The sequence below is a fragment of the Halomonas smyrnensis AAD6 genome (assembly GCF_000265245.1).
In the GTDB taxonomy this organism is placed as follows: Bacteria; Pseudomonadota; Gammaproteobacteria; order Pseudomonadales; family Halomonadaceae; genus Halomonas; species Halomonas smyrnensis.
The window spans coordinates 1-48779 of sequence record NZ_AJKS02000021.1; the positions used below are offsets into that span (position 1 = coordinate 1).

General features: G+C 66.7%; 45 protein-coding genes. 19 read left to right on the plus strand and 26 right to left on the minus strand.

Annotated elements, in window-relative coordinates; translation table 11 throughout:
- Positions 1-519: 519 nt before the first annotated feature.
- Positions 520-990: a pilin gene (locus tag UYS_RS18925; RefSeq protein WP_272943092.1), complete on the minus strand. Its 471-nt coding sequence runs from the start codon at positions 988-990 to the stop codon at positions 520-522.
- Between the two features lie 319 nt (positions 991-1309).
- Between UYS_RS18925 and pilB the strand changes: the two genes are divergently transcribed.
- Together pilB and UYS_RS0215525 are read left to right on the plus strand one after the other, a co-directional pair.
- Positions 1310-3097, plus strand: coding sequence for a type IV-A pilus assembly ATPase PilB (pilB, locus tag UYS_RS0215520; RefSeq protein ID WP_016856436.1), 1788 nt, complete (start codon positions 1310-1312; stop codon positions 3095-3097).
- Between the two features lie 24 nt (positions 3098-3121).
- Complete coding sequence (locus UYS_RS0215525) at positions 3122-4354, plus strand: type II secretion system F family protein (RefSeq protein WP_016856437.1); 1233 nt, start codon at positions 3122-3124, stop codon at positions 4352-4354.
- A 256-nt stretch (positions 4355-4610) separates the two neighbouring features.
- On the opposite strand, the gene UYS_RS0215530 is transcribed toward UYS_RS0215525, so the two are convergent.
- Positions 4611-5255, minus strand: coding sequence for a TetR/AcrR family transcriptional regulator (locus tag UYS_RS0215530; protein ID WP_016856438.1), 645 nt, complete (start codon positions 5253-5255; stop codon positions 4611-4613).
- A gap of 243 nt (positions 5256-5498) precedes the next feature.
- On the opposite strand from UYS_RS0215530, the gene lexA reads away from it, so the two are divergent.
- Together lexA and dinB are read left to right on the plus strand one after the other, a co-directional pair.
- On the plus strand, positions 5499-6161 hold the full coding sequence (gene lexA, locus UYS_RS0215535; RefSeq protein WP_016856439.1) for a transcriptional repressor LexA: 663 nt from the start codon (positions 5499-5501) through the stop codon (positions 6159-6161).
- 44 nt (positions 6162-6205) lie between these two features.
- Positions 6206-7261 carry a DNA polymerase IV gene (dinB, locus tag UYS_RS0215540; protein ID WP_016856440.1) on the plus strand — a complete coding sequence of 352 codons (1056 nt, stop codon included), beginning with the start codon at positions 6206-6208 and terminating at the stop codon, positions 7259-7261.
- A 190-nt stretch (positions 7262-7451) separates the two neighbouring features.
- On the opposite strand, the gene purU is transcribed toward dinB, so the two are convergent.
- On the minus strand, positions 7452-8306 hold the full coding sequence (gene purU, locus UYS_RS0215545) for a formyltetrahydrofolate deformylase (RefSeq protein ID WP_016856441.1): 855 nt from the start codon (positions 8304-8306) through the stop codon (positions 7452-7454).
- Between the two features lie 236 nt (positions 8307-8542).
- On the opposite strand from purU, the gene UYS_RS0215550 reads away from it, so the two are divergent.
- Entirely contained in the window at positions 8543-10135 is a 1593-nt protein-coding gene (locus UYS_RS0215550; RefSeq protein WP_016856442.1) for a ribonuclease J, read from the plus strand.
- 115 nt (positions 10136-10250) lie between these two features.
- Here the strand turns inward: UYS_RS0215550 and UYS_RS0215555 are convergent, their stop codons facing one another.
- From UYS_RS0215555 to mobA, 7 genes are all read right to left on the minus strand, one after another.
- Entirely contained in the window at positions 10251-10544 is a 294-nt protein-coding gene (locus UYS_RS0215555; protein ID WP_016856443.1) for an H-NS family histone-like protein, read from the minus strand.
- A 253-nt stretch (positions 10545-10797) separates the two neighbouring features.
- Positions 10798-11790: a GTP 3',8-cyclase MoaA gene (gene moaA, locus UYS_RS0215560; RefSeq protein ID WP_016856444.1), complete on the minus strand. Its 993-nt coding sequence runs from the start codon at positions 11788-11790 to the stop codon at positions 10798-10800.
- Positions 11787-12248: a molybdopterin synthase catalytic subunit MoaE gene (moaE, locus tag UYS_RS0215565; protein WP_026068608.1), complete on the minus strand. Its 462-nt coding sequence runs from the start codon at positions 12246-12248 to the stop codon at positions 11787-11789. The genes moaA and moaE overlap by 4 nt, the downstream gene beginning before the upstream one ends.
- A gap of 2 nt (positions 12249-12250) precedes the next feature.
- Positions 12251-13060 (minus strand): cyclic pyranopterin monophosphate synthase MoaC, encoded by an 810-nt coding sequence (gene moaC, locus UYS_RS0215570; RefSeq protein ID WP_016856446.1) that lies wholly within the window; start codon positions 13058-13060, stop codon positions 12251-12253.
- A 10-nt stretch (positions 13061-13070) separates the two neighbouring features.
- Positions 13071-14333, minus strand: coding sequence for a molybdopterin molybdotransferase MoeA (gene moeA, locus UYS_RS0215575; protein WP_016856447.1), 1263 nt, complete (start codon positions 14331-14333; stop codon positions 13071-13073).
- Positions 14330-14917 carry a molybdopterin-guanine dinucleotide biosynthesis protein B gene (mobB, locus tag UYS_RS0215580; protein WP_016856448.1) on the minus strand — a complete coding sequence of 196 codons (588 nt, stop codon included), beginning with the start codon at positions 14915-14917 and terminating at the stop codon, positions 14330-14332. Before mobB ends, moeA begins: the two co-directional genes overlap by 4 nt.
- A complete protein-coding gene (gene mobA / locus UYS_RS0215585; RefSeq protein ID WP_040478727.1) occupies positions 14914-15516 on the minus strand; it encodes a molybdenum cofactor guanylyltransferase MobA in 603 nt (200 codons plus the stop codon). The genes mobB and mobA overlap by 4 nt, the downstream gene beginning before the upstream one ends.
- Positions 15517-15732: 216 nt before the next feature.
- Here mobA and UYS_RS0215590 point away from each other — a divergent pair, with 216 nt between their 5' ends.
- Positions 15733-16317: a cupin domain-containing protein gene (locus UYS_RS0215590; protein ID WP_016856450.1), complete on the plus strand. Its 585-nt coding sequence runs from the start codon at positions 15733-15735 to the stop codon at positions 16315-16317.
- Positions 16318-16323: 6 nt separating this feature from the next.
- Here UYS_RS0215590 and mmsB read toward each other — a convergent pair whose 3' ends face one another.
- The 3 genes from mmsB to UYS_RS0215605 form a co-directional block, all read right to left on the minus strand.
- Positions 16324-17220: a 3-hydroxyisobutyrate dehydrogenase gene (gene mmsB, locus UYS_RS0215595; RefSeq protein WP_016856451.1), complete on the minus strand. Its 897-nt coding sequence runs from the start codon at positions 17218-17220 to the stop codon at positions 16324-16326.
- 59 nt (positions 17221-17279) lie between these two features.
- Complete coding sequence (locus UYS_RS0215600) at positions 17280-18419, minus strand: enoyl-CoA hydratase/isomerase family protein (protein WP_016856452.1); 1140 nt, start codon at positions 18417-18419, stop codon at positions 17280-17282.
- Positions 18420-18496: 77 nt separating this feature from the next.
- A complete protein-coding gene (locus tag UYS_RS0215605; protein ID WP_016856453.1) occupies positions 18497-19663 on the minus strand; it encodes an acyl-CoA dehydrogenase family protein in 1167 nt (388 codons plus the stop codon).
- A gap of 221 nt (positions 19664-19884) precedes the next feature.
- Between UYS_RS0215605 and UYS_RS0215610 the strand changes: the two genes are divergently transcribed.
- From UYS_RS0215610 to UYS_RS0215620, 3 genes are all read left to right on the plus strand, one after another.
- Positions 19885-20328, plus strand: a complete 444-nt coding sequence (locus UYS_RS0215610; RefSeq protein WP_016856454.1) for a MerR family transcriptional regulator — start codon at positions 19885-19887, stop codon at positions 20326-20328.
- An 85-nt stretch (positions 20329-20413) separates the two neighbouring features.
- Positions 20414-22105, plus strand: coding sequence for an AMP-binding protein (locus tag UYS_RS0215615; RefSeq protein WP_016856455.1), 1692 nt, complete (start codon positions 20414-20416; stop codon positions 22103-22105).
- 637 nt (positions 22106-22742) lie between these two features.
- Positions 22743-23183 carry a DUF411 domain-containing protein gene (locus tag UYS_RS0215620; protein ID WP_016856456.1) on the plus strand — a complete coding sequence of 147 codons (441 nt, stop codon included), beginning with the start codon at positions 22743-22745 and terminating at the stop codon, positions 23181-23183.
- A gap of 87 nt (positions 23184-23270) precedes the next feature.
- On the opposite strand, the gene UYS_RS0215625 is transcribed toward UYS_RS0215620, so the two are convergent.
- Positions 23271-23849, minus strand: a complete 579-nt coding sequence (locus tag UYS_RS0215625) for a hypoxanthine-guanine phosphoribosyltransferase (RefSeq protein ID WP_016856457.1) — start codon at positions 23847-23849, stop codon at positions 23271-23273.
- Positions 23850-23898: 49 nt separating this feature from the next.
- Positions 23899-24912, minus strand: a complete 1014-nt coding sequence (gene nagZ / locus UYS_RS0215630; RefSeq protein WP_016856458.1) for a beta-N-acetylhexosaminidase — start codon at positions 24910-24912, stop codon at positions 23899-23901.
- Between the two features lie 174 nt (positions 24913-25086).
- Between nagZ and UYS_RS0215635 the strand changes: the two genes are divergently transcribed.
- Genes UYS_RS0215635 through UYS_RS0215650 form a run of 4 tightly spaced genes read left to right on the plus strand, consistent with a single transcriptional unit; the run spans position 25087 to position 27719 of the window.
- Positions 25087-25938 carry a prepilin peptidase gene (locus tag UYS_RS0215635; protein ID WP_026068609.1) on the plus strand — a complete coding sequence of 284 codons (852 nt, stop codon included), beginning with the start codon at positions 25087-25089 and terminating at the stop codon, positions 25936-25938.
- Position 25939: 1 nt separating this feature from the next.
- Complete coding sequence (coaE, locus tag UYS_RS0215640; protein WP_016856460.1) at positions 25940-26569, plus strand: dephospho-CoA kinase; 630 nt, start codon at positions 25940-25942, stop codon at positions 26567-26569.
- 43 nt (positions 26570-26612) lie between these two features.
- Positions 26613-26843 (plus strand): DNA gyrase inhibitor YacG, encoded by a 231-nt coding sequence (yacG, locus tag UYS_RS0215645; protein WP_016856461.1) that lies wholly within the window; start codon positions 26613-26615, stop codon positions 26841-26843.
- Between the two features lie 3 nt (positions 26844-26846).
- Positions 26847-27719: a hypothetical protein gene (locus UYS_RS0215650; protein WP_016856462.1), complete on the plus strand. Its 873-nt coding sequence runs from the start codon at positions 26847-26849 to the stop codon at positions 27717-27719.
- Positions 27720-27759: 40 nt separating this feature from the next.
- Here the strand turns inward: UYS_RS0215650 and UYS_RS0215655 are convergent, their stop codons facing one another.
- Positions 27760-28065, minus strand: coding sequence for a hypothetical protein (locus tag UYS_RS0215655; RefSeq protein ID WP_026068610.1), 306 nt, complete (start codon positions 28063-28065; stop codon positions 27760-27762).
- A 321-nt stretch (positions 28066-28386) separates the two neighbouring features.
- Here UYS_RS0215655 and UYS_RS18215 point away from each other — a divergent pair, with 321 nt between their 5' ends.
- The gene (locus UYS_RS18215; protein ID WP_026068611.1) at positions 28387-29181 is read left to right on the plus strand and encodes a helix-turn-helix domain-containing protein; all 795 of its coding nucleotides are present in this window, start codon (positions 28387-28389) and stop codon (positions 29179-29181) included.
- A gap of 96 nt (positions 29182-29277) precedes the next feature.
- Here the strand turns inward: UYS_RS18215 and UYS_RS0215665 are convergent, their stop codons facing one another.
- The 8 genes from UYS_RS0215665 to UYS_RS0215700 form a co-directional block, all read right to left on the minus strand.
- The gene (locus UYS_RS0215665; RefSeq protein ID WP_016856465.1) at positions 29278-29655 is read right to left on the minus strand and encodes a histone-like nucleoid-structuring protein, MvaT/MvaU family; all 378 of its coding nucleotides are present in this window, start codon (positions 29653-29655) and stop codon (positions 29278-29280) included.
- A 331-nt stretch (positions 29656-29986) separates the two neighbouring features.
- A complete protein-coding gene (gene rpsA / locus UYS_RS0215670) occupies positions 29987-31666 on the minus strand; it encodes a 30S ribosomal protein S1 (RefSeq protein ID WP_026068612.1) in 1680 nt (559 codons plus the stop codon).
- Positions 31667-31844: 178 nt separating this feature from the next.
- On the minus strand, positions 31845-32534 hold the full coding sequence (gene cmk, locus UYS_RS0215675) for a (d)CMP kinase (RefSeq protein WP_016856467.1): 690 nt from the start codon (positions 32532-32534) through the stop codon (positions 31845-31847).
- On the minus strand, positions 32531-34828 hold the full coding sequence (locus UYS_RS0215680) for a bifunctional prephenate dehydrogenase/3-phosphoshikimate 1-carboxyvinyltransferase (RefSeq protein ID WP_016856468.1): 2298 nt from the start codon (positions 34826-34828) through the stop codon (positions 32531-32533). Before UYS_RS0215680 ends, cmk begins: the two co-directional genes overlap by 4 nt.
- A 16-nt stretch (positions 34829-34844) precedes the next feature.
- Complete coding sequence (gene pheA / locus UYS_RS0215685; protein WP_016856469.1) at positions 34845-35936, minus strand: prephenate dehydratase; 1092 nt, start codon at positions 35934-35936, stop codon at positions 34845-34847.
- A gap of 90 nt (positions 35937-36026) precedes the next feature.
- The gene (serC, locus tag UYS_RS0215690) at positions 36027-37130 is read right to left on the minus strand and encodes a 3-phosphoserine/phosphohydroxythreonine transaminase (protein WP_016856470.1); all 1104 of its coding nucleotides are present in this window, start codon (positions 37128-37130) and stop codon (positions 36027-36029) included.
- 23 nt (positions 37131-37153) lie between these two features.
- Entirely contained in the window at positions 37154-39856 is a 2703-nt protein-coding gene (gyrA, locus tag UYS_RS0215695) for a DNA gyrase subunit A (protein ID WP_016856471.1), read from the minus strand.
- A gap of 108 nt (positions 39857-39964) precedes the next feature.
- The gene (locus UYS_RS0215700; RefSeq protein ID WP_016856472.1) at positions 39965-40384 is read right to left on the minus strand and encodes an acyl-CoA thioesterase; all 420 of its coding nucleotides are present in this window, start codon (positions 40382-40384) and stop codon (positions 39965-39967) included.
- Positions 40385-40543: 159 nt separating this feature from the next.
- Between UYS_RS0215700 and UYS_RS0215705 the strand changes: the two genes are divergently transcribed.
- The 5 genes from UYS_RS0215705 to UYS_RS0215725 all read left to right on the plus strand — a co-directional run bounded on the left by UYS_RS0215705 (position 40544) and on the right by UYS_RS0215725 (position 46598).
- A complete protein-coding gene (locus UYS_RS0215705) occupies positions 40544-41476 on the plus strand; it encodes a recombination-associated protein RdgC (RefSeq protein WP_016856473.1) in 933 nt (310 codons plus the stop codon).
- Positions 41477-41502: 26 nt separating this feature from the next.
- Positions 41503-42657, plus strand: a complete 1155-nt coding sequence (locus UYS_RS0215710; RefSeq protein WP_016856474.1) for a 1-acyl-sn-glycerol-3-phosphate acyltransferase — start codon at positions 41503-41505, stop codon at positions 42655-42657.
- Positions 42658-42720: 63 nt separating this feature from the next.
- Complete coding sequence (locus UYS_RS0215715) at positions 42721-43887, plus strand: cation diffusion facilitator family transporter (RefSeq protein ID WP_016856475.1); 1167 nt, start codon at positions 42721-42723, stop codon at positions 43885-43887.
- 74 nt (positions 43888-43961) lie between these two features.
- Positions 43962-44678, plus strand: coding sequence for a transglutaminase-like cysteine peptidase (locus UYS_RS0215720; protein ID WP_026068614.1), 717 nt, complete (start codon positions 43962-43964; stop codon positions 44676-44678).
- Positions 44679-44681: 3 nt separating this feature from the next.
- On the plus strand, positions 44682-46598 hold the full coding sequence (locus UYS_RS0215725; protein ID WP_016856477.1) for an EAL domain-containing protein: 1917 nt from the start codon (positions 44682-44684) through the stop codon (positions 46596-46598).
- A gap of 84 nt (positions 46599-46682) precedes the next feature.
- On the opposite strand, the gene UYS_RS0215730 is transcribed toward UYS_RS0215725, so the two are convergent.
- Both UYS_RS0215730 and UYS_RS18220 read right to left on the minus strand, forming a co-directional pair.
- Entirely contained in the window at positions 46683-47015 is a 333-nt protein-coding gene (locus UYS_RS0215730; protein WP_016856478.1) for a hypothetical protein, read from the minus strand.
- 95 nt (positions 47016-47110) lie between these two features.
- On the minus strand, positions 47111-48779 hold a 1669-nt coding region (locus UYS_RS18220; protein ID WP_156821644.1), incomplete at its 5' end, for a type I secretion C-terminal target domain-containing protein.

The following is a 48779-nucleotide window of genomic DNA, read 5'->3' on the forward strand; positions in this document are numbered from 1 at the left end:
GGTAGGATCATCAGAGTAATGCCCAAACGTCGGGGCCAGCCAATAGCGGCTGGCCCCGAGTTTTTTGTGAGCATGTTCTGATGCCTGCTTAAACAGCTCAAGGATTCGTGGACAGGTAATCATTTCAAACAGAGATATGCTCAGCGCTTCAACAACCTAAACCGGCGAATCGGAACTCTATGCGAGTACCGCTGGCCTAGCTATCGCATTATTCCCTGGAATATGACGAACCTCACCCGCCTCAAGCGGAAAGCGGAGCAGCGCTGCCGGCACTATCGGGAACTCTTCCACCGCACTCTCGACCCTGCTTTCCTCGATCAGATTCGACATACCACCCATAGCGGCCTGATGCTCGGCACCGAGCGATTCCAGCAACAAGTTTCCGGGCTACTCGGACGACGCACCACGCCAGGCAGACCTGGCCGTAAACCCAAAAACGACTGGAAGCCCAACAAAGAAAACGGCCGGCATATGCCGACCGTTTCCGTTCATTTCGTTAGTTGGGGTCTGCCCCGATTACTACTGCGTGGCGTTTGGATCAACGCCTTGACAGCTGCCAGGACGATATTCAGCGGAAATGCTACCACCACAAGTCCAGCCTGTTATCCTAAGATCTGTTCCAGAAGTACCAGATGTGTTAGGAGTGAGAGTCACTGTACCAGTCACGCCAGAGCTTAAATTCGTAGATGTAGCGACAATATTACTACCGTCCCATGTAGTCCCGCTCACAAATTGAGAATTTTGATTTGCAATAGAGAAAGTATCTGGAGGTAAAGAGCTATTAGATGACACATACTCAGAAACAGCAGTCCTACCAGCCGAAGCAGCCATCATTACCTCTGAAACTTGCGATCGAACAACGTATGCTTGATATCTCGGTATAGCCACCGCCGCCAAGATCCCGATAATCGCCACCACGATCATCAGCTCGATCAGGGTAAAACCACCCTGAGCGCGCTGCATGCCCTTCTTCATGCTCTGTGCCTTCATCTCGTTCACCCCTTGCTCGTTGTCCTTCCCGGCGGCCGACCCTCGGCCACGCTCACGGCGGCGACCCGCCACCCTGTCGATTACGTTAAGTTACGGCCAGCACTACTGCAAGGCCGTCATCCATATAAAATCTAATATATCATCCTTTGCTCAACCTAAAATCGCATGATCTCACTCAGGTCAAAGGTTGATAGGACGCTCATCGCCTATGGCCGCTACCTGCGCGAAGGGACTAGAATCGCCATTAAGCCCCCATCATGATGCCGGCCAGGCCTCGCACTCGCCACACGGGGCCACCGGCCGGCCACCCAGGAGCTCCATGAACGACTATCGCCCGCCCTCTGCCGAACACCAGCCTTCCTCACACCAGGCGGACACCTCATCCGCCGGCCGCCTGCGCGGCATGCGCGGCCTGGCCCGCCGGCTGGTGACGGACGGCCTGCTGACCGAGGCGGCGGCACAGCTCGCCGAGCAGGAGGCCCGGGAGGCCGAGACCTCGCTGCTCAAGCACGTCATCAGCACGGGGCTGGTGCAGGCGCGCCAGGCCACGCTCACGGCCGCCTGGGAATATGGCCTGCCGATCATCGATCTGGATGCCCTGCGGCTGGAGAGCCTGCCCGACGCCGGCGACTATCCCGACAAGCTGCTGCGCAGGCTCGGCGTGCTGCCGCTGCACCGCCGCGGCCACAAGCTCACTGTCGCCGTGCCCTACCCCAGCACCCTGGCCCAGCTCGACGAGCTGCAGTTCGCCACCGGCCTGTCGCTGGAAGGCGTGCTGGCCCCGACCGACCAGCTCGGCCCGGTGCTGGAGGCCTACCTGGCCCGCAGCGAGTCGTCGATGCTCGACGAGCTGTCCAACGTCGACGATGCCGTGGGCGAGCTGGAATTCGGCGAGGACGTCGTCGACGTCACCAACGAACAGCAGGCGATCGCCAACGCCGGCGACGACGCGCCGATCGTCAAGTTCGTCAACAAGATCCTGCTCGACGCCATCCGCCGCGGCGCCTCGGACATCCACTTCGAACCCTACGAGACCAGCTATCGGGTGCGCTTTCGCATCGACGGCATCCTGCACGATGCGGCCCATCCGCCCTTCGCCATGCGCAACCGCATCGCCGCCCGCCTCAAGGTCATGGCGCGGCTGGACATCTCCGAGCGCCGCCTGCCCCAGGACGGCGCCATCAAACTCAAGGTCTCCTCGACCCGCTCCATCGACTTCCGCGTCAACTCGCTGCCCACCGTCTACGGCGAGAAACTGGTGCTGCGTATCCTCGATCCCAGCTCGGCGCAGATGGGCATCGAGCAGCTGGGCTTCACGCCCGAGCAGCGCGCCATGTACGAGAACGTGCTGGAGCACCCCCAGGGCATGATCCTGGTCACCGGCCCCACCGGCAGCGGCAAGACAGTGACGCTCTACACCGGCATCAACATCCTCAACGAGATCGAGCGCAACATCTGCACCGCCGAGGACCCGGTGGAGATCAGGGTACCCGGCGTCAACCAGGTCAACGTGATGCCGCGCATCGGGCTCGACTTCGCCAGCGCCCTGCGCGCCTTCCTGCGCCAGGACCCGGACGTGGTGATGGTCGGCGAGATCCGCGACCTGGAAACCGCCGAGATCGCGGTCAAGGCCTCCCAGACCGGCCACCTGGTGCTCTCCACCGTGCACACCAACTCCGCGGCGGAGACCCTCACCCGCCTGGCCAACATGGGTGTGGCGCCGTTCAATATCGCCAGCTCCGTGAGCCTGATCATCGCCCAGCGCCTGGCCCGGCGGCTGTGCCCGAACTGCAAGCAGCCCGCCGACATTCCGCGCGAGGCGCTGCTGGCCCAGGGCTTCAGCGAGGAAGAGGTCGAGGGCGCCACCATCTACGAACCGGTGGGCTGCCAGCACTGCACCCAGGGCTTCAAGGGCCGGGTCGGCATCTACGAGGTGGTGCCGATCTCCCATGCCATGAGCCAGCTGATCATGACCCACGGTAACGCCATGGACTTCGATACCCAGGCGCGCGAGGAAGGCCACCCGGACCTGCGCCGAAGCGGCCTGCTGAAGGTCATGCAGGGCATGACCAGCCTGACCGAGGTCAACCGGGTCACCAAGGAATAACGCACGCAACGCGGGGAACGCATCATGGCAACGGCCACCTACCACAAGGCCCGGAAGCTCAGGCTGTATCGCTGGCACTGGTCCGGCAAGGGCCCGCAGGGCCGCAAGATCAGCGGCGAGATCATCGCCAGGAGCCGCGTCGAGGTCGAGAAGGAACTCTCCGGCCAGAACATCATCGTCAAGACCATCCGCCGCAAGAGCGGCATCGGCAACGGCATGGGCAAGGTCAAGCCGCGCGACATCATGCTGTTCGCCCGCCAGATGGCGACCATGATCCGCGCCGGCGTGCCGGCCCTGCAGGCCTTCCAGGTGGTGGCCGAGAGCATGAGGAAGCCGGCCATGCGCGGCCTGGTGCAGGAGCTGATGAACGAGGTCGCCGCCGGCGCCAGCTTCTCCGAGACGCTACGGCGTCACCCGGCCTACTTCGACCGGCTGTTCTGCAACCTGGTGGAGGCCGGCGAGCAGTCCGGCTCGCTGGACCGCATGCTCGAGCGCGTGGCCACCTACAAGGAGAAGGTGGAATCGCTCAAGGCCCGGGTGAAGAAGGCGCTGTGGTACCCCACCGCGGTGATCGCGGTGGGCATCGGCGTCACCGCGATCCTGCTGATCAAGGTGGTGCCGCAGTTCGAGAGCCTGTTCCAGGGCTTCGGCGCCGAGCTGCCGGCGATGACGCGCATGACCATCCAGCTCTCGGAGCTGGCCCAGCAATACTGGCTGTGGGCGCTGGGCGCGGTGGTGGCCGCCATCTTCTTCATCCGCGCCGGCATCAAGCGCTCCGAGCCTTTCGCCTATCGCATGCACGCCCTGGCGCTGCGCCTCCCGGTGATCGGCGACATCCTCGACAAGTCCTGCGTGGCCCGCTACTCGCGCACCCTGGCCACCACCTTCGGCGCCGGCGTGCCGCTGGTCGAGGCACTGGAGACCGCCGCCGGCGCCTCAGGCAACCGGGTCTACGAGCGCGCGGTCGAACAGGTCCGCGACGACGTCGCCACCGGCCAGCAGCTGCACTTCGCCATGCGCCTGACCGAGCAGTTCCCGGCGCTGGCGGTGCAGATGGTCGGCATCGGTGAGGAAGCCGGCGCCCTGGACGCCATGCTCAACCGGGTAGCGGACTACTATGAGGAAGACGTCGACAACAAGGTCGACGCCCTCACCTCGCTGCTCGAGCCCTTCATCATCGTGGTGCTGGGCGTGCTGGTCGGCGGGCTGGTGATCTCGATGTACCTGCCGATCTTCGAGCTGGGCAGCGTGATCTAAAGGGCAAGCTGCAAGCTGCAAGCTGCAAGCTGCAAGCTGCAAGCTGCAAGCTGCAAGCTGCAAGCTGCAAGTCGGCAGCCTGAAACCGCCCGAAGCAAAAGAAACCCGAAGGGCATGGCCTTCGGGTTTTCTTGTAGCTCGGCGCTTGTAGCTCGGCGCTTGTAGCTCGGCGCTTGTAGCTCGGCGCTTGTAGCTCGGCGCTTGTAGCTCGGCGCTTGTCGCTCGGCGCTTGTAGCTCGGCGCTTGTCGCTCGGCGCTATTCCGGCAGCGGCGCCTGAATGGCGGCGACCACTACCGGACGCAGTTTCTGCACCAGCTCCGACACCGAGACCCGCTCGCCGTAGTCGTGCTCGGCGATGTCGCGCAGCGCATCCAGCCCGGAGAGCGTGAAGATCACCGACCCCAGGATGAAGTGCAGGCGCCAGAAGCGCTCGGCGTCCGGCAGCTCCGGCGTGGCCTGCCGCACCAGCTCGATGAAGCGGTTGAAGGCCTCGCCGTACTGCGCCTGGATGTAGCCGCGCAGGTGCCCCTGGGCCTGGCTGTAGGCAAGGCCCAACAGGCGCATGAACACCTTCAGGCTGTCCCGCTCGGCGGGCACCTCCAGCACCGTGCGGGCCATGGTCTCCAGCAGTTCCTCGAGCGGAATCTGGCTGCCGTCGCGGGCATGGCGCGCCTCGAGCTCGTCCAGCGCCAGATGAAAGCGTTCGGTGAAAGGATCGAGATAGCGGGCGAACACCGCCTGGATCAGCGACTTCTTGGAGCCGAAGTGGTAGTTGACCGCCGCCAGGTTCACCTTGGCCTTGCTGGTGATGTTCCGCAGCGAGGTCTCGGCGAAGCCGCGCTCGGCGAACAGCACCTCGGCGGTATCGAGAATGCGAGTGACGGTATCGGGCTGGGCCATCGGTTCGATCCGGTGTTGTGTGGTCTCGGGCGTGAGAAAACGCCTGTTTCAAACTGTCCTTGAATCATGAGAGTGCAGCGTCAGGCGCGGCGAGGTCAACCATCATACGTTTGAAACGGATTGGCCGAACACCACGGTGAGGAGGCTCGGCAGGAAAACGGCGCCGCGATCACGCTTTTACTGGATGGAATCCCATGCTGTATACTTGATCAATACTCGCCCCCCATCCGCTCCGGAGGCCGCATGACTCGCCCCCTCACGTCACGCCAGCAGAACGTCTATGACTTCATCGTCAAGACCATGAACGAGCTGGGCTATCCGCCGACCCGAGCGGAAATTTCCCGTGCCCTGGGCTTCAAGTCGCCCAACGCCGCCGAGGAGCACCTGCGCGCCCTGGAGCGCAAGGGCGTGATCCGCGTGATTCGTGGCACCTCCCGCGGCATCCGCCTGCCGGCCCAGGAGGCCGAGGCCAGCGAGGGCGCGGCCAACGACGAGCCGAGCCAGAGCCAGGGCCTGCCGATCATCGGAGAGGTCGCCGCCGGCAGCCCGATCCTGGCCGCCGAGCATATCGACCGCTATTGCCCGCTGCCGGCGGAATACTTCACCCCCAGGGCCGACTACCTGCTACGGGTGCGCGGCCTGTCGATGAAGGACGTCGGCATCATGGAAGGCGACCTGCTCGCCGTTCACCGCACCGAGCGCATCCGCGACGGCCAGATCGTGGTCGCACGCCTGGAGGACGAAGTGACGGTCAAGCGCTTCCATCGCCAGGGCCACAAGGTTCGCCTCGACGCGGAGAATGCCGACTTCGATCCCATCGAGGTCGACCTGCGCCATGACGCCTTCGAGATCGAGGGTATCGGCGTGGGAGTCATCCGCGGCGGCAACGGCCAGGCCCTGGGCTAACGCCGGCAGCGCTCGCCAGGCGTCAAACCGTTTTCTCTGCTGACATGGGCACCCAGCGCAAGATCCTGCACGCCGACTGCGACTGCTTCTACGCCGCCGTCGAGATGCGCGACGATCCGAGCCTGCGCGATATCCCCATCGCCATCGGCCGCTCGCGCGAGCATCGCGGGGTCATCGCCACCTGCAACTACCCCGCCCGGGCCTTCGGCATCCATTCGGCGATGCCCACGGCCCAGGCCCTGCGCCTCTGCCCGCACCTCACCCTGCTGCCGGGCGACTTCGACAAGTACCGCGAGGTCTCCCGGCAGATCCAGGCCGTGTTCTATGAGCTGACCCCGCTGGTGGAGCCGCTGTCGCTGGACGAGGCCTATCTGGACGTCACCGACGTCGAGGGCTTCCAGGGCAGCGCCACCTGGATGGCGCAGTGGATCAAGCAGGAATGCTTCGCGCGCACCGGCATCACCGTCTCGGTGGGCGCCGCGCCGACCAAGTTCCTGGCCAAGGTGGCCAGCGACTGGGAGAAGCCCGACGGGCTCACGGTGATACCGCCGGATCGCGTGGCGGCGTTCGTGTCGCAGCTGCCGGTCGGCAAGCTGCACGGCGTGGGGCCGGCCACCAAAGCCCGACTCGAGGCGCTGGACGTGGCGACCTGCGCGGACCTGCGCCGCCTGCCACGCGAACGACTGCTCGAGGAGTTCGGCAAGTTCGGCCAGCGGCTGTTCGAGCTGGCCCGCGGCATCGACGAGCGCCCGGTGAAGGTGGAACGGGAGCGCAAGTCGGTCAGCGTCGAGAGCACCTTCGACCGCGACCTGCCCGACCTGCCCAGCGCCCAGGCGGCGCTGACGCCGCTCTGCGACAAGCTCGTCCAACGCCTGGCCCGGCACGGCGAGCCGGCGGTCGCCGGCCTGTTCGTCAAGGTGCGCTTCGACGACTTCAGCCTGACCACGCTGGAAAGCCGCGGCCAGGCCATCGACCGCGACAGCTACCAGCGCCTGCTGGAACAGGCCTGGGCCCGGTCCTCGCGCCCGGTGCGCCTGCTGGGCGTGGGCGTTCGGCTGCAGCCGGAGGCCGCCCGTCAGCAGCTGACGCTGCCCCTCTAGGTGCTGTACGACCACTGTCTGCGCTCGCCGTCTTTTCACACACAACCGACGTATTTCGCTCCGGCGGCTGCCGCCGCCTCCCGACCAGAAGGCAGAAAAAGAGCGCAGGAAAAGAGGCCGGATCAGGCCGTCACGACGGAGCCGGCCACGCAACGGGCCGGCTCGAAAACGGGCGCCTCAGCGGCGCCGGTCAGGCAAACACCACCGTCTTGTTGCCGTGCACCAGCACGCGGTCCTCGAGGTGCCAGCGCAGACCGCGGGCCAGCACGGTCTTCTCGACGTCGCGACCGAAGCGCACCAGATCGTTGGGCGTGTGGCAATGGCTGACCCGGTGGATGTCCTGCTCGATGATCGGGCCGGCATCCAGCTCCTGGGTGACGTAGTGGCAGGTGGCCCCGATCAGCTTCACGCCGCGCTGGTAGGCCTGATGGTAGGGCTTGGCCCCGGCGAAGGACGGCAGGAAGCTGTGATGGATATTGATCACGCGACCGGCGTAGCGCTCGCAGAGGCTCGGCGGCAGGATCTGCATGTAACGGGCCAGCACGATGGTGTCGGCCCGCGCTTCCTCGACCAGGCGCTGCACTTCAGCGAAGGCGATCGACTTGTCCGCGGGATCGACCGGCACGTGGTGGTAGGGAATGCCGTGCCATTCGACCAGCGACCGCATGTCCTCATGATTGGAGATGACCGCGGCGATGTCGCAGTCCAGCTCGTTGGCCGTCCAGCGATAGAGCAGGTCCACCAGGCAGTGGCTCTCGCGGGACACCATCAGCACCACACGCTGTCGCGTCTGGGTGTCGGTCAGCGACCAGTCCATCTCGAATTCGTCGGCGATCGGGGCGAAGGCGTCGCGCAGCGTCTCGGCGGACATGCCGATGGAATCCGCGAGTATCACGTAGCGCATGAAGAAGCGCCCGGACTCCAGGTCGGAGTGCTGGCTGGCCTCGGTGATGGAGCCGCCCTGCCCGGCGATGAAGCTCGAGACACGCGAGACGATCCCCAGGCGATCGGGGCAGGAAACCACGAGACGGTAGTAGTGTGACATCGAAAGACCGTAGATTGGATAAGCCGAATAATCCCCCATTGTAGCGAAATCCTGCCCGTCGAGTCAGACCCCGCGCGTCCGAGGCGGCGCGTTGTGACGCCGTGCCACCATCCCGTATAGTGATCGGCACATTTTCCGTCGACGTCCCTTCGATGCCACAACCTCGCGCCCAGATCCGCCCCCGCCGCCGACCTCCCCTGCGTTTCCTGCCGTTGGGTGGCTGCGGTGAGATCGGCATGAACCTCAACCTCTATGGGTATGCAGAAAAGGAGCACGAGGAACGCTGGATCGCCGTGGACTGCGGCATGATGATCCGCCAGGACCTGCCGGACAGCCCGCTGCAGGTGCCCGATCTGTCCACCCTGGACACCCTGGGCATCGCGCCCGAGGCGCTGATCATCACCCATGGGCACGAGGACCATATCGGGGCCGCCGCCTGGCTGTGGCCGCAGTGGGGCTGCCCGATCCACGCCACGCCGCTGGCGGCGGGGCTGCTGCGCGCCAAGTTCGCCGAGCGCGGCCTGTCGCAGTCGGCGATCCACGTCATCGAGCCCGGCGAGGCGCTAAGCGTCGGCCCTTACAGCCTGCGCTACCTGCCCCTCACCCACTCGATTCCCGAGAGCTGCGCGCTGCTGATCACCGCGGGCTCGCATCGCGTGCTGCATACCGGTGACTGGAAGCTGGACCCCGAGCCGCTGATCGGCCCCGCCGTGGATGCCGAGCTCTATCGCGCCCTGGCGCCGGTCGATCTGGTCGTGGGCGACTCCACCAACGCCCCCCTCCCCGGCCACTCGCGCAGCGAGGGCGAGGTCGCCCAGGCCCTCACCCGCGCCATCGAAGGCTGTCGGGGACGCGTGGTGGTGAGCTGCTTCGCCAGCAACCTGGCCCGGGTGCTGGCCATCGGCCGCGCCGCCGAGCGCTGCGGCCGGCGCGTCGCGCTGATGGGGCGCTCCATGGAGCGCATGGTCGGCGTGGCCCGCGGCCTCGGCTATCTGGACGACATGCCGCCGCTGGTCCCGATCTCCGACATGGGCTATCTGCCGCCCGAGGAAGTGCTGGTGATCGCCACCGGCAGCCAGGGCGAGCCGCGGGCGGCGCTGTCACGACTGGCGCGGGGCCGTCATCCCCACGTCGAGCTGGAAGCCGGCGACAGCGTGATCTTCTCCTCCAAGGCGATTCCCGGCAACGAGCGCCTGATCGAGCGGCTCAAGCGCGGCCTGAGTCATCTCGGCGTGTCGCTGCTCGACGAGAGCAATCATGAAGAGCTGCACGCCTCCGGACACCCCGCCCAGGACGAACTGACCACCTTCTACGGTTGGTCCCGCCCGCGCCATTTGCTGCCGGTACACGGCGAGCCTCGCCATCAGCAGGCCCATCAAAGCCTCGCGCAGTCGCTCGGCATCGAGGCGCCGATCATCCCGCGCAACGGCGACATGATTCGCCTCGACGCCGACGGCCTGCATCGGGAAGCCCGCCACGCCCAGACGCCGCGCATCATTCATCAGGACGAAGTCGCTCGCCTGCCAGGCCTGGGCGGCGGCGAGGCGCGCCACGGACAGCTGCATCTGGCCCTCACGGTCATGGCGACCGAGCAAGGGTGGACGCGCATCGGGCGCCTGCTGCTGGATGTCAGCGAGGCCAGCCCGCTGGACGAGGATGCCTTCGTCGACTGGCTGGACGACTGTCTGGACGACATTCAGGTGGAGTCGCTGGCGGATCTTCGTCTCGCCCTGCGGCCCCGCATGCTCGCCTGGTTCGGCGATCACCTGCGCCGGATGCCGGAGATCCATCTGCAGATCCTCGCCGCCGAGGCCGAGACGTCGGGATAACGCCTTAAGCTGCCAGCCTGAAACCGCCCGAAGCAAAAGAAAACCCCGAAGGTGGAAGCCTTCGGGGTTTTCTTGTAGCTCGGCGCTTTTAGCTCGGCGCTTTTGGCTCGCCGCATCACGCCTTGTCGGCGGCCTTCTTCGGCGGACGACCGCGCTTGCGCTGGGGCTGCTCGGGCACCAGATCCTCGACGGAAAGCCCCGCCTCGTTGATCTGTTCGCGAATCTCGGCGAGCTTGCGAGCCTTGTCAGCTTCCTCTTCCTGGCGCTGACGCTCCTCGTCATTCTTCTGCTCGATGACTTCGCCGATGACCTCGGCCAGCTTGTGCAGTTGCTCCATGCTGAGCTGACGAGCCGCCGCACGGGCCACGTTCTTGTTGCGAGCGATACGCTCCAGGGTTTGCTCGGACATTGCCCCCTCCAGGACGCTGATTGATGGTCGATTACAGTCAACCGATAACGATAAAAGTATATGCTCTACGGCACGGTTGGCAAGCAATGTTGGCAAGAAAAGCCCACCGGAAATATCGGGCATAGCGCGAAGAAAGAAAGAGGTATCGCGACAGCGAGGAGAGGATTGCTCTGGAAAAGTCGTACGAATGACTCGGGAAGGAAGTACGGCCGGGAGACCGATAATGCCTGACTCCCGGCTCGGGCGAGCGTCGTTAGCCGCCGGTCATGTTCATGAAGCGCACCACCTGCACATCGCCATCGGTGGTGAAGTGGTGCCGCTCGGGTTTGAGCGGCATGGCCTTGATGATCGCCGCCTTGAGTGCCTCGATATCGCCGGGGTGGCGGCGCATCACGGCGCGCAGGTCCACCGAGTGCTCGTTGCCCAGACACAGCAGCAGCCGGCCCTCCGCCGTGACGCGAACCCGATTGCAGCTGGAGCAGAAGTTGTGGCTGTGCGGCGAAATGAAACCGACCCGGGTATCGCTGTCCGGCATGCGGAAATAGCGCGACGGCCCGAGCGTCGACTCGGTGGTCGGCAGCAGGGTGTGACGCGTCTCGACCAGCGCCTGCACTTCGTCGCTGGAACAGAAGGTTTCCTCGCGCCCATGATCGGAGACCTCGCCCAGCGGCATCTCCTCGATGAAGCTGATGTCGAGTCCCTCGCGGCGGGCGAAGTCGACCAGATCGATGACCTCGTCGTCGTTGCGCCCCTTGAGGATTACGGCGTTGAGCTTGATGCGCTCGAAACCGGCCGCCTTGGCGGCGCGAATGCCATCGATCACCCGCTGCAGATCACCGGTGCGCGTCAGCCGCCGGAAGCGCTCCGGGTCCAACGAATCGATGCTGATATTGAGCCGCTGGAGACCGCCCTCGTGCAGGCGCTCGGCATACCGGGGCAGACTGGCACCGTTGGTGGTCATGGCGAAGTCCTTGAGCCCCGGCAAAGCGCCGATGTCATCCACCAGACGATCGATGTCGCGGCGCACCAGCGGCTCGCCGCCGGTCAGACGCACCTTCTCCACCCCGAGTTCGGTAAAGGCGCGGGCCACCAGCGCCAGCTCCTCCAGGGTCAGCACCTGGGCACGAGGCAGAAAGGTCATCTCCTCGCTCATGCAGTAGACGCAGCGAAAATCGCAGCGATCGGTCACCGAGATACGCACGTAGCGCACCCGCCTGCCGAAGTCGTCGATGAGCTCGTCGGTCATGATGACACCTCCCAGCGCTCGGCATCGCGATGATCGGTCTGGCGCTCGGCCACCCAATAATCACCGCTGGCCGTGTGCTCCTTCTTCCAGAAGGGAGCACGGGTCTTAAGATAATCCATGATGAAGTCGCAGGCCTCGAAGGCGGCTCGCCGATGGGCACTGGCGACCACCACCAGCACGATGGGGTCGCCCGGCGCAAGCCGGCCGATACGATGAATCACCCGCACCCCCTGCAGGGGCCAGCGGGACTCGGCCTCATCGACGATGGCCTCGAGAGCGGCCTCGGTCATGCCCGGGTAGTGTTCCAGGCTGAGCGCCTGCACCTCGGGACGTTCATTGAAGTCTCGCACCAGGCCGGTAAACCCGACCACGGCGCCGATATCGGTGCGCGCTTCGATCAACCGGCGCTGTTCCTCGCCGGCGTCGAAGGCCTGTTGTTGTACTCGCACACGTGACATGGTCAGCCTCCGGTGACCGGGGGGAAGAAGGCCACCTCGTCCTCGGCGGTCAGCGGCGTGGCATTTCCCGCCATCACCTGATTGACCGCGCACAGCACGCGCCCCTCGTCGAGGCCGGCGAAGCGCGGGTCCGAGGCCTTGAGGGCGGCCTTGAGCCCGCCCACGTCGGCCCGCTCGAGGGCATTGAAGGGCAACGACACCTCGCCGACCCCGAGGCGCTCGCGAAGCTCGGCGAGGCATTTCACCAGGATGCAGGGCTCGCCGGCGGCACACCGCGCCCCGAGCGAGACCTCGCCGGCCTCGCCCTCGCCGGTGACGATCGGCGCCTCGGCGACCTCGCCTTCCCGAGCGTAGTCCCCGGACTTGCCGCCGGTCTTGGTCTCGAGGCGGATCTCGCCGATCTCCATCGCCTTGTCCACCGCCTTGCACATGTCATAGAGCGTGAGGCAGGCCACGGACACGGCGGTCAGCGCTTCCATCTCGACGCCGGTGCGGCCGTTGAGCCGGCAGGTGGCGGAGACGCGCACGCTGGCACTGGCCTCGTCGAGCTCGAAGTCCACGCTGACCTTGGACAGCGCCAGCGAATGGCACAGCGGAATCAGCTCGTGAGTGCGCTTGGCGGCCTGGATGCCGGCGATGCGGGCCGTGGCCAGCACGTCGCCCTTGGGCAGCTCGCCATCGGCGAGCAGCGCCAGGGTCTCGGGGCGCATGCGAATGGCCCCGGAAGCACGCGCCTCACGGCGGCTCTCGGCCTTGTCGCCGACGTCGACCATGTGGGCTTCGCCGCGGGCATTGAGGTGGGTCAGGCTCATGGAAGGCGCCTCATGACAGTCGAAAAAGGGGTTGGATGGCCACCGCCTCACCGGGTTCGACAACGGCACGCGCCGCATCGATCTCGATCAGGCAGTCGGCAGCCACCATGGAAGACAGGATACCGGAGCCCTGGGCCCCGGTGGGCCGCACCCACAGCCGTCCCTCGTCGTCGCTGCGACAGGTGGCGCGCAGGAAATCGGTGCGCCCGACGCGGCCCTTGAGCGACGTCTCGGCCAGGGCCGTGTGGCGCCGCGGGGCGAGATCGTCACGCCCCTGGAGTCGCCGCAGCAGCGGGGCCACGAACTGCAGGAAGGTCACCATCGCCGCCACCGGATTGCCGGGCAGGCCGATGAAGGGCACCTCCCGCTCGCCGAGCGTGCCGCAGGCGAGCGGTCGCCCGGGGCGAATGGCCAGCCGCCAGAAGGCCAGCCGGCCGACGTCCTCCAGCGCCTGGCGGGTGAAGTCGGCCTGCCCCGCCGACACGCCGCCGCTGGTCAGGACCAGATCGGCACCGCGGGCGGCACCGCCGAGCGCCTCGACCAGCGCCTCATGGTCATCGCCGAGGATGCCGAGATCGATCACCTCGGCGCCGTGCTCGGCCAGCAGGCCGGCCAGCGAGAAACGGTTGGCATCATAGATGCCGGCCGACGGCAGCGCCTCGCCCGGGGCGGTGACCTCGTCGCCGGTGGAGAAGATCGCCACCCGGGGCCGACGATGCACGGCGGCCTCGGCGAGGCCCAGCGAGGCCAGCAGGCCCAGCTCGGCCGCCCCCAGCCGGGTCCCGGCGGCCAGCGCCGGCTGACCGCGGGCGATGTCCTCGCCGGCCTGGCGCACGTTCTGGCCGCGGCACACGGTCTCCGGCCGCTCCACCGCGACGTCGTCATCGGTGACGCTCAGCTGCTCGCCCATGATCACGGTATCGGCGCCCGGCGGCAACGGGGCCCCGGTGGTGATCGTCACGCACTCGCCGGCGGCCAGCGGCGCCTCGCGGCGATGCCCGGCCAGCACGGCACCGACCCGGCGCCAGCGAGCGGGACGCTCGCCATCCGCCTCGTCATCGCCCCATGCCAGCGCGATGCCGTCCATGGCGGCATTGGTGTTCTGCGGCACGTCGATGGGCGAGCGCAGCGCCTCGGCCAGCACCCGGCCCTGCAGCGCGGACAGCGCCACCCGCTCGGCGGGCAGCGGCCCCGCCACCAGCGCCATCAAGGCCTCACGGGCCTCGTCCGGCGACAGCGTGCGCTCGCCGAGATCGAAGCAGGACAGCGTCATGACGCCGCGTCCTCGCCCCGAGGGCGACGCCGGTCAGGCCAGCGTGACGGCCAGGCGGCGATCCAGTCGGCGAGGCGTTCGGGATCGTTCAGGTCGAGCCGCTCAACGTCGTCGGGCAGATCAGGCTCGCCGTCGCTGGCCACCGCCACGATCCAGGCGTCCTCGGCCGCGCGCAGCGGCTTGCCCACCGACTCGCGGTAGAGCTCGAGCTTGGGCAGCGGCCAGGCCTTGAAGCCCTCGACCAGCACCAGGTCCGGCCGCTGAGGGCGCACCATCTCGATCAGCTCGGCGAGATCGGCCTCCTCGCGATCGGGGGTCTCCATCATCAGCGCGACCCGGGCCCGGGACGCCACCAGGATCGGCTCGGCGCCGGCCTGACGCAGGCGATGGCTGTCCTTGCCCGGCTGATCGACGTCGAAGGCGTGATGGGCATGCTTGATCACCGCCACCCGCAGGCCGCGCTCGCGCAGCGCCGGCAGCAGGCGCTCCAGCAGCGTCGTCTTGCCGGTGCCGCTCCAGGCGGCGATGCCCAGCAGCGGCAGGTCATCCTCCAGCGGCACGGAGCCGACGGGTGTGTCGCTCATGGGCGCAGTGTCTCCCGGCGACGCCCTTCCAGGCGCCGCGTGTCATCCAGGGTATTGAGATTGACGAAGGCCTCGGCGCGATCCGACATGTCCACCGCGCACCAGGCATGGCGCGCGATCCAGCGGTCGACCTTGCGCTCGCCGGCGGCCAGCGCCTGACCCAGGTCGTCGGCCAGCGAGCGGCGCAGCAGCATCACCACCGGCTGCAGGCGCTCGCCGTCGTGGGCCACCGCGATATCGGCGTCGCCTCGGCCCGCGACGAGCCGCGCCACCAGGTCGTCCGGCAGCGCCGGGCAATCGCAGGGCACCACCACCACCCAGTCGCTGGCCGCCGCGCGCAGGCCGCTGTAGAGGCCCATCAGCGGGCCCATGTAGCCCGCCTCGGCGTCGGCGATGACCCGATCGGCCCACTCGGCGTAGGCCTCGGGATGCCGGTTGGCGCTGATCAACAGCTCCGCCACCCGCCCGACCAGCGGGGCGATGGCATGGCTCACCAGGGGACGGCCGTCGAAGGGCGCGAGCCCCTTGTCGCATCCGCCCATGCGGCGGCCCTGGCCGCCGGCCAGCACCAGTCCAGTGAGGGCATCACGCTCTATCACGACCCGGCTCCCGCGAGGCATTCGGTAGTGCGTCCCATGATGCCTCAGCGCCACGATGGGTGCCATGTCCACAGAGGCAGCGCCCTGTCCGAGACCGACCTTTGACGCCGCGCCTTATCGTCGCCGCCGGGAGACGGTATCATCCGTCCATAATTCTGCACGACAGATGCTTCGCCGACCGACAGAGGACCGCCACCCGCACGCGGACAAACGACGATGGAAGACGGTTTCAATGTAGGCGCACGGCTGCGCCAGCTACGCAAGGAAAAGGGGCTCTCCCAGCGCGAGCTCGCCAAGCGCGCCAAGGTGACCAACAGCAGCATCTCGCTGATCGAACAGAACAGCGTCAGCCCGTCGGTGAGCTCGCTGAAGAAGATCCTCGACGCCCTGCCGGTGTCGATCAGCACCTTCTTCGCCGGCGAGGAGGCCAGCCACCCCCGGCCCTTCTACAAGGCCAGTGAGCTCACCGAGATCGGCGATGGCCTGCTGTCCTGGCGACTGGTGGCGGCGCGCCGCCCGGATCGGCGCATGTCGATCCTGCACGAGCGCTACCCGCCCGGCGCCGACAGCGGCGAGGACATGCTGGAACACGACGGCGAGGAAGGCGGCGTGGTGATCTCGGGTCAGATCGAGATCACCGTCAACGGCGAGGTGGAGGTGCTGTCACAGGGCGATGGCTACTACTTCGACTCGCGCCTGCCCCACCGCTTTCGCAATGTCGGCGACGAGGAGTGCGTGATCGTCAGCGCCAACACCCCGCCGTCGTTCTCCGACGGCGGGGAAGAGCTGCATCACGGCTGATCGCGCTCACTCACCGGCGCGATAGAGCCACTGGATGCTGGAGAAATCGCGCTGGCCGCTGCCCTGGGCGCTGTGCAGCGCGAACAGGTTACGCGCCTGGGAGCCCATGGGCACGCTGGCCCGGGCCTTGAGCGCCAGCTCCCAGGCCAGGCCCAGGTCCTTGGCCATCAGGTCGGTCAGAAAGCCGCCCTGATAGTCGCGCGACGCCGCCGAGCCCTCCATCACCCCCGGCCAAGGGTTGTAGACGTTGAGCGCCCAGTTGCCGCCGCTGCTCTGCTTCATGATCTCGGACAGCACCGCCGGGTCGAGCCCGTTCTTCACCCCCAGCGCCAGCGCCTCGGCGGTGCCGCTCATCAGGATGCCGAGCAGCATGTTGTTGCAGATCTTGGCGACCTGCCCCGCCCCGACGTCCCCGGCGTGGAAGATGTTCTTGCCCATGGCCTCGAGCACCGGCCGGGCCTTCTCGAAGCCTGACTCGCTGCCGCCGACGATGAAGGTCAGCGTGCCGGCCTTGGCCCCGCCGATCCCCCCGGAGACCGGCGCGTCCAGATAGCTCAGCCCCCGCTCGGCCGCCGCTGCGCCGACCCGGCACGCATCGTCCGGCGAGATGGTCGAGGCATCGATCACCAGCGGCTTGTGCGTCAGCGCATCGAGCAACCCGGGCGCCCCATCGCGGCCCAGATAAAGGCCGAGCACGTGGGCCCCGGCCGGCAGCATGGAAATGACCACCTCGGCGTCGCGACAGGCCGCCTCGGCACTGTCGGCGCGCCGGGCGCCCTGCCCCTCGAGCTCCGCCATGGCGGCCTCGACCAGGTCGAAGACGCAGACGTCGTGGCCCGCACTCAGCAGGTTGGCGGCCATCGGCGAACCCATGTTGCCGAGTCCGATAAAGGCGATGTTCATGGCGTGGCTCCTTGTCTTGTTGTATTGGCAAACCCTGAAAAATCACGGCCCGGAGGCCGTCAGCCGACCCGCAGCCCGACGCCCAGATCCCTCAACGGATGCGCCTCGCTCGACCACGGCGAGGCGAGCATCGCCTGGAGGTCGGCCTCCGGCACGCTGGCCACGTCGGCATGCGACCAGCGCGGCGTCTTGTCCTTGTCGACCAGCAGCGCACGCACGCCTTCGGCCAGATCGCCGCGCTGGCAGCACTGCACCGACAGCCCGAGCTCGTCGCGGAAGGCGTCGGCCAGCCCGGTGTGGCGATGACGCTCGAGCATCCGCCACACCAGGTGCGCGGTCAGCGGACAGCCGGCGGCGAGGCGCTGGCGATTGGCCGCGAGCCACGCATCGTCGCGCTCGTCGGCGAGAATGCGCGCCACGGCATCCGCGGCGCTGGTCTCGCCGACCAGCGACTGCAGGTGATCACGCCGCGGCCAGACCTGCCCCTCCGGGGCCTGCTCGCGGGCCTCGAAGCGATCGAGCACCCCTTCCACCGCCAGCCGGCACGCCGCCGGGGCATGATCGCCGTGGTCGGCCTCGGCCAGGGCGGCGAGCAGATCATCGCGGCGCGCCCGGGGCACGAAGCGATCGGCCAGCCCCAGGTCCAGGGCATCGCGGGCATTGAGCTGGGCCCCGGTCAGCCCCAGGTAGGCGCCGATGCCGGGCGGCATGCGATTGAGGAACCAGCTCGCGCCGATGTCGGGGTAGAGCCCGATGGTGATCTCGGGCATGGCGATCAGGGTGGTCTCGGTGACCACACGCTGGAAGCCGCCGGCCAGCAGCCCCAGGCCGCCGCCCATGACGATGCCGTCGCCCCACACCAGCAGCGGCTTGGGATAGGTGTGGATGCGGTGATCCAGCCGGTACTCGGCGGTGAAGTAGCGCGTGGCGAAGGTCTCGTCACGGGCCGCGTCGTCGGCCAGCGAGCGATACAGCGCCACCACGTCGCCGCCGGCGCAGAAGGCCTTGCCGCCGGTGCCTTCCAGCCACACCGCCACCACCCGCTCGTCCAGCGCCCAGGCCTCGAGCCGGTCTTCCAGCAGCCGGATCATCTCCAGCGACAGTGCATTCAGCGACTTGGGCGCATTGAGGGTCGCCACGCCGATCCGGCCGCCGCCGCGCGTGGGGAGTTCGTCGAAGCTGACCACGGGGTCCGACATCACTGTCTCCTGATAGTCCGTGTGAGAGAGTCCGTACGAGGGTGACGGCCGTCCGCCGGCCGCTCCCGGGTGTCGGGTCACTGCAGGCCTTCGACGACGCCGTCGGCCAGCAGCCGGCGAGCGACGATCAGCCGCATGATCTCGTTGGTGCCCTCGAGGATCTGGTGCACGCGCGTGTCGCGCACCAGCCGCTCGAGGGGATATTCGCGGATATAACCATAGCCACCGTGCAGCTGCAGGGCCTCGTTGCAGACGTTGAAGCCCATGTCGGTGGCGAAGCGCTTGGCCATGGCGCAGTGGGCGGTGGCCTCCGGGTCGCCCTGGTCGAGCCGCCAGGCAGCGTGGCGCACCATCAGCCGTGCCGCGCTGAGCTCGCTGGCCATGTCGGCCAGCTTGAACTGCAGCGCCTGGAAGCTCGCCAGCTCGCGACCGAACTGCTTGCGCTCGCCCAGGTAGTCCCGCGACAGCGTCAGCGCCTGCTGGGCCGCGCCCAGCGAGCAGCTGGCGATATTGAGCCGCCCGCCGTCGAGCCCCTTCATGGCGAAGCGAAAGCCTTCGCCCTCCTCGCCCAGCCGGTTGCCCACCGGCACGCGCACGCCGTCGAAGCTGATCAGGCAGGTGGGCTGGCTCTTCCAACCCATCTTCTCTTCCTTCTTGCCGACCGCGATGCCGGCGGCATCGGCCGGCACCAGGATCGCCGAGATGCCGCCCGCGCCGCTGTCCGGCGCGCCGGTGCGCGCCATCACCACCAGCACCTGGGTCGCGCCGGCCCCGGAGATGAACATCTTGCTGCCGGAAATCACGTACTCGTCGCCGTCACGCACCGCCCGGGTGGTGAGGCTGGCGGCGTCCGAGCCGGCGCCCGGCTCGGTGAGGCAGTAGGAGCCCAGGGCGTCACCCGCTATCATGGCCGGCAGATAGCGCTCGCGCAGGGCATCGCTGCCCCAGCTGGCGACCATCCAGGTCACCATGTTGTGAATGGTGAGGTAGGCGGTGGTAGCGATGCAGCCCTGGGCGAGGCGCTCGAAGATCAGCGAGGCATCGAGTCGCGACAGCCCCAGCCCGCCGTGTTCCTCCGGGGTGTAGAGGCCGAGGAAGCCGGCCTCGCCGGCCCGACGGATGACGTCGACGGGAAAATGGCTGCGGGCGTCCCAGTCGGCGGCATGATCGGCCAGCTCGGCCCGGGCGAAGTCGGCGGCCGCATCGGCCAGCGCTCGCTGGTCTTCGGTCAGCGCAAAATCCATGGAAACACCTCCGTCGAGAGAATCGGGAACGGCCGAGTGCCGGGCCGGCGATGCACATCCGCGGGATCCTCCCGGCGGCTATCGCCAACCTAGCAACTGCTCGGGTTATCCCATATCCCGCCATGGTCTAACAAGCACTTTACGTTAACGTAAACCTCGTCTAGGGTTCTCGGACGAGGTGGGAAACCGCCGGTGGACCACCCGGCTACAGGATCGATCACATGACGCGAACGCCCTCCCAGGCACAGGACAGCGACAACGACGCCCTGCCCCGTCAGCAGCGCACCTACACCATCGGGGAGCTGGCCCAGATCTTCGAGGTCACCCCCCGCACCATTCGCTTCTACGAGCAGGAGGGCCTGCTGGCCCCCTCGCGCCAGGGCCAGAAGCGCATCTACCGCGAGAAGGATCGCGTGCGCCTCAAGCTGACCCTGCGCGGCAAGCGGCTGGGCTTCTCGCTGGCCGAGATTCGCGAGGTGGTGATGATGTACGACGCCATGCCGGACGGTAACGCGCGCCAGCTCAAGCGGCTGCTGGAGCTGCTGGCGGAGAAGCGGGCCAACCTGGAGCGCCAGCTCGAGGACATCCGCCTGATGCGCCTGGAGATCGATGACGTGGATCAGCGGGCGCGGGACGTGCTGCGCCAGCTGGAGGACACCCCGTAGCCGGAGCGACCAGTGCGGCAGGGTTTCCCGGTCTTCCCGAGACAACACAGCAATGTCCCGAGATAACACAACAAAGAGAGCCACCATGCCACGCCAGCCTCGACACGCCAGCTATCTGAGCGGCATCAGCGACACCCCTCTCAAGGGCCAGACCATCGGCGACTGCTTCGACGACACGGTCGCCCGCTTCCCCGATCGAGACGCCCTGATCAGCCGTCACCAGGGCCTGCGCTATCGCTGGCGAGAACTCCAGACCGAAGTGGACCGCGCGGCCCGCGCGCTGATGGCGCTGGGCGTGGCCAAGGGCGATCGGGTCGGCATCTGGTCGCCCAACACCGCCGAGTGGGCCATTACCCAGTTCGCCACCGCCAAGATCGGCGCCATCCTGGTCAACATCAATCCCAGCTACCGCACCCACGAGCTGGAATATGCGCTGCGCCAGTCCGGCACCTCGACACTGATCCTGCAGGGGCAGTTCAAGACCACCGACTACGTGGCGATGCTGGCCGAGCTGGTCCCGGAGCTCGATGACGTCACCCCCGCCGACCTCAAGAGCGGCGCCCTGCCCGACCTCAGGCGGGTGATCTGCCTGGATGGCGCCCGGGCGCTGTCCGGCATGCACAGCTGGGAGACCATGCTCACCCACGCCGACCGGGTCAGCGACGCGCAGCTGGCCGAGCGACAGGCCGGGCTCGAGTTCGACGAGCCGATCAACATCCAGTACACCTCCGGCACCACCGGCGCCCCCAAGGGCGCCACGCTCTCCCACCACAACATCCTCAACAACGGCTTCTTCGTCGCCCGCACCCTCGACCTCAGCGAAGCCGATCGCATGGTAATCCCGGTGCCGCTCTACCACTGCTTCGGCATGGTGATGGGCAACCTCGGCTGCATGACCCACGGCGCGGCGATGATCTATCCCGGTGACGGCTTCGACCCACAGGCCACCCTGGCGGCGGTGGCCGAGGAGCGCGCCACCGCGCTCTACGGCGTGCCGACCATGTTCATCGCCGAGCTGGAGCATCCCGAGTTCGAGCATTTCGATCTTTCCAGCCTGCGCACCGGCGTCATGGCCGGCTCGATCTGCCCCATCGAGGTGATGCGCAAGGTGATCGAGCGCATGCACATGCAAGGCGTGACCATCTGCTACGGCATGACCGAGACCAGCCCGGTGAGCCTGCAGACCCGCACCGATGCCCCGCTCGAGAAACGCGTGACCACCGTCGGCAGCATCCATCCGCACCTGGAGGTCAAGCTGGTCGATCCCGGCACCGGCGCCGTGGTGCCTCGCGGCGAGCCCGGGGAGCTGTGCACCCGGGGCTACAGCGTGATGCTCGGCTACTGGCACAACGAGGAGGCGACCGCCAAGGCCATCGACGACGCCGGCTGGATGCACACCGGCGATCTGGCGACCATGGACGACGACGGCTACGTGGCCATCGTCGGGCGCATCAAGGACATGATCATCCGCGGCGGCGAGAACATCTATCCGCGCGAGATCGAGGACTTCCTCTACACCCACCCCGCGATCTCGGACGTGCAGGTCATCGGCGTGCCCGACGACAAGTACGGCGAGGAGGTGATGGCCTGGGTCAAGCTCGCCGAGGATGAGACCCTCGACGAAGACGGGCTCAAGGCCTTCTGCCAGGGCAGGATCGCCCACTACAAGATCCCGCGCTACGTGAAGTTCGTCGACGACTTCCCGATGACCGTCACCGGCAAGATCCAGAAGTTCAAGATGCGCGAGGAGGCGACGCACGAGCTGGGACTCGGCTAGACCACGCCTGAGCCCTGCCGGCCCGCCGGGGATTGCATCGGCGGGCCGTGTCGCGCTTCAATGCGTCTGACCCTTTAGAGATTGCCCCCTTCGGGACTGACGCATGAGTTCATCGGCCTGGACATCGCGATCCCACCGCGAGTGGCGGCGCCTTCTGGCACTGCTGCTGGTGATGGCGTTTGCCCTCGCGTCCCTGCCCGGCCATGCGGCCGGCAATGCCTGCCAGGCCGACTGTGCCCGGATGTCGATGACATCCACGGGACTCGATGACCTGCCCGATCCCGGCGATGCCTGCGGCGGCGGCTGTGCCGCCCCAGCCGCCTCACTGTCCCCCGCGGTCATGGCCCCTCGCGCCCTGCCCGCCCCCGTGGTCACGCTCGTCAGTGACCACATCCCACAGCCCCCGCGCCGACCGCCAAGGGCCTGACGACGCCCCGGGCCATGCCCGCCCCCGATCCGTATCGGCCCGTCGACGACGGCACTGCGGGACATGGCCACGATTACCGACCGCTTCGCCGCCATGGGCCACATCGAAGCCCTTCGGCTGGCCGATGCCACTGACGGTTCTGCTGTTACCGGGACCCGGCATCATGACCCCGATCACCTATCTATTTACTTCTCACAAGGGACATCACACATGACATCCACCGCCTCTCGTCTGCTGCTGACCGCCGGCCTCGCGCTGGGCGCCACCACCGCACATGCGGCACTGCCGGACACCGCCACCCTCTACAAGAATCCCCAGTGCGGCTGCTGCGACGGCTATGCCCGCCATCTGGAGCGCCTGGGGATCGACGTCACCGTGGTCGATGACCAGCCGCTCGGCGAGATCAAGCAGGACGCCGGCGTCCCCTACGGTCAGGGCTCCTGCCACACCGTCGAGATGGGCGACTACGTGATCGAGGGCCACGTGCCGATGGCCGCCGTGGAGGCGCTGTTCGAGCAGCAGCCCGACACCGACGGCATCGGCCTGGCGGGCATGCCGAGCGGCACCCCGGGCATGCCGGGGCCGCAGAACGCGCCCTACGAGATCTATCAGTTCCGCGACCAGCAGGCCTCGCCGTTCATGACGCTGTAACGGCTCTCCTCAAGGCCGAAAAAAACCCCGCGAGCCTGGAGCTCGCGGGGTTTTATCGTCTCGGCGACCGCCGAACGAAGGGCGTGATCACATGCCCTTGGGCGCGAAGATCCCCGGCGCGTTGCGCCAGTAGCCCTTGTAGTCCATGCCGAAGCCGAACACGTAGCGATCCTCGACCTCGAGGCTGCAGTAATCGGCCTTGAGATCCGGCATCGCCTTGCGATCGTGACGCTTGTCGACCAGCACCGCGGTGGAGATGCTGGCGGCACCGGCCTCGCGGCAGTAATCGAGGATGGCGGCCAGCGTGGAGCCCTCATCGAGGATGTCATCGACGATCACCACGTGACGGCCGGCCATCGGCACTTCGGGGGACACGCGCCAGAACAGCTCGCCGCCGCGGGTGCCGCCGCGATAGCGAGTGGCATGCAGGTAATCGACCTCGAGCGGGAAACCGAGCCGGGTCAGCAGGTGGCCGGTGGTGATCAGGCCACCGTTCATCACGCAGTAGAACACCGGCAGCTTGTCGCCCAGGTCGGTCGCGATCTCTTCGGCCATGCGGTCCAGGGCACGCTCGACCTCTTCCTGGCTGATCAGGCAATCGGCGGAATCCATGACCTCACGCATGTCCGACAGGGACGGGAGGGCATTGGCATCGAGTTTAGGCATCGTCAGCTCGTCGTAGTTCGAAAGTCAGAGTTCGAAATTCAGGAAACCGTCAGTCGGCGGCCATGGCCTCGAGGTGCGCATGCACCCGACGCCAGCGCGACAGCGCCACGAGCGCGTCGAGATCGGGGCGCGCCCGGCCGTAGCGCAGCTTGGCGGCGCGCTTGGTGGTGCGGCCCTCGCAGGCCTCGACCACCTCGAGGGCGGCGGCGCGGTCGTTGCACACCAGCAGCATGTCGCAGCCGGCCTCCAGGGCCAGGCGGGCACGCTCGGCGGGCGCGCCGACGCTGGTCGCGCCGGCCATGCTCAGATCATCGGAGAAGATCGTGCCCTTGAAGCCCAGCGACTCGCGCAGCATCCCGAGCCAGGCCGGCGAGAATCCGGCCGGGCGGTGATCGAAGGCCGAATACACCACATGGGCCGGCATGATGCCGCCGAGGCGTGACGACAGGGACGCGAAAGGCACCAGGTCACGCTCGCGCAGCGCCTCGAAGGAGCGCGCGTCCACCGGCAGCTCGTGGTGCGAGTCCGCGGCCACGCCACCGTGACCGGGAAAATGCTTGCCCACCGAGGCCATGCCGGCCTCGTGCAGCCCTTCGACGAAGGCACCGGCCAGCTGGGTCACCACCTCGGGATCGGCACCGAAGCTGCGATCACCGATCACCGTGGACTGGCCATCGTCGACGTCGAGTACAGGCGCGAAGCTGAGATCCAGCCCGCAGGCCGCCATTTCCATGCCGAGCAGCCAGCCGGTGTCCTGGCACAGGCGTCGGGCGACTTCGGGCGCCGCCCGATGCTCACGGCCGAGCCGGCCCATGGCCGGCAGTCGGGTCACCCCCTCACGCAGGCGCTGCACGCGCCCGCCCTCCTGGTCGATGGCCAGCAACAGCTCCGGGCGCACCTGCCGGATCGACCGGCACAGTGCCCGCACCTGGGCCGCATCTTCGACGTTGCGGCCGAAGAGAATCACACCACCAACCGCGGGACGCATCAGCAGCTCGCGCTCCTCATCACGCAGCTGCGTCCCTTCCAGGTCCAGCATCACCGGTCCGAGCGTCTGGGTCATGTTCGCCTTCCTGACGGATGAAGGGAGGCGATTCTAGACCAAAGCCAGCGCCGACGACAGCCCGCGGCATCGCCTCGCTTGAGAAGATAGATGACCCCGGACAAGTCGTCGCGGGCTCCGTAGAATGGGCGCCATCACCTTCTCGCCCTACTACCCGCGGATAAGGAGCGTCCCTTGCCTGTCGATCTTCCCCCTGTGCTGCTGTGGCCGCTGGCTGCGGTGATCGGTCTGTGCCTCGGCAGTTTCCTCAACGTGGTGATCACCCGCCTGCCGGTCATGCTGATGCGCGAGTGGCGCGCCGAGGCCCGCGAGGCGCTGGAGCTCGAGGCCGAAGACACCCCGACCTTCCACCTGGCCGCGCCGCGCTCGATGTGTCCGCGCTGCGAGGCGCCGATCGCCTGGCATGACAACATCCCGCTGCTCGGCTGGCTGAAGCGCCGCGGGCGCTGCGCCCACTGCGATACGCGCATCAGCCCCCAGTACCCGCTGGTGGAGCTGGCCGGCGCCCTGCTGACGCTGGCGGTGACGGCGCTGTTCGGCCCTACCCTGGAGGGGCTGTTCATCCTCGGCGCCTGCCTGAGCCTGCTGGCGATGGCGGCGATCGATCTGCGCACCCAGCTGCTGCCGGACGCGCTGACCCTGCCGTTGCTGTGGGCCGGCCTGCTGTACCAGCTGCTGTTCCAGCCGCTGCAGCTGCCGGGCGCGGTGATCGGCGCCATGGCCGGCTATCTCTCACTGTGGGGCTTCTACTGGCTGTTCAAGCTGGTCACCGGCAAGGAAGGCATGGGCTACGGCGACTTCAAGCTGTTCGCCGCGCTGGGCGCCTGGCTCGGCTGGACCTTCCTGCCGATGATCCTGATCCTGGCCGCCGGTGCCGGCGCCATCGTCGGCGTGATCGTCCAGCTGGCCGTGCCGCGCCTGCGCGGCGCGCCGATGCCCTTCGGCCCCTGGCTCGCCGCGGCCGGCTGGATCGCGCTGCTGCTCGGCGAACCGCTGATGGCCACCTACCTGAACCTGGTGCTGTGAGATGTCCGAGACGACCCTGATCATCGGCGTGACCGGCGGCATCGCCTCCGGCAAGTCCACCGTGGCCCGCGCCTTCGCCGCGCACGACATTCCCTGGGTGGATGCCGACGACGTCGCCCGCGAGGTGGTCGAGCCCGGCGAGCCCGCCCTCGCCGCCATCGTCGAACACTTCGGCCCCCGGGTGCTGCAGACCGACGGCCGCCTGGATCGGCGCGCGTTGCGCGAGATCGTGTTCACCGACGAGGCCGAGCGCCGCTGGCTGGAGTCGGTCACCCATCCGCGCATCCGCGAGCGCCTGCTCGAGCGACTGGCCGCGTTTCGCGAGGGCCCGGCCCCCTATGCGCTGCTGGTCTCGCCGCTGCTGTTCGAGTCGGGCCAGCATGCGCTGGTCGACCGGGTGCTGGTCATCGACGTGCCGGAGGCGCTACAGATCGAACGCACCGCCGCCCGCGACGGCGTCGACGAGGCCCAGGCCCGCGCCATCGTGGCCGCCCAGATGCCTCGCGACACACGCCTGGGCCGCGCCGACGAGGTGCTCGACAATGCCACCGACGAGGCCGGCCTGGCGGCCCGGGTCGCCGAGCTGGACCGGCGCTATCGGGCGCTTTCCGGTTTGCCCCCGGCGCGCTGATTCGTCATCCTTTCCTCGATTTACTGACGCCGAGAGAATCCCCATGAACCAAGCCGAGTCCGAGCGCCCCCTCGAGGTCGCCTGCCCCCAGTGCCGCACCAAGGTGGCCTGGAGCGAGGACAACCCCTACCGCCCCTTCTGCAGCAAGCGCTGTCGCCTGCTCGATCTGGGCGCCTGGGCCGACGAATCGCACCGCATCGCCGGCGAGCCCGCCATGGACGAGACCGACATCGATGCCCTGCTGGCCCGCGCCGATCGCGACGGCGGCGTCTAGCCGATGACCAGCCATGCGCCCGAATACCAGCTGCTGGCTCGCCTGGAGGCCGCCTTCGACGGCCTGATCGAGACCAGCGAGGCACTGGTGAGCACCTGTCGAGACGAGGGCGGACAGACCTGGGCCTTCGGACGCGAACGTGCCGATGCCGACTGGCTGCACGAGGCGCTGCTGGACCTCTGGTATCAGGATGGGCAGGACGGACGCAGCACGCGCAGTCATGTGGGACTGGTGGCCGCCACGCCGGCGGTCATGGACGCGGCCCTGCGGGTCAACGGCGCCAAGCAGGCCTTCGCCGACCTGCTGGCCAGGATTCGGGAGGAAGAGCCCTCACTGCTGCCCGAGATCAAGGCGGTGCTGCCCTTTCGCCATCCCGAGCTGCATACCCATCTGCGCGGCAGTGGCCTGGCGAGACTGCATCTCAAGCAGTGCTGGCGAGGCATTCCGCTGGCCCCGGCACCGGTGGCCAGGGTGCGCTTCGCCTGGTACTCGAGCGGGCGCTCCATCAAACGGCTGAGCGTGCGCGAGGCCGAGCAGAAGCTGCTGGCCCTCGATACCGACGCCCCGCATGTGCGCATCCAGCTGCGCCAGCTGGCCGGCATTCCGGACGGCGAGCCGCTGGCCCAGGTGCAGACCCAGGCACCGCTGATGCGGGCCAACCTGTTCTTCACGGAACCGCTGGAAGACGGCCACCGGCGACGCGCCATGAACGTGGCGCTGCCGCTGTTCGTGCCGGCCGACGACGGCCGCCTGCCGGATCACAACCAGCCGCCGGACCATCCCCCCCAGACGCGCACACGGGCGCGTCGCCGCGACGAGCGACTGGAGCAGGAGCCGCTGCTCCCGAGCCTCAGGGTCTATCGCTACCGTCGCTGACGGCCGCGCCGGGCCTTAGGTGAAGCGCCTCAGGGGCATGTCAGGCAATGCGCCCGAGCCCCTGCAGCGTCCGCAGCAGATCGCTGACGCTGTTCTCATCCTGGGCATAATCCTGCATCAACTCCCGGAGACGGCGCTCGAAGAGCTGCTGGCGACTCTCCGGCGCTTCCATGGGCAGCTCAGGCGGCTCATCCGGAGAACGAACCGGAGACCCGGTGGAAATATCCAGGGCCGGACCGGAAGTGTCGAGCTCACGCAACGCCTCGGCGAAGGCATCATCGAGTTCACGGAACTTGCGTAACTTCTCACGCTCATCCATGGGCTTTTGAAATCTGTGCTGTTTCATTCGCAACCAGTCGGTTCAAGGCCTGGCCAGAGGAGGAAGACAACGAGGGCCATGGCCGGGCGAGATAACAACACGATTATACCCGCCTCCCCCTCGACAAGCACCCATCCTGTGGCTTTTGGCGCCTATTATGTGCCGAAACGTTCATTACCCGGAGGCAAACTTGCCTTCGCCCCCGTTAGACTGCATAAAGCAGTGACTGTAGCCTTATAACGACATCAACCGACACACAGACCACATTCCGGCAAGACGATCTGCCAGCCATCGATCACGACCGGCATCACGCAAGGCACTGGAAACAACGCAGCAAGGGAGTCGGGCATGTGCCAAGACATGATGCGCGCGGAAATATGGTTGCAGGACACGCTGGGCAACCAGAAGGGCATCGAGGAACTCGCCAGCAGGATTGGCTATTCCTCATCACAGGTCAGACGACGCTTCCGGGATTACTTCGGACTATCACCGGGCGCCTATCGAGACAGACTGCGACTCGAAAAGGCCGCACGCCTGTTAATTCACACGACTTGCCATATCAGCCGGATCGCCAGCATCTGCGGGTATCAGAATCATTCGGCGTTTTCGCGCGCCTTTCAGCGTCATTACGGCCAGCCGCCGCGTCGCTATCGGCAGGCACGGCGCGTGTCGCTCAAGCGCCGCCTTAACGAGACCGAGGGATTCTCCTACGCCATCAGGGAGCTGCCCGCACGCAAGGCGGTGCTGACGCGCCTGTATCGACCACAGCGGCTGCGTGACAACCTGCGCGACTGGCTCCGCCACACCGAGGGCGCCGAGGCCCTGCCCAGCCGCCTCGAGCAAGCCACCCCCTTGGCCATCTTCCATGATCGCCCACTGGAAGGCGCGCTGCCCCGGCTCGATCTCGGCATGCAGCTCAAGGCCCACAGCACCAGCCTGGCGCTGCCCCCGGCCTTCCGCATGCTCGACCTGCCCCCCCAGCGCCACGCCTGCCTGCCGCTGCAGCATGCCAGCCAGCTGGATGACGCCGTACTGTACATGGCGTGCCGGGGCGTCTCCGGGGCCGGCGAGCCACTCAGCGGCGACCCTCCCCTGCTGCTGCAGACCGAGGACAGCCTGGAACTGCATGTTCCCCTGCTGTGACTGACACCTGAACCCAAGACACAAAGACGCCGCCCAAGGGGCGGCGTCTCTTGATGCCAGCCGAGCTTCGCCGTATACCCGGCCTTACCGCCGATATCAGTCCTCGGTGCGCACCAGCCAGGACTCGACGGTCTCGGAACCGAACTCGTCTTTCCAGGCCTTCAGGGTCTTCTGATTACCGCCGCGAGTTTCGACGACTTCGCCGGTCTGCGGGTGCTTGTAGATCTTCAGCTTGCGCTTGCGACGGCTGCCGGCGCTGGGGGCCGCGGCCTTGGGCGCGGTACCGGGCTTGGGGTTCAGCAGTTCGATGACATCATTCGCGCTCTTGTCGAACTCTTTCATCAGGGCTTCGAGCTTGGTCTTGAATTCCAGCTCGGCCTTGAGGCGCTCGTCATTCTCCAGACGATCGAGTTCATCCTGGAGTTGCTTGAGCTGCTGTTCTTTCTGCATGTAATTGCTGAGCAGTGATGACATGTAATCGTTCCTTGTCTGGGGGAGTTTCGGGAATGCCTCGATATTATTGCGCCTAAAGGCATATCACGCAACTACAGAACAACTCGCCAAGAGTTGAAGGCCACAGTTAAATATAAAACTGCCGCCAATAGCGCCTTTATTCATTATTTTTAATATGATGGCCAATCTGCAAGTTGTCACCGATCCGCCGACATCCCGAAGACGACATCCCGAAAACGGCATCCACCAGGCCGGAAACCCGCCCTCGCAACCCACAAAAAAAGAGGCGCCGCCCTCGCGGGCGGCGCCTCCGGTCTAGCCAAGATTCGCTAAATGGGCAGGGCCCCGAATCTTAGTCCTGACCCATCTGCTGCTTGATCAGGTCACCGATGGTGGTCGGGCCATCCTGGTCGGTTTCCTGCTGCTCGCGCAGCTTGGACATGTTGCGACGAGTGTCGTCCTGATCCTTGGCCTTGATGGACAGGCTGATCTGACGGCTCTTGCGATCGACGCTGACGATGCGCGCTTCGACGCTGTCGCCTTCGTTCAGCACGTTGCGCGCGTCTTCGACGCGGTCAGCGCTGATCTCGGAGGCCTTGAGCACGGCCACGACATCGGTCGCCAGCTCGACGTGAGCTTCCTTGGCGTCAACCTCGACCACGCGGCCGGTGACGACGGAGCCCTTGTCATTGACGGCGAGGTACTCGGCGACCGGATCGCTGTCCAGCTGCTTGATGCCGAGAGAGATGCGCTCGCGCTCCGGATCGATGGACAGGATGACGGCTTCGGCTTCGTCGCCCTTCTTGAAGTTGCGAACCGCCTCTTCGCCGGTCTCGGTCCAGGAGATGTCGGACAGGTGAACCAGGCCGTCGATGCCGCCTTCCAGACCGATGAAGATACCGAAGTCGGTGATCGACTTGATGGTACCGGCAACGCGGTCGCCCTTGTTGTACTGGGCGTTGAAGGTTTCCCACGGGTTGGCAGTGCACTGCTTGATACCCAGGGAGATACGACGACGCTCTTCGTCGATATCCAGCACCATGACGTCCACATCGTCACCGACCTGAACGACCTTGGACGGATGGATGTTCTTGTTGGTCCAGTCCATTTCGGAGACGTGAACCAGACCCTCGACACCCTCTTCCAGCTCGGCGAAGCAGCCGTAGTCGGTGAGGTTGGTGACGGTGGCGTGCACCTTGGTGCCTTCCGGGTAGCGAGCCTTGATGTTGACCCACGGATCCTCGCCCAGCTGCTTGAGGCCCAGGGAGACACGGTTGCGCTCGCGATCGAACTTCAGCACCTTGACGCTGACTTCGTCGCCGACGGACACGATCTCGCTCGGATGCTTGATGCGCTTCCAGGCCATGTCGGTGATGTGCAGCAGGCCATCGACGCCGCCCAGGTCGACGAAGGCGCCGTAGTCGGTCAGGTTCTTGACGATACCGACGATCTGCTGGCCTTCCTGCAGGGTGGCGAGCAGAGCTTCACGCTCGGCGCTGTTCTCGGCTTCGAGAACGGCACGACGGGAAACGACAACGTTGTTGCGCTTCGGGTCGAGCTTGATGACCTTGAAGTCCAGTTCCTTGTTCTCAAGGTGCGTGGTGTCGCGCACCGGACGCACGTCGACCAGGGAACCCGGCAGGAAGGCGCGGATGGAATCCACGTCGACGGTGAAGCCGCCCTTGACCTTGCCGTTGATCACGCCCTTGACGATTTCTTCCTTCTCGAAGGCGGCTTCCAGGACCTTCCAGGCCTCGGCGCGCTTGGCCTTCTCGCGAGACAGACGGGTCTCGCCGAAGCCGTCTTCCACGGCTTCCAGAGCGACGTGGACTTCGTCGCCGACGGCGATGGTGAGTTCGCCGTTATCGTCGCGGAACTGGGCCGCGGGAATCTGACCTTCGGACTTCAGGCCGGCATTGACGGTGACCCAGTCACCCTCGATGTCGACGACGGCAGCCGCGACGATGGCGCCCGGCTCCATGTTGATGTCCTGGAGAGACTGTTCAAACAGTTCAGCAAAGCTTTCGCTCATGATGTTCCTACGTGATCAACGTTGTGCGGCAGGGCCGCTCCTCCGTACCACCAGCGAGTACGGGCCATTTCAGACTGCTCCCGGGGATGTTGGCGCTGGTTCGACCTGGCCGGGCTCACGGGGCACTTAAGGTGCCCGACCACGTCATCACATCGTTCCGGGAGCGCCGCAAGGGAGCTCAGGTGCCGGAGGCGAGCCCACGCTGGGCCAGCAGCTCCGTCAGCCGATCCACCACTTCCGGTATCGTCAGGCTCGTGGTGTCCAGCTCGACGGCATCTTCGGCCGGTACGAGTGGCGCCACGCTGCGTTGCATATCGCGCGCATCGCGTGCCTGAATCTCCTTGAGAAGACTCGATAGACTAGCATCCACCCCTGCCTCCCGCAACTGAAGCTGGCGACGATGCGCCCGCTCCTCGGCACTGGCCGTGAGGAAGATCTTCAGCGGCGCATCGACGAACACCACGGTGCCCATGTCGCGCCCGTCGGCGACCAGCCCCGGGGCCTGGCGAAAGCCGTGCTGCCGCTTGAGCAGCGCCTCGCGCACCGCCGGCAGCGAGGCGACTCGCGAGGCCGCATCACCGACCTGCTCGGTACGAATCGTGCTCGTCGCGTCATCGCCCTCGAGCAGGATGCGCGCTTCGCCGTTCTCGGCCAGGAACACCACGTCCAGGGTCTCGGCGATGGCCGCCACCGCCGGCTCGTCATCCAGCGCCACGTCGTGCCGGGTGGCCGCCAGGGCCGTCAGCCGATAGAGCGCGCCGCTGTCCAGCAGATGCCAGCCCAGTCGCTCGGCGACCAGACGACTGATGGTGCCCTTACCGGCCCCGCCGGGGCCGTCGATGGTCAGTACCGGCGCCAGCTCGCTCATGACGCCTCCTGCTCTTCTTCGAGGGACAGCCCCACACGGCGGGCCAGATCCACGAAACCGGGGAAGGACGTGGCCACGTTGGCGCAGTCGTCGATGACGATCTCGTCGGAGGCTCTCAGGGCCGCCACGGCAAAGGCCATGGCGATGCGGTGGTCGCCCAGGCTGTCGATGCGACCGCCATCGTAGCTCGGGCCGTCGGCGCCCTGCCCTTCGAGGCGACCGACGATGTCGATGCCATCTTCATAGAGACGGTTCTCGACCCCCAGCACGGTGAGGCCATCGGCCATGGCCTTGAGACGATCGGATTCCTTGACGCGCAACTCGGCGGCATCGCGCAGCCGGGTCGTGCCCTCGGCATTGGCGGCCGCCACGAACAGCGCCGGAAACTCGTCGATGGCCAGCGGCACCTGGTCGACCGGAATGTCGATGCCCTTGAGCGGCGCATAGCGAATGTGCAGGTCGGCCACGGGCTCACCGCCCACCTCGCGCTCGTTCTCGAGACGCAGGTCGGCCCCCATCTGCTGCAGGATATTGATCACGCCGATGCGGGTCGGGTTGATGCCCACGTGCTCGAGCACCAGATCGGCGCCCGGCGTGATGGCGGCCGCCACCAGGAAGAAGGTCGCCGAGGAGATGTCCGACGGCACATCGATGGGCGCCGCCGCCAGCTCACCGCCGCCCTGCAGCCAGCAGGTATCACCCTGGCGCTCGACCTCATAGCCGAACCCGTTGAGCATGCGCTCGGTGTGGTCGCGGGTCGGCGCCGGCTCGCGCACCCGGGTCTCGCCCTCGGCATAGAGCCCGGCGAGCAGCAGGCAGGATTTCACCTGGGCGCTGGCCATCGGCATGTCGTAGGTGATGCCCTTGAGCGGCTGGCCACCCTTGATCTTCATCGGCGGGCGGCCGCCCTCGGCGGTCTCGATCACCGCACCCATCTCGCGCAGCGGATCGGCCACGCGACCCATGGGGCGCTTGGTCAGCGAGTGATCGCCGGTCAGCTCGGTATCGAACGACTGGCCGGCCAGCAGCCCGGCGAACAGGCGCATCGCCGTGCCGGCGTTGCCCACGTAGAGCGGTCCGGCCGGCGCCTTGAGGCCGTGCAGGCCGACGCCGTGCACGGTGACGCGCCCCTGGTGCGGCCCCTCGATGGCCACGCCCATCTCGCGGAACGCCTGCAGAGTGGCCAGGCTGTCCTCGCCTTCCAGAAAGCCGGAGACCTCGGTCACGCCTTCGGCCAGGGCGCCGAGCATGATCGAGCGATGAGAGATCGACTTGTCGCCGGGTACGCGGATGCGCCCGGTCACGCCGCCGCCGGGGCTGACCCGGTAGCGCAGCTGGTCTTGTGCTTGCATCTGGTATTCCGCCTGGTAACTGGTCTGGTTAAGCAGGGTATCGAAGTAGTGTCGGGCATGACTGGCGCGATCGAAGGTCGCCAGCATGGCATCGGTGTCGCCGCGCTCGACGGCGTCGCGCAGCCGGGCCACACCGGATTCGAAGTCGTCGAGGGCATGCAGCACGGCGTCGCGATTGGCGACGAAGATGTCACGCCACATCACCGGATCGCTGCCGGCGATGCGCGTGAAGTCGCGAAAGCCGCCGGCGGCGTAGCGGAAGATGTCGAGCCGCTCGTCCTGGCGCGCCAGGGTATCCACCAGCGAGAAGGCCAGCAGGTGCGGCAGATGACTGGTGCGGGCCAGCACCTCGTCGTGACGCTCCACGCCCATCTCCAGCACCTCGGCGCCGGCGCGCTCCCACAGCGCACGCACCTTGCCCAGCGCCTCGGGATCGGTGGTCGGCTCGGGCGTCAGGATCACCTTGTGGCCGACGTAGAGCTCGGGGTTGGCCGCCGCCACGCCGCTCTTCTCGGAGCCGGCGATGGGGTGGCCGAGCACCAGATTCGGCGGCATGCTGCCGAACACGGCCTCGGCCGCTTCGCGAATGGCGCCCTTGGTGCTGCCCACGTCGGTGATCACCACTCCCTTCGCGATGGCATCCGCGTCGGCGAGCTCGGTCATGACCTGGCGCATCGCCAGCACCGGAACCGCCAGCACCACCAGGTCGACGCCGTCGAGCATCGACGCCAGGCGCGTGTCGCCGCGGTCGACCAGCCCCATCTCGATGCCGCGGGCGATCTCGTCGGCATCGGGGTCGCAGGCCAGGATTTCGGCACGCTTATCAGCGGCCCCGAAGCCGGCCGCGCCTTTCTCGGAGGCCCCGAAGCCGGCCTTGCGCAGGGCCGCGGCCAGCGAGCCGCCGATCAGGCCGAGACCGACGATCAGCACCCGGTCGGGCATGGCATTCCGTTGCATCCTAGAGCACGCCCTGAGGATAGGAGCCCAGCACCTTGAGCTCGGCGGCGCGCAGGCGCACCTCCTCGAGCACCGCGGCAACCCGCGGCTCCTCGCGATGGCCCTTGAAATCGATGAAGAACACGTAGTTCCACACGCCGGTACGCGAGGGCCGCGTCTCTAGGCGCGTCATGTCGATCTGGTGGCGATGGAACGGCTCCAGCAGGTCGTGCAGGGCGCCGGGCTGGTTGCGCATGGCCACCACGATGGAGGTCTTGTCCTCGCCGGACATCGGCACCTGCTGGTTGCCGATGATCAGGAAACGCGTGGAATTGTCCGGGCTGTCCTCGATCTTCTCGGCCAGACGCGTCAGGCCGTAGAGCTTGGCGGCCATGTCGCCGGCAATGGCGGCGCTGTGCCACTCGGTCTTCACCAGGCGAGCCGCCTCGGCATTGGACGACACCGGAATGCGCTCGGCGTGGGGATAGTGGGCATCCAGCCACTTGCGGCACTGGGCAAAGGACTGCGGATGCGAGTAGATCCGCGAGACCTTGTCCGGGCGCGTGGTCTCGGCCACCAGCAGATGGTGATGAATGCGCAGCACCACCTCGCCGCAGATGCCCATGCCGGAATCCATGAAGGAGTCCAGGGTGTGGTTGACCACCCCCTCGGTGGAGTTCTCCACCGGCACCACGCCGTAGTTGACAGCACCGGCCTCCACTTCGCGGAACACCTCGTCGATGGCCGCCATCGGCAGGCTGACCGCACTCTCGCCGAAGTGCTTGAGCGCCGCCTGCTGGGTGAAGGTACCTTCCGGCCCCAGATAGGCGACCTTGACCGGCTGCTCCAGCGCCAGGCAGGCCGACATGATCTCGCGGAACAGCCGGGCCATTTCCTCGCCGTCGAGGGGCCCCGGGTTGAGCTCCATGATCCGCCGCAGCACCTGGGCCTCGCGCTCGGGCCGGTAGAACACGGCCTTGGGGTCGCCCTGGGTCTTGACCTCGGCCACGCGGCGGGCACACTCCGCCCGCTCGCTGATCAGCCGCAGGATCTCGCCGTCCAGCTCGTCGATACGCTGACGCAGCGAATCGAGATTGATGGGGGCATCACTCATCGGTGGTTCCCTTTTCCTCGGGGCCACGCCCCGTTGTCATACGGAGATTCAGGCGTGAAGGCGGGCACCGAAGGGACACCCGCTTTCACCTCACCCGTTGCGCTTCTCGAAGTCGGCCATGAAGTCGACCAGGGCGTCCACGCCGGCCTCAGGCACGGCATTATAGAGGCTGGCCCGCATGCCGCCGACGCTGCGGTGACCCTTGAGGTTCAGCAGCCCCGCCTGCTCCGATTCCGCCAGGAAGGCCTTGTCGAGCCGGTCGTCGGCGAGGACGAACGGCACGTTCATCCGCGAGCGATTGATCCGGGCGATCGGGTTCGAGTAGAAGTCGCTGCCGTCGATGGCGGCGTAGAGCTTCTCGGCCTTGCGTGTGTTGAGGGCATCCATGGCCGCCAGGCCACCGATGTCGTGCTTGAGCCACTGGAACACCAGGCCGGCCAGGTACCAGCCGTAGGTCGCCGGGGTGTTGACCATGGAGCCGGCCTCGGCCAGCGCCTTGTAGCCCATCAGGCTCGGCATCTCGGCGCAGGCGCGATCGAGCAGGTCGTCGCGCACGATCACCAGGGTCAGACCGGCCGGCCCGATGTTCTTCTGGGCACCGGCATAGATGATGCCGAACTGCGAGACGTCGATCGGCCCGGACAGCAAGCTCGACGACATGTCGCACACCAGCGGCACCTCGGTGCCGTCCGGGCGCAAGCCGCGGGGCACGTAGTCGAACTCGATCCCGCCGATGGTCTCGTTGGCGGTGTAGTGCAGATAGGCGGCGTCATCGCTCAGCGCGATGTCGGCCTGGCGTGGCACGGCGCTGTGGCCGTTCGCCTCGCTGGAGGCCGCGATGGGCGCCGCGCCGAACAGGTGGCGCGCCTCGGCGATGGCCTTCTTGCCCCAGATCCCGGTGTGCAGGAAGTTGGCGCTGCCGCCGTGGCCCAGCAGGTTGTAGGGCACGGCGGCGAACTGCAGCGTCGCCCCGCCCTGGGTGAACAGCACCCGGTAGTTGTCGGGAATCGCCAGCAGCTCGCGCAGATCGCGCTCGGCCTGCTCGGCGATGGCCACGAACTCGGCGGAGCGATGACTCATCTCCATCACCGAGAGGCCACGCCCCTGGTAGTCCAGCAGCTCGTCGCGGGCGCGCTCCAGGACCGGCTGCGGCAAGGCAGCCGGGCCGGCGCAAAAGTTGAAATGGCGTGTCATCAGCGTTGTCGTTCCGTTAGCTATTACTGATCATCGTCCTCGGCAGACGGCTCGCTGCCGGCCTCGGCATCGGGGCCGTCCATGACGCCCTCCTCGTCGCCCTCGGCAGGCGTCGCCTCGTCCTCGGGCTCGTCGATGCGCACGGTCTTGACCAGCGACTCGGCCTCACCCAGGCGAATCAGCATCACGCCCTGGGTGTTGCGCGAGCTGATCGACACCTCGTCGACACGGGTGCGCACCAGGGTGCCGCGGTCGGTGATCAGCATCATCTCGTCGGCGCCGTAGACCTGCATCGCCGCCACCAGGGCGCCGTTGCGCTCGCTGGTCTGCATGGCGATCACGCCCTGACCACCGCGACCGCGCAGCGGGAATTCCTCGAGGCGGGTGCGCTTGCCGTAGCCGTTCTCGCTGGCGGTGAGGATGTAGATCTGGCCGCCGTTGCCGCCCGCGTCCTCGACGCTCTCGACCGCCTCGTCCTCGCCTTCGCTGTCGATGCGCTGGCTCTGCGGGATGATCAGGCTGATCACCTCGGCGCCATCCAGCAGCTTCATGCCGCGTACGCCGCGAGCGGTACGGCCCATGGCGCGCACGTCGCTTTCCTCGAAGCGGATCGCCTTGCCGTTGGACGACAGCAGCATGGCGTGGTCCGAACCGCTGGTGATGGCGGCACCGACCAGGCGGTCGTCCTCTTCCAGCTCGATCGCGATCAGGCCCACGCTGCGCGGCCGGGAGAACTGCTCCAGGCTGGTGCGCTTGACGGTGCCCTTGGCGGTGGCGAAGAAGATGTAGCACTCGGGGTCGTAGTCGCGCACCGGCAGGATGGCGTTGATCGACTCGCCCTCGTCCAGCGGCAGCAGATTGACCAGCGGCTTGCCGCGCGAACCGCGGCTGGCGGCGGGCATCTCGTAGACCTTGAGCCAGTAGACCTTGCCGCGGTTGGAGAACAGCAGCACGGTGTCGTGGGTCGAGGCCACCAGCAGGTGCTCGATGACGTCCTCGTCCTTCATCGAGGTGGCGGACTTGCCGCGGCCGCCGCGGCGCTGGGCCTGATAGTCGGACAACGGCTGGGTCTTGGCGTAGCCGGAGCGGGACACGGTGACCACCATGTCCTCCTCGGCGATCAAGTCCTCGATGGACAGGTCGAGATGGCTGGCCTGGATCTCGGTGCGACGCGGCTCGCCGAACTGATCGCGCACGGCGGTCAGCTCCTCGCGGATCACTTCCAGCAGGCGCTCGGCGCTGGCCAGGATCTCGGTGAGCTCGGCGATCCGCTCGAGGATCTTCAGGTACTCGTCGAGCAGCTTCTCGGTCTCGAGGCCGGTCAGGCGATGCAGGCGCAGCTCGAGAATGGCCTGAGCCTGAGCCGGCGAGAGGCGATACTCGGTGGCCCCCTCGTTGAGGCCGAAGCCTTCTTCCAGGTCCTCGGGCTTGCAGGAGTGAGCGCCGGCACGCTCGAGCATGCCGGTGACCTGGCCCGGCGACCAGCTGCGGCCGAGCAGCTTCTCCTTGGCCTCGGCGGCATTCGGCGAGGCCTTGATCAGCTCGATCACCTCGTCGATGTTGGAGATGGCGACGGTCAGGCCTTCGAGAATATGGCCGCGCTCGCGGGCCTTCTTGAGCTCGAACAGGGTCCGGCGGGTCACCACCTCACGACGGTGGCGGATGAACGCCTCGAGCACCTGCTTGAGGTTGTGGGTGCGCGGCTCGCCGCCCTCGAGGGCCACCATGTTGATGCCGAACACGTTCTGCAGCTGGGTCTGGGCGAAGAGGTTGTTGACCACCACCTCGCCGGACTCGCCGCGCTTGACCTCGATGACGACGCGCAGGCCGTCCTTGTCGGACTCGTCGCGCAGCTCGGCGATGCCATCGATGCGCTTGTCCTTGACCAGCTCGGCGATCTTCTCGATCAGCCGCGCCTTGTTCACCTGGTAGGGCAGCTCGGTGACGATGATGTGGTCGCGACCGGTCTTGTCATCGTGCTCGATGGTGTGGCGGGCACGCACGTAGATGCGCCCGCGGCCGGTGCGATAGGCCTCGAGGATGCCGGCACGGCCGTTGATGATGCCGCCGGTGGGGAAGTCCGGACCGGGGATGTACTCCATCAAGTCGTCGACCGACAGGGTGTGATCGTCGATCAGCGCCAGGCAGCCGTCGATCACCTCGGTCATGTTGTGCGGCGGAATGTTGGTCGCCATGCCCACGGCGATGCCGGAGGAGCCGTTGACCAGCAGGTTCGGCACCTTGGTCGGCAGCACGTCGGGGATGCGCTCGGTGCCGTCGTAGTTGTCGACCCAGTCGACGGTGTCCTTCTCGAGGTCGGCCATCAGCTCGTGGGCGAGCCGGGCCATGCGCACCTCGGTGTAACGCATCGCGGCGGCGTTGTCGCCGTCGATAGAGCCGAAGTTGCCCTGGCCGTCGACCAGCACGTGGCGCATGGAGAAGTCCTGGGCCATGCGCACGATGGTGTCGTAGACGGCGCTGTCACCGTGGGGGTGGTACTTACCGATGACATCGCCGACGACGCGCGCCGACTTCTTGTACGGCTTGTTCCAGTCGTTGCCCAGCTCGTGCATGGCGTAGAGCACGCGGCGGTGGACCGGCTTCAAGCCATCGCGCACGTCGGGCAGCGCACGGCCGATGATCACGCTCATCGCGTAATCGAGGTACGACTGCTTGAGCTCGTCCTCGATGTTGACTGGCAGAATCTCTCTGGCGATGTCACCCATGGGTCGTCGAATCCTTTGCACTGCAAGAGGTTGGCGCGCCGTCTGGCCGTGAGACGGCGCGCCATTTCAGCCGAACATGATACCACTCCGGGCGCCGCAAAGCAGCGGTCATGCGACGACCAGCGGCGCCAGAGCCTCGCGCAGCTCGCCGCTGATGCTCACCGCCTTGTTGGTGGCCACGTCCAGCAACACGAAGGTGATGTCGGCGCTGGCCACGGTCTTGCCGTCGCGGGCCCGGCGAATGTCCTGACGCATGCGGGCGCTGCGGCTGCCGAGCTCGGCGAGGCCGGTGACGATCTCCAGCTCGTCGCCGGCCGACGCGGCGCGCCGATAGTCGATGTTGAGATTGACGACGACGAAGGCCACTTTGCCGCGCCCCACCACCTCGCCGAGCGCCGGGCGCTCGTCGAAGAAGCTCCAGCGCCCCTCTTCGAGGAACTCCAGATAGCGGGCATTGTTGACGTGGCCATAGCCGTCGAGGTGGTAGCCTCGTACGCGCAGCGAGACGGTGGAGCGAGGATCATCCATGAGACATCTCCCGGGGAATGAAGAGCGAATCCCGATTCTATTCAGCCCCGACGCCGACCTTCAAACAGCAGTTTGAACACGAGACCGATCGGGCGCTGGCACCCCCGTTCCCCATTCGCCATAATGTGCCTCCTTTTTCTCCCAGGATACGCTTCATTCATGTGGTTCAAGCACTTGCATCTCTATCGCCTGCACGACGCGCCCGAGCTGGACGCCGCCCGCCTCGAGGAAGCGCTGGGAGAGCAGGCGTTTCGCCCGCTGGGCGGCAGTGAAGCCCGTCGCCTCGGCTGGTGCGCCCCGGCCGGCCGGGCCGGCACCCAGCTGCTGCACGAACTGCAGGGCCAGCGCCTGATCACCGCCCTGCGCCAGGAACGCCTGCTGCCGGCCGCCGTGGTCAAGGAAGAGCTGGAGGAGCGCGTCGAGGCGATCGAGGTCGCCGAGAGCCGCAAGCTGCGCCGCCAGGAAAAGCTCACGCTCAAGGAGCAGGTCTACGAGGAACTGCTGCCGCGCGCCTTCGTGCGCAGCCAGAAGGTCGACCTGTGGTGGGACACCCGGCGCGGCCTGATCGCCGTCAACACCAGCAGCCGCAAGCGCGCCGAGGAGCTGCTCGATCTGCTGCGCGAGACCCTGGGCAGCCTCAAGGTCACCCCGCTGGCCAGCCAGACGCTGCCGATGCGCGCCATGACCACCTGGCTCGGCGATGCCGCGTCGCGGCCGGAGGACATGGCGCTCGGCGACCAGGTCGAGCTCAAGGCCAAGGGCGACGACGGCGTGCTGCGGGCCCGCCAGGTCGACCTCGACAGCGACGAGATCCAGCAGCTGCTCGAGAGCGGTCGCCAGGCCAGCAAGATGGCCCTGGGCCTCGAGGGCCGGCTGACGTTCGTGCTCCACGACGACCTGGCGGTCAAGTCGCTGCGCTTCGACGACGCCCTGATCGACGAGGCCGGCCAGACCGACGACGGCGACGACGCCCTGGTGCGTCTGGAAACCGATTTCATGCTGATGACCCAGGCGCTGGCCGACGGCATCGAGCGCCTGCTGGCCTGGCTGGGCGGTGAAGCCCAGGCTGGCCAGGCCACTCCCTCCGCCTGACCCACACGGCCGCGCTCATGACGACCATGCAAGACCAACACGACAACGATCCCTGGGCCGAGATCCGGCCCTATCATGACGAGGAAGTGCCCGAGGTACTCGAGCGCCTCGCCCGGGACCCGGAGCTGCTCGACGCCCTGACCCGCTTTCGCCTGCCGCGCCTGGCGAAGTGGATGCCGCGGCTGTCACGGACCATCGCCAGTGCCGCGGTACGCCGCGAGGTGCGCGGCGTCACCTCGATCCGCGGCTTCCAGGATCGCATCGCGTCCTACATGCAGCGGATGCTCCGCAACTCGACCACCGACTTCCGCGTCGATGGCCTCGAGCAGCTGGAACCCGACACGGCCTATCTGTTCATCGGCAACCACCGCGACATCTCGCTGGACCCGGCGTTCGTCAACTACGCCCTCTATCTGGCGGACCGCAACACGGTACGCATCGCCATCGGCGACAACCTGCTGCAGAAGCCCTATGTCACCGACCTGATGCGGCTCAACAAGAGCTTCATCGTGCCGCGCAGCGCCCGCGGCAAGCGCGCCATGCTGGCCGCCTACCAGAAGCTCTCGGCCTATATCCGCCATTCGATCACCGGTGACAACCACTCGATCTGGATGGCCCAGCGCGAGGGCCGGGCCAAGGACGGCATCGACGGCACCGACCCGGCGATCGTCAAGATGCTGAGCATGGCGCGACGCACCGTCGACCGCGATGCCGGCATCGGCGAGGCCATCGCCGAGCTGCGCGTGGTGCCGGTATCGATCAGCTACGAGTACGATCCCTGCGACGTCCAGAAGGCCCGCGAACTGCACGCCGTGCACACCAGCGGCGGCTACGACAAGAGCGAGTTCGAGGACATCCGCTCCATCGTGGCCGGCATCACCGGTCAGAAGGGCCGCGTCCACCTGCGTTTCGGCACCCCGCTCTCGGCGGACTTCGACAGCCCCGACGCGGTGGCCGCGGAGATCGATCGTCAGGTGCTCGGCGGCTACCACCTGTTCCCCAGCCACTATCTGGCCCTCGAGGCCCTGGGTGACGCGCCGGAACTGCTGGACCTGAGCGAGGTCACCGACGCCGACCGCGCCCGCTTCAAGGCCCGCCTCGCCGAGGTGCCGGCCGAGCTGCGCGGCTGGTGGCTGGCCCAGTACGCCAACCCGGTACGCAACGTTCACGGCAGCATCTAGGCCGACTGTCGTATGCTGTGAGGCGACAGGGAGTGTCGCCCCACCGCTGACGGGAGAGCCAGGATGACGCCGAGCCACGAACAACGAGCCAGTCAGGCCCGGGAAGCCCACAAGGTCACGCTGGTCGGCGCGGTGGTGGACTTCCTGGTCGGCATGGCCAAGCTCATCGCCGGCCTGATGGTGGGCTCGGCGGCGCTGGTCGCCGACGGCATCCACTCCTTCTCCGACATCCTCACCGACCTCTTCGTGGTCGCGGCCACCCACTTCGGCCGCCAGGCCCCCGATCGCGGCCACCCCTACGGCCATGGGCGCATCGAGACGCTGGCCACGCTGTGGCTCGGCGGCGTGCTGATCTTCGTCGCCGGTGCCATCGCCTGGGCCAGCCTGGGGCGATTGATCGGCGGCGAAGCGGTTCCCGCACCCGGCGGCTGGGCGATCGCCATCGCCGTCGTGTCTCTGCTCGCCAAGGAAGCCATCTATCACTACACGATGCGGGCCGCCCGACGCATCGGCTCGCGCCTGCTCGAGGCCAACGCCTGGCACTCACGTTCCGATGCCCTCTCCACCCTGGTGGTACTGGTCGGCCTGGTCGCGACCCAGCTGGGTGTCGCCTGGATGGATGCCGTCGCGGCGATCATCGTCGGCGTGATGGTCGGCCGGATCGGCGGCCGCCTGCTGTGGGAATCCAGCCAGGAACTGATCGACACGGCCCTGCCGGAGGACGAGCAGGCACTGCTGCAGCGCACCGCCGAGACGGTGCCGGGCGTGCGCGGCGTGCACGAGCTGCGCACCCGTCGCATTGCCGGCGATGCTTTGCTCGACCTGCACATCGTGGTGCCGCCGCGAGTCACCGTGTCCGAGGCCCACGAGATCGGCAATGCCGTCAGCCGACGACTGCGCGAGGCCATGCCGCAGCTGGCCGATATCACCTTCCATGTCGATCCCGAGGACGACGAGGGGCAGACCGAGCACAGCCTGCGCCCTGGCCTGCCCCTGCGCGACGACGTCGAGACCCTGCTGGACCATGCCTGGGGCGCCTCGCCGGCCTGGCGGGCACGCGTCGACCTGGACCTGCACTATCTGGATGACCGCATCGATGTGTCACTCTACCTGGAGACTCTCCCCGAGACCGTCGACCTGGACGCTGCCGCCGCCGAACTGCGCCGCGCCGCAAAGGGCCTCGACTGGCTGGGTCGGCTGAGGCTCTGGCAGGGACCGGGGCGCGGCTGAGCGTCCTCGGGCTCTCGCATTAGCGCCGCCTCCCGCCTAAGATTTGACTCATCTTCATTCATTAGCGGGACGACATGTCCAACCCCTCTCGCCACGGCCCGGCATCTCCCGGCCGCCGGCGCTGCCTGGCGATGCTCGGCGGCCTGCTGGCGGCCGGCGCCCTCGGGCTGCATACCGCCGACTCGCAGGCACGCATCGACCGCACACGCCTGCGCGACAGCATGCGGCAACAATATGGCGAGGGCGGCGTTTCGGTGCTGGAAGAGTGGCTGGCGATGCTGGACGAGCTGAGAGGTGCCGCCGTCGACACGCAGCTGCGAGGAGTCAACGACTTCGTCAACCGTCGGGTGCGCTGGCTGGAAGATCCCAGCGTATGGGAGCAAGAAGACTACTGGGCCACGCCGCTGGAAACGCTGGGACGCGGCGCCGGCGACTGCGAGGATTTCACCATCGCCAAGTACGTGTCGCTGCGCGAGCTGGAGGTGCCCGAGCCACAGCTGCGACTGATCTACGTCAAGGCCCGTATCGGCCTCAGCGACATCACCCAGGCGCACATGGTGCTCGGCTATTATGCCTCCCCCGGCGCGGAACCCCAGGTACTGGACAACCTGGTGACGTCGATCTCGCCGGCCAGCCTACGCACCGATCTCGACCCGCTGTTCAGCTTCAATGGCAGCGGCCTGTGGGCAGGAGGTTCCAGCCAGTCGCGCGCCGATCCGGTGGCGCGTCTATCGCGTTGGCGCAGCGCCATCGACCGCATGCGGCGGCAGGGCTTCATCCAAGGAGGATAATGCATGTCACTCATCAAGCAGCTCTGGCTAATCATCGTGGGCCTCGTGCTGCTGTCCTTCGGGGCCAGCCTGTTCATCGGCGTGAGCACGAGCCGTGCCTACATCGAGCAGGAAGTGCGCATCAAGAACGCCGACAACGCCAATGCCCTGGCGCTGACCATGACCCAGATGCCCAAGGACGACGTCACCCTGGAGCTCTTGATCGCCGCCCAGTTCGATACCGGCTACTATCGGCGCATCGAGCTGCGCACGCCGGAGGGCGAGCTGATCGAGTCCCGCCAGGCCGACGACGCCATCGGCGACGTACCGGCCTGGTTCGTCGATCTGATCGACTTCAACGTGGCACCGGGCGTGGCGGTGATCCAGGACGGCTGGCAGCAGTTCGCCACCCTGTCCGTGGAGAGCCAGCACAGCTACGCCTATCGCTCGCTCTGGAACAGCACCTTGAAGCTGACCGGCTGGTTCGCGCTGGCCGGCGCCCTCGGCCTGCTGCTGGGCGGCTGGCTGATTCGCGGGATCCGCCGGCCACTGCACCGCGTCGTCGAACAGGCACGGAACATCGGCATGCGCCGCTTCACCACCTCTCCCGTTCCACGCACCCGGGAACTCGGTGACGTGGTCGAGGCCATGAACCAGCTGAGCCGCGACGTCGGCGACATGCTCGGGCGCGAAAGCCAGCAGCTCGATGTCCTGCGTCGCCGCCTGCAGCATGACGCGATCACCGATGCCCTGAACCGCGATGCCTTCCTCGCCCAGCTGCAGATCCATCTGGAGAGCCATGACTTCCGGGCCAGCGGCGGCCTGGCGCTGATCCGCGTCAGCCACCTGGCTGACGTCAATGAACGACTCGGCCATGCCGGCGCGGATAGCCTGCTGAAGGAGCTCGTGGCCGCGCTGGAGCAGCTGGCCCAGGACCACGGCAGTGGCCTCGTCGGGCGCCTCAACGGCAGCGACTTCGCCTTGCTGCTGCCCGGGCTCGACGATCTGACCTTCGCTCAGCAGAAGCTGAACACTCGCCTCAAGGCCCTGACGGAGGCTCGTGACGCCTCGCTCCTGCTGCCCGGCGCGATCTGTCACTATGTCCAGGGCGACAATCGCGGCACGCTGCTCGCCGGCCTCGACGGCGCCCTGTCGATGACCGAATCCAACGGCCAGCACGATATCGCCATCACCGACGGCGAGCGGTCCGCCAGCCTGTTCAATAACCATGCCGAGTGGCGAGAGGCGCTCCAGGGCGCCCTCGGGGAAGGGGTGTCTCTGGCCCACTACCCGGTGCTGGACCGCGACGGCAAGCTGCTGCACTTCGAGTGCCCCTCACGGCTGCGCCTGAAGCAGCAGTGGCACTCCGCCGGCGTGTTCATTCCCTGGGTCTCACGGCTGGGGATGACGACACAGCTCGACCTGGCCGTCGTCGATGCCGCCCTGCAGGACATCACCCAGCGTCAGCAGCCGGTCGGCATCAACCTCTCGGGCGACTCGATGCGCGATGCCCACTTCGCCCTGGAGCTTCGCGCGCGCCTGAGCGCCCGCCCCGAGGCCGCCCGTCGGCTGTGGATCGAAATCCCCGGCAATCTGGCCATTCAGGATCTCGAGCACTTCCGCAGCCTGTGCAAGGCGCTTCAGCCTCTCGGCTGCCGGGTGGGGCTCGAGCACGTCGGCGCCGAGTTCACGCGCATCTCCAACCTTCACGACCTTGGCCTGGCCTATCTCAAGCTCGACAGCTCGCTGACTCAGGGCATCTCGGACAGCCATGAACAGCAGACGATCCTGCGCGGCATGGCGACGCTCTGTCACTCGCTCGGCACCCTGGCCATCGCCGAAGGCGTCGAGAGTCACGACCAGGCCGGCACGCTCTTCGAGCTGGGGCTCGACGGGGTGACCGGCCCGGGCATTCGCCAGAGTTTCGAGACCGGCTTCTAGCCGTTCCCACGCCCCAACGACCCCCGCCGGCCACGAGGCCGGCGGGATTCGTTGGGGCATTCTTCAGCATGCCGGCGAAGGCGCTCAGATCACGTCATCGCCACCCTCGCGATCCGACACCAGATGCAGGCCATTGAGCCGGTGACGCAGCGACTGTCGCTCCATGACCTTCTGCTGGGCCGCCTCGGGCAGCTCGGTGAAGCGAATGAGCCCCTTGTCCATCAGCAGCTCGATCACGTCCTCCAGCACCCGCACGAAGGCCAGATCCGATGCCTGGAAACGGGCCTTGCCGGACTCGCCCTCCGACAGAAACGCCAGCAGCTCCGGCGAATCGGCCGGCAGGAACTCGGCGCAGTGCGGCGTTTCCTCGCGACTCACCAGCTGGATATGCCCACCCTCGTCTCGCTGGACGTACATGATTCGCTCTCCTCTGGGTCACTGACCGCATATTAGCAGGCAAGGGACCAAGAAAACGCGCCCGGCGTGAGCCGGGCGCCATGGTGAAACCCAACTCACTCGATATCGAGCTGGCCGTTGTTCTGAAGGTCAGACACGGATGTCACCACATTCTGCAGTTGGATGATCTGGTCCGCAGCACTGACGTCGCCCGAGGTCATATCCCCCGAGGTGCTGATATGCAGCGTCGTATTGGTGCCGTCGTCGGTCGACTGAATATAGCTGGACAGATCTTCGCCATCCTGCATGCCGGACAGCAGGTCCGACAGGTCCAGCTTGTCCGCGTTGGCATCGGTGCCGAAGGTGCCCGTCGTGAAATCGGTGACCGTATCCTCGGCGGGCGTCGAAGAGCTGCCTTCATCACCGAGATTCCAGGCGAAGACATCGGCCCCGAGGCCACCAGTTAGTTGATCATCGCCGGTTCCGCCCACCAGCAGATCGTCTCCACCCTCCCCGCTGATCGTGTCGTTGCCATCATTACCGATCAGAATATTGCTGTCGCTGTTGCCGGTCAGGGTGTCGGCGAAATCCGAGCCGATGATATCGGGGGCAGAATCCGATGCAACCTCCACCACGCCACTGCTAGAACCGGAATAATCTTGGGTGCTTTCAGGCATCAGCAACACATCCAAGCTACCGCTAGCAACGTCACCATCACCATCCACGACATCTACGGGCACACTCAAGTCAACCGGGTCACCCGGCTCAATGGCGGTGGTGCCGAAGTCACCGATCTTGAAGGTATTTCCCGCAGCATAGTGATACTCGACACTGTTATAGCCATCGGCAGTAAAGACCGAGACCTGAGCCCCTCCGACAATGCCTTCGACGCTCGCCTCGAGCTTTCCAGCACCATTCTCTGCGAACACAACGATAAACTCCTCTCCTCCCACGTTGGTAACGAATGGGCCGCCGGTACCGTCATAGGCCACCAGTTCATAGTCACCACCGAAGCTTATCCCAACCGCGGTGATATCATCTTGTGTGCCATCGCCTACCGTATTATCACCATCGACATCATCGAAAGCCTTGAATAGGACAGTAGATCCAGAGGTTTGAGTGAAAGTCGCCGCAGCCCCATTGACCTGGTAGTGCCCATCGAAGACATGGTTATCAGCACCAGCGTCCTCATAGTCCGTTCCATTGACAGGAGTGCCACTAAGGTCGACGACATAGTCAACACGCATCGCTTCGTTTGCACCAACTGAGTTGCCGCCACTTACCCCACCTTCATTGGCATTGGTATTGACAGATCCCGCACTGGCACCATCGGTCATTGGTGTCAGCAACAAGTCACGGCTATCGTCATTGGCAGCGGTATTGAAGCCGGCCCACGCGCTATTCCCACCGATAAAGTCATAGTTATCATCGCTGAAATCAATACTGCTAGCCCCGCCATCCACGGTGCCTGACATTTCGATAACGTAGGTATCTTGCCCACTGTCATTGACGCTCAGATCGATCGTGAAGATTTCTCCTGCTAACGTCGAGGCGGTCAATGTCTGACCATCCGCCGAGACGCTATAGGTAATCGACAGACCACCGGACGTCAGCGGATTGCCATCGGCGTCCAATGCCGTGGCTCCATTCAATGAATCCGAGAACCGGACCGTTCCTGCCCCGTCAGCACCGAAGTTGTCCTCAACTTGCCCGTCGACATCCAGCAGCCCCGTCAGAGCATTATTGGCCGTATTGACCAGATAGGCATTTTGGGGGGCGATTGCC

Bases quoted from the DNA above. Each gene is read 5' to 3' on its own strand.
- UYS_RS18925 (WP_272943092.1), bottom strand. From the start codon at position 990: ATGAAGGCACAGAGCATGAAGAAGGGCATGCAGCGCGCTCAGGGTGGT.
- pilB (WP_016856436.1), top strand. From the start codon at position 1,310: ATGAACGACTATCGCCCGCCCTCTGCCGAACACCAGCCTTCCTCACAC.
- UYS_RS0215525 (WP_016856437.1), top strand. From the start codon at position 3,122: ATGGCAACGGCCACCTACCACAAGGCCCGGAAGCTCAGGCTGTATCGC.
- UYS_RS0215530 (WP_016856438.1), bottom strand. From the start codon at position 5,255: ATGGCCCAGCCCGATACCGTCACTCGCATTCTCGATACCGCCGAGGTG.
- lexA (WP_016856439.1), top strand. From the start codon at position 5,499: ATGACTCGCCCCCTCACGTCACGCCAGCAGAACGTCTATGACTTCATC.
- dinB (WP_016856440.1), top strand. From the start codon at position 6,206: ATGGGCACCCAGCGCAAGATCCTGCACGCCGACTGCGACTGCTTCTAC.
- purU (WP_016856441.1), bottom strand. From the start codon at position 8,306: ATGTCACACTACTACCGTCTCGTGGTTTCCTGCCCCGATCGCCTGGGG.
- UYS_RS0215550 (WP_016856442.1), top strand. From the start codon at position 8,543: ATGAACCTCAACCTCTATGGGTATGCAGAAAAGGAGCACGAGGAACGC.
- UYS_RS0215555 (WP_016856443.1), bottom strand. From the start codon at position 10,544: ATGTCCGAGCAAACCCTGGAGCGTATCGCTCGCAACAAGAACGTGGCC.
- moaA (WP_016856444.1), bottom strand. From the start codon at position 11,790: ATGACCGACGAGCTCATCGACGACTTCGGCAGGCGGGTGCGCTACGTG.
- moaE (WP_026068608.1), bottom strand. From the start codon at position 12,248: ATGTCACGTGTGCGAGTACAACAACAGGCCTTCGACGCCGGCGAGGAA.
- moaC (WP_016856446.1), bottom strand. From the start codon at position 13,060: ATGAGCCTGACCCACCTCAATGCCCGCGGCGAAGCCCACATGGTCGAC.
- moeA (WP_016856447.1), bottom strand. From the start codon at position 14,333: ATGACGCTGTCCTGCTTCGATCTCGGCGAGCGCACGCTGTCGCCGGAC.
- mobB (WP_016856448.1), bottom strand. From the start codon at position 14,917: ATGAGCGACACACCCGTCGGCTCCGTGCCGCTGGAGGATGACCTGCCG.
- UYS_RS0215590 (WP_016856450.1), top strand. From the start codon at position 15,733: ATGGAAGACGGTTTCAATGTAGGCGCACGGCTGCGCCAGCTACGCAAG.
- mmsB (WP_016856451.1), bottom strand. From the start codon at position 17,220: ATGAACATCGCCTTTATCGGACTCGGCAACATGGGTTCGCCGATGGCC.
- UYS_RS0215600 (WP_016856452.1), bottom strand. From the start codon at position 18,419: ATGTCGGACCCCGTGGTCAGCTTCGACGAACTCCCCACGCGCGGCGGC.
- UYS_RS0215605 (WP_016856453.1), bottom strand. From the start codon at position 19,663: ATGGATTTTGCGCTGACCGAAGACCAGCGAGCGCTGGCCGATGCGGCC.
- UYS_RS0215610 (WP_016856454.1), top strand. From the start codon at position 19,885: ATGACGCGAACGCCCTCCCAGGCACAGGACAGCGACAACGACGCCCTG.
- UYS_RS0215615 (WP_016856455.1), top strand. From the start codon at position 20,414: ATGCCACGCCAGCCTCGACACGCCAGCTATCTGAGCGGCATCAGCGAC.
- UYS_RS0215620 (WP_016856456.1), top strand. From the start codon at position 22,743: ATGACATCCACCGCCTCTCGTCTGCTGCTGACCGCCGGCCTCGCGCTG.
- UYS_RS0215625 (WP_016856457.1), bottom strand. From the start codon at position 23,849: ATGCCTAAACTCGATGCCAATGCCCTCCCGTCCCTGTCGGACATGCGT.
- nagZ (WP_016856458.1), bottom strand. From the start codon at position 24,912: ATGACCCAGACGCTCGGACCGGTGATGCTGGACCTGGAAGGGACGCAG.
- coaE (WP_016856460.1), top strand. From the start codon at position 25,940: ATGTCCGAGACGACCCTGATCATCGGCGTGACCGGCGGCATCGCCTCC.
- yacG (WP_016856461.1), top strand. From the start codon at position 26,613: ATGAACCAAGCCGAGTCCGAGCGCCCCCTCGAGGTCGCCTGCCCCCAG.
- UYS_RS0215650 (WP_016856462.1), top strand. From the start codon at position 26,847: ATGACCAGCCATGCGCCCGAATACCAGCTGCTGGCTCGCCTGGAGGCC.
- UYS_RS0215655 (WP_026068610.1), bottom strand. From the start codon at position 28,065: ATGAAACAGCACAGATTTCAAAAGCCCATGGATGAGCGTGAGAAGTTA.
- UYS_RS18215 (WP_026068611.1), top strand. From the start codon at position 28,387: ATGTGCCAAGACATGATGCGCGCGGAAATATGGTTGCAGGACACGCTG.
- UYS_RS0215665 (WP_016856465.1), bottom strand. From the start codon at position 29,655: ATGTCATCACTGCTCAGCAATTACATGCAGAAAGAACAGCAGCTCAAG.
- rpsA (WP_026068612.1), bottom strand. From the start codon at position 31,666: ATGAGCGAAAGCTTTGCTGAACTGTTTGAACAGTCTCTCCAGGACATC.
- cmk (WP_016856467.1), bottom strand. From the start codon at position 32,534: ATGAGCGAGCTGGCGCCGGTACTGACCATCGACGGCCCCGGCGGGGCC.
- UYS_RS0215680 (WP_016856468.1), bottom strand. From the start codon at position 34,828: ATGCCCGACCGGGTGCTGATCGTCGGTCTCGGCCTGATCGGCGGCTCG.
- pheA (WP_016856469.1), bottom strand. From the start codon at position 35,936: ATGAGTGATGCCCCCATCAATCTCGATTCGCTGCGTCAGCGTATCGAC.
- serC (WP_016856470.1), bottom strand. From the start codon at position 37,130: ATGACACGCCATTTCAACTTTTGCGCCGGCCCGGCTGCCTTGCCGCAG.
- gyrA (WP_016856471.1), bottom strand. From the start codon at position 39,856: ATGGGTGACATCGCCAGAGAGATTCTGCCAGTCAACATCGAGGACGAG.
- UYS_RS0215700 (WP_016856472.1), bottom strand. From the start codon at position 40,384: ATGGATGATCCTCGCTCCACCGTCTCGCTGCGCGTACGAGGCTACCAC.
- UYS_RS0215705 (WP_016856473.1), top strand. From the start codon at position 40,544: ATGTGGTTCAAGCACTTGCATCTCTATCGCCTGCACGACGCGCCCGAG.
- UYS_RS0215710 (WP_016856474.1), top strand. From the start codon at position 41,503: ATGCAAGACCAACACGACAACGATCCCTGGGCCGAGATCCGGCCCTAT.
- UYS_RS0215715 (WP_016856475.1), top strand. From the start codon at position 42,721: ATGACGCCGAGCCACGAACAACGAGCCAGTCAGGCCCGGGAAGCCCAC.
- UYS_RS0215720 (WP_026068614.1), top strand. From the start codon at position 43,962: ATGTCCAACCCCTCTCGCCACGGCCCGGCATCTCCCGGCCGCCGGCGC.
- UYS_RS0215725 (WP_016856477.1), top strand. From the start codon at position 44,682: ATGTCACTCATCAAGCAGCTCTGGCTAATCATCGTGGGCCTCGTGCTG.
- UYS_RS0215730 (WP_016856478.1), bottom strand. From the start codon at position 47,015: ATGTACGTCCAGCGAGACGAGGGTGGGCATATCCAGCTGGTGAGTCGC.